At 46.5% G+C, this 44030-nt stretch carries 46 protein-coding genes; 43 read left to right on the plus strand and 3 right to left on the minus strand.

Features of this window, described 5'->3' with window-relative positions:
• From AC5V8P_RS02825 to coaD, 7 genes are all read left to right on the plus strand, one after another.
• Positions 1 to 119 (plus strand): hypothetical protein (locus AC5V8P_RS02825; protein ID WP_495473551.1); only part of this gene is annotated, 119 nt, incomplete at its 5' end.
• Positions 120 to 335: 216 nt separating this feature from the next.
• Complete coding sequence (locus AC5V8P_RS02830) at positions 336 to 1454, plus strand: acyltransferase family protein (RefSeq protein ID WP_064798129.1); 1119 nt, start codon at positions 336 to 338, stop codon at positions 1452 to 1454.
• Positions 1455 to 1624: 170 nt separating this feature from the next.
• A complete protein-coding gene (locus AC5V8P_RS02835; RefSeq protein WP_064798128.1) occupies positions 1625 to 2257 on the plus strand; it encodes a hypothetical protein in 633 nt (210 codons plus the stop codon).
• Positions 2250 to 2765: an accessory gene regulator ArgB-like protein gene (locus tag AC5V8P_RS02840; RefSeq protein ID WP_063209032.1), complete on the plus strand. Its 516-nt coding sequence runs from the start codon at positions 2250 to 2252 to the stop codon at positions 2763 to 2765. The genes AC5V8P_RS02835 and AC5V8P_RS02840 overlap by 8 nt, the downstream gene beginning before the upstream one ends.
• Before the next feature lie 5 nt (positions 2766 to 2770).
• On the plus strand, positions 2771 to 2893 hold the full coding sequence (locus tag AC5V8P_RS02845) for a cyclic lactone autoinducer peptide (protein WP_081276882.1): 123 nt from the start codon (positions 2771 to 2773) through the stop codon (positions 2891 to 2893).
• A 321-nt stretch (positions 2894 to 3214) separates the two neighbouring features.
• Positions 3215 to 3856 carry a 16S rRNA (guanine(966)-N(2))-methyltransferase RsmD gene (gene rsmD, locus AC5V8P_RS02850; protein WP_064798127.1) on the plus strand — a complete coding sequence of 214 codons (642 nt, stop codon included), beginning with the start codon at positions 3215 to 3217 and terminating at the stop codon, positions 3854 to 3856.
• Positions 3849 to 4370 carry a pantetheine-phosphate adenylyltransferase gene (gene coaD, locus AC5V8P_RS02855; RefSeq protein WP_064798126.1) on the plus strand — a complete coding sequence of 174 codons (522 nt, stop codon included), beginning with the start codon at positions 3849 to 3851 and terminating at the stop codon, positions 4368 to 4370. Before rsmD ends, coaD begins: the two co-directional genes overlap by 8 nt.
• Here coaD and AC5V8P_RS02860 read toward each other — a convergent pair.
• On the minus strand, positions 4333 to 5613 hold the full coding sequence (locus tag AC5V8P_RS02860; RefSeq protein WP_063209024.1) for a nucleoside recognition domain-containing protein: 1281 nt from the start codon (positions 5611 to 5613) through the stop codon (positions 4333 to 4335). The two genes, coaD and AC5V8P_RS02860, sit on opposite strands and share 38 nt — an antisense overlap.
• A gap of 197 nt (positions 5614 to 5810) precedes the next feature.
• Between AC5V8P_RS02860 and AC5V8P_RS02865 the strand changes: the two genes are divergently transcribed.
• Entirely contained in the window at positions 5811 to 6842 is a 1032-nt protein-coding gene (locus tag AC5V8P_RS02865) for a SepM family pheromone-processing serine protease (protein ID WP_063209022.1), read from the plus strand.
• Here AC5V8P_RS02865 and AC5V8P_RS02870 read toward each other — a convergent pair.
• Complete coding sequence (locus AC5V8P_RS02870; protein WP_064798125.1) at positions 6832 to 8067, minus strand: nucleotidyltransferase; 1236 nt, start codon at positions 8065 to 8067, stop codon at positions 6832 to 6834. The genes AC5V8P_RS02865 and AC5V8P_RS02870 overlap by 11 nt on opposite strands.
• Before the next feature lie 327 nt (positions 8068 to 8394).
• Here AC5V8P_RS02870 and AC5V8P_RS02875 point away from each other — a divergent pair, with 327 nt between their 5' ends.
• From AC5V8P_RS02875 to AC5V8P_RS03015, 29 genes are all read left to right on the plus strand, one after another.
• Entirely contained in the window at positions 8395 to 8913 is a 519-nt protein-coding gene (locus AC5V8P_RS02875) for a YceD family protein (protein WP_064798124.1), read from the plus strand.
• A gap of 191 nt (positions 8914 to 9104) precedes the next feature.
• On the plus strand, positions 9105 to 9278 hold the full coding sequence (gene rpmF / locus AC5V8P_RS02880) for a 50S ribosomal protein L32 (protein ID WP_013370634.1): 174 nt from the start codon (positions 9105 to 9107) through the stop codon (positions 9276 to 9278).
• A gap of 276 nt (positions 9279 to 9554) precedes the next feature.
• Positions 9555 to 10151, plus strand: coding sequence for a transcription factor FapR (gene fapR, locus AC5V8P_RS02885; RefSeq protein ID WP_014599659.1), 597 nt, complete (start codon positions 9555 to 9557; stop codon positions 10149 to 10151).
• Positions 10135 to 11127 carry a phosphate acyltransferase PlsX gene (gene plsX / locus AC5V8P_RS02890; RefSeq protein WP_064798123.1) on the plus strand — a complete coding sequence of 331 codons (993 nt, stop codon included), beginning with the start codon at positions 10135 to 10137 and terminating at the stop codon, positions 11125 to 11127. Before fapR ends, plsX begins: the two co-directional genes overlap by 17 nt.
• Before the next feature lie 8 nt (positions 11128 to 11135).
• Positions 11136 to 12125 carry a beta-ketoacyl-ACP synthase III gene (locus AC5V8P_RS02895; protein ID WP_063209013.1) on the plus strand — a complete coding sequence of 330 codons (990 nt, stop codon included), beginning with the start codon at positions 11136 to 11138 and terminating at the stop codon, positions 12123 to 12125.
• 81 nt (positions 12126 to 12206) lie between these two features.
• A complete protein-coding gene (gene fabD, locus AC5V8P_RS02900; protein ID WP_064798122.1) occupies positions 12207 to 13148 on the plus strand; it encodes an ACP S-malonyltransferase in 942 nt (313 codons plus the stop codon).
• 51 nt (positions 13149 to 13199) lie between these two features.
• Positions 13200 to 13949 (plus strand): 3-oxoacyl-[acyl-carrier-protein] reductase, encoded by a 750-nt coding sequence (fabG, locus tag AC5V8P_RS02905; protein WP_063209009.1) that lies wholly within the window; start codon positions 13200 to 13202, stop codon positions 13947 to 13949.
• 108 nt (positions 13950 to 14057) lie between these two features.
• Positions 14058 to 14291, plus strand: a complete 234-nt coding sequence (locus AC5V8P_RS02910; protein ID WP_007429985.1) for an acyl carrier protein — start codon at positions 14058 to 14060, stop codon at positions 14289 to 14291.
• 228 nt (positions 14292 to 14519) lie between these two features.
• Positions 14520 to 15758: a beta-ketoacyl-ACP synthase II gene (gene fabF / locus AC5V8P_RS02915; protein WP_063209007.1), complete on the plus strand. Its 1239-nt coding sequence runs from the start codon at positions 14520 to 14522 to the stop codon at positions 15756 to 15758.
• 12 nt (positions 15759 to 15770) lie between these two features.
• Positions 15771 to 16469 carry a ribonuclease III gene (gene rnc / locus AC5V8P_RS02920; protein ID WP_013309856.1) on the plus strand — a complete coding sequence of 233 codons (699 nt, stop codon included), beginning with the start codon at positions 15771 to 15773 and terminating at the stop codon, positions 16467 to 16469.
• A gap of 254 nt (positions 16470 to 16723) precedes the next feature.
• Positions 16724 to 20293 (plus strand): chromosome segregation protein SMC, encoded by a 3570-nt coding sequence (smc, locus tag AC5V8P_RS02925; RefSeq protein WP_064798121.1) that lies wholly within the window; start codon positions 16724 to 16726, stop codon positions 20291 to 20293.
• A gap of 38 nt (positions 20294 to 20331) precedes the next feature.
• On the plus strand, positions 20332 to 21348 hold the full coding sequence (gene ftsY / locus AC5V8P_RS02930) for a signal recognition particle-docking protein FtsY (protein ID WP_063209001.1): 1017 nt from the start codon (positions 20332 to 20334) through the stop codon (positions 21346 to 21348).
• Between the two features lie 156 nt (positions 21349 to 21504).
• A complete protein-coding gene (gene trhA, locus AC5V8P_RS02935; RefSeq protein WP_063208999.1) occupies positions 21505 to 22155 on the plus strand; it encodes a PAQR family membrane homeostasis protein TrhA in 651 nt (216 codons plus the stop codon).
• A 165-nt stretch (positions 22156 to 22320) separates the two neighbouring features.
• Positions 22321 to 22689: a YlxM family DNA-binding protein gene (ylxM, locus tag AC5V8P_RS02940; protein WP_064798120.1), complete on the plus strand. Its 369-nt coding sequence runs from the start codon at positions 22321 to 22323 to the stop codon at positions 22687 to 22689.
• 52 nt (positions 22690 to 22741) lie between these two features.
• Positions 22742 to 24118, plus strand: a complete 1377-nt coding sequence (ffh, locus tag AC5V8P_RS02945) for a signal recognition particle protein (protein ID WP_064798119.1) — start codon at positions 22742 to 22744, stop codon at positions 24116 to 24118.
• Positions 24119 to 24186: 68 nt separating this feature from the next.
• A complete protein-coding gene (gene rpsP, locus AC5V8P_RS02950; RefSeq protein WP_013309862.1) occupies positions 24187 to 24459 on the plus strand; it encodes a 30S ribosomal protein S16 in 273 nt (90 codons plus the stop codon).
• 23 nt (positions 24460 to 24482) lie between these two features.
• On the plus strand, positions 24483 to 24713 hold the full coding sequence (locus tag AC5V8P_RS02955) for a KH domain-containing protein (RefSeq protein ID WP_013309863.1): 231 nt from the start codon (positions 24483 to 24485) through the stop codon (positions 24711 to 24713).
• 97 nt (positions 24714 to 24810) lie between these two features.
• On the plus strand, positions 24811 to 25326 hold the full coding sequence (gene rimM / locus AC5V8P_RS02960) for a ribosome maturation factor RimM (protein ID WP_064798118.1): 516 nt from the start codon (positions 24811 to 24813) through the stop codon (positions 25324 to 25326).
• On the plus strand, positions 25326 to 26138 hold the full coding sequence (gene trmD, locus AC5V8P_RS02965; protein WP_064798117.1) for a tRNA (guanosine(37)-N1)-methyltransferase TrmD: 813 nt from the start codon (positions 25326 to 25328) through the stop codon (positions 26136 to 26138). The genes rimM and trmD overlap by 1 nt, the downstream gene beginning before the upstream one ends.
• Positions 26139 to 26369: 231 nt before the next feature.
• Positions 26370 to 26714: a 50S ribosomal protein L19 gene (gene rplS / locus AC5V8P_RS02970; protein WP_007429998.1), complete on the plus strand. Its 345-nt coding sequence runs from the start codon at positions 26370 to 26372 to the stop codon at positions 26712 to 26714.
• Positions 26715 to 26815: 101 nt separating this feature from the next.
• A complete protein-coding gene (gene lepB / locus AC5V8P_RS02975; protein ID WP_063208989.1) occupies positions 26816 to 27442 on the plus strand; it encodes a signal peptidase I in 627 nt (208 codons plus the stop codon).
• 87 nt (positions 27443 to 27529) lie between these two features.
• Positions 27530 to 28390, plus strand: coding sequence for a ribosome biogenesis GTPase YlqF (gene ylqF / locus AC5V8P_RS02980; RefSeq protein WP_063209153.1), 861 nt, complete (start codon positions 27530 to 27532; stop codon positions 28388 to 28390).
• A gap of 167 nt (positions 28391 to 28557) precedes the next feature.
• Positions 28558 to 29244, plus strand: a complete 687-nt coding sequence (gene rnhB / locus AC5V8P_RS02985; RefSeq protein ID WP_081276881.1) for a ribonuclease HII — start codon at positions 28558 to 28560, stop codon at positions 29242 to 29244.
• Positions 29245 to 29336: 92 nt separating this feature from the next.
• Positions 29337 to 31454 carry a TP0910 N-terminal domain-containing protein gene (locus tag AC5V8P_RS02990; RefSeq protein WP_064798116.1) on the plus strand — a complete coding sequence of 706 codons (2118 nt, stop codon included), beginning with the start codon at positions 29337 to 29339 and terminating at the stop codon, positions 31452 to 31454.
• On the plus strand, positions 31451 to 31750 hold the full coding sequence (locus AC5V8P_RS02995) for an EscU/YscU/HrcU family type III secretion system export apparatus switch protein (protein WP_017427916.1): 300 nt from the start codon (positions 31451 to 31453) through the stop codon (positions 31748 to 31750). The genes AC5V8P_RS02990 and AC5V8P_RS02995 overlap by 4 nt, the downstream gene beginning before the upstream one ends.
• A complete protein-coding gene (locus tag AC5V8P_RS03000; protein ID WP_064798115.1) occupies positions 31750 to 32133 on the plus strand; it encodes a YraN family protein in 384 nt (127 codons plus the stop codon). The genes AC5V8P_RS02995 and AC5V8P_RS03000 overlap by 1 nt, the downstream gene beginning before the upstream one ends.
• Positions 32134 to 32289: 156 nt before the next feature.
• Positions 32290 to 32841, plus strand: coding sequence for a nitroreductase family protein (locus tag AC5V8P_RS03005; RefSeq protein ID WP_063208983.1), 552 nt, complete (start codon positions 32290 to 32292; stop codon positions 32839 to 32841).
• Between the two features lie 161 nt (positions 32842 to 33002).
• The gene (locus AC5V8P_RS03010; protein ID WP_064798114.1) at positions 33003 to 34622 is read left to right on the plus strand and encodes a YifB family Mg chelatase-like AAA ATPase; all 1620 of its coding nucleotides are present in this window, start codon (positions 33003 to 33005) and stop codon (positions 34620 to 34622) included.
• Between the two features lie 80 nt (positions 34623 to 34702).
• Positions 34703 to 35086, plus strand: a complete 384-nt coding sequence (locus AC5V8P_RS03015) for a nuclear transport factor 2 family protein (RefSeq protein ID WP_063208979.1) — start codon at positions 34703 to 34705, stop codon at positions 35084 to 35086.
• Between the two features lie 367 nt (positions 35087 to 35453).
• Here the strand turns inward: AC5V8P_RS03015 and AC5V8P_RS03020 are convergent, their stop codons facing one another.
• On the minus strand, positions 35454 to 35882 hold the full coding sequence (locus AC5V8P_RS03020; protein ID WP_013309874.1) for an organic hydroperoxide resistance protein: 429 nt from the start codon (positions 35880 to 35882) through the stop codon (positions 35454 to 35456).
• Between the two features lie 147 nt (positions 35883 to 36029).
• Here AC5V8P_RS03020 and AC5V8P_RS03025 point away from each other — a divergent pair, with 147 nt between their 5' ends.
• From AC5V8P_RS03025 to trmFO, 6 genes are all read left to right on the plus strand, one after another.
• Positions 36030 to 36500 carry a MarR family winged helix-turn-helix transcriptional regulator gene (locus AC5V8P_RS03025; protein ID WP_064798113.1) on the plus strand — a complete coding sequence of 157 codons (471 nt, stop codon included), beginning with the start codon at positions 36030 to 36032 and terminating at the stop codon, positions 36498 to 36500.
• A 339-nt stretch (positions 36501 to 36839) separates the two neighbouring features.
• Entirely contained in the window at positions 36840 to 38000 is a 1161-nt protein-coding gene (sucC, locus tag AC5V8P_RS03030) for an ADP-forming succinate--CoA ligase subunit beta (protein WP_063208976.1), read from the plus strand.
• Positions 38001 to 38049: 49 nt separating this feature from the next.
• Complete coding sequence (sucD, locus tag AC5V8P_RS03035; RefSeq protein ID WP_064798112.1) at positions 38050 to 38979, plus strand: succinate--CoA ligase subunit alpha; 930 nt, start codon at positions 38050 to 38052, stop codon at positions 38977 to 38979.
• Between the two features lie 228 nt (positions 38980 to 39207).
• Positions 39208 to 40326: a DNA-processing protein DprA gene (dprA, locus tag AC5V8P_RS03040; protein WP_064798111.1), complete on the plus strand. Its 1119-nt coding sequence runs from the start codon at positions 39208 to 39210 to the stop codon at positions 40324 to 40326.
• Positions 40327 to 40541: 215 nt separating this feature from the next.
• Positions 40542 to 42644 (plus strand): type I DNA topoisomerase, encoded by a 2103-nt coding sequence (gene topA / locus AC5V8P_RS03045; protein ID WP_063208970.1) that lies wholly within the window; start codon positions 40542 to 40544, stop codon positions 42642 to 42644.
• Between the two features lie 28 nt (positions 42645 to 42672).
• The gene (gene trmFO, locus AC5V8P_RS03050; protein WP_064798110.1) at positions 42673 to 44013 is read left to right on the plus strand and encodes an FADH(2)-oxidizing methylenetetrahydrofolate--tRNA-(uracil(54)-C(5))-methyltransferase TrmFO; all 1341 of its coding nucleotides are present in this window, start codon (positions 42673 to 42675) and stop codon (positions 44011 to 44013) included.
• Positions 44014 to 44030 lie beyond the last annotated feature (17 nt).

A 44030-nucleotide genomic window follows, 5' to 3' on the forward strand; every position in this document is an offset into this window, starting at 1 on the left:
TCACTAAACACTGGTGGGAAAATATATTGCATAATCAGACCAGTTTGCTGATGAGAGCTTATTTAATTAATTACAAAGACGTCATCGTAACGACTGTACCTTTTCATTTAAACAAATAAACTCATATTCCTGGAATTATCCCCTGTTCGTTTTTGGTAATAACGCAAGAGAATAGGGAACAGGCTGAATGATAGCATGACAAATTCAACACCCTCCGATCGCATCTCTGTGCGGTCAGAGGGTGTTTTTTGCATCAGGGAGAGTTTACTTGGGCGATACACTTTGTGTATTATAGATACAAAATGTATCATGGAGAATTATCTTGGAGGGATACGATGCCTGAAGACAAGGGGAATAGGGAACAAGACAAGTTGCAATTTGTAGATACGTTAAGGGCGTTGGCGATTCTCGGAGTATTGCTTGTGCATGTCAGCCAGCATGTGGACGGGTTAAGCGGTTGGTTGCAAAAAGGCTTAGGTCTAGGAGCTAAAGGAGTCGCTTTATTTTATATGGCGAGTGCTTTTACGCTGTTTCTATCCATGAGCAGGCGTTCGAGTGACAAGGGAGAAGGAATGACGGCCTACCTGTTGCGTCGGTTTTTCCGGATTGCACCTTTGTATTACGTGATGTTAGGAATCTATTTAATGGTGAATGGGACAGGTCCGCGATTTTGGCTTGGAGATCAGGAGGGAGTTACTACCACTAATATTGCAGCTCATGTTCTATTTTTGAATGGTCTCAATCCGTATTGGATCAACAGCATTATCGGTGTGGAATGGTCCATTGCGGTGGAATGTATGTTTTATCTATTTATCCCCCTCTTATTTAAGCTGATTCGATCGGTGCGCCATGCGACTTGGTTTATCGTAATGATGCTTGTGGCAAGCTTCGGGCTCAATACAGTGTTTGCTCAATATCCATTGATCAGCGATCACTCTTTATGGGGGCATTATTTATATTTATGGTTTCCGAATCAACTGCCTGTTTTTGGTCTGGGGATATTGTTGTTCTTCATTTGGAAAGACGAGCGTCATTGGAAAAGCGTAAACCCGCTCACTGGAGGTTTGTTACTTGTTGCTGTGCTGTTTGCGTTTGTTGGAGGTATAACGGATTATCTCATAGGTGTCGGGCTGCTGCTGGGTGCATATGCTTTGTATCATTGGCAGCCAATGTGGCTGCTTAATCAGGTATGGTCATGGATCGGTCGCCTCAGCTATAGCATGTATTTGACGCATATGTTGGTCCTAGGGCTAATCGCGCAGATTAAATTGCCGTTTGCTCCCCTAGTCAGCCTCACCCTTATGTTCATCATGACGCTGCTATGCACCGTGGGACTTTCCTGGTTAACTTATACATGGATTGAACAGCCGGGCATCCGATTGGGTAAAAAGCTTATATCACGTATAAAATCAGTATGGGAGCAGGAAGATTCGGTCAAAGAAAGTGTAGCCTAGTTGCAACTTGAAGCAGCATCAGATAACATTTGATTGAAGTGCTTGAATAAATCTACGAAATTATTGAAAAGACCTCTTGAAAAGTAGCTCCCAGCCCTTTATATTCGATGTACATCCAAGTTTTTGAATACACCGATGAGGTTTGTTGGAATTGTAAAGGAGATGCACGTATGCTTTTGGAGCCGCTTGGCTTTTTACTTTTCTCTACACTGGAAGGAGTAGCTGTTTTTGCGCTGATTTTAAGTATTTTTAAAGTTAAAATGACTCCTTATCTATGGCAGGCTATTTTTGTAAACCTGATTATGAACATGCAAAGCTTTTTGCTCCGAGAGGAATTTTCACTCTCCTATTTGGTACCTGTCATTAATATGCTGCTTTTTATTTTTTTACTTGCTACGGTGGTGAAGATTCCGATTGCTTGGTCAGGTATTATGACGGTTACAGGTTATTTTGCCTATGCTGTTGTTCAATCGGTACTTCTGAAAGCTATGTTTGGTAACCTGCCAGTATCTGAGCTGCAGGACGGTTCCTTGAAGGGCTATCTGTTACAAGCAGTTAGTGCAGCCACAGGGCTACTTATTTCATTTATATTGTATCGAAAAGGGATCGGCTTTTCCCCAAATTTCAAAAAGCTTAAGTTCAAAGAGGAATATGGCATTGTTATCACGCTGATCATTTTGTCTCTCATTTCAACATCTATTGTGCTTTACTATAATGAAATATGGTTGAGTATGATATTTTTTGCACTGGTATCGGGCTTTTTTATCTATTATGCAGTCGGAAAGGAATATCGGGATGATTGAAACGATGGCTTTGAAACTTGCTAATCAGATTAAACGTACTGTGCCTGATCATCCGGCCTCCGTCCCAGTACTTAAATACGCACTTGCCCTCATCCTGAATGCGACCATGATCATCGTGTTGACACTATTCGCTTCATTCTTCACAGGGCGGATGGTAGAGGCTGTAACGATTCTCGTCGCTTTTGCCTTACTGCGCCAAGTCTCTGGTGGCATTCACTTGAAAACGGGTATGGCATGTGTGGTGGTCACCTCTGTAGCTTTTACATACATATCTTGCATTTCCTTAAATAGTGGGTGGACAAACCTGTTTACCGGAATCGCTCTCATTCTTGTTTTGTGCTTTGCCCCTTCCAGAATTGAAAAGCAGTCGCGCATTCCAGTCCGGTTTTATCCCCTCTTGCGATTGTTATCCTCCCTGCTTGTATGTACTAATTTTGTAATTGGTTCTTCTGTAGTAGCTGTTGCTTTCTTGCTTCAAAGCCTAACATTGATTCGAGGAAGGAGGTGAATGGAATGATGAAAAAAATCGTATACGGGTTAGCCACATCGTTGTCTATGTTCGCGACCTTTGCTGTATCAGTGGCAAGTTATGTGTATGTTTATCAAGGGGATACACCCGAGGAACTGCTGAAATAAGAAAAATGCAGAGTAAAAAATAATACATATGAGCTGCTATTGCTATGAAGCAGCTCCTTTTTATGCAAAAAAAACAGGCGCTCCACGAAAGAGCGCCCGAATGGGAGAGGAGAAACCGGACGAAGAGCTTATGGGGAAACGTAAGTCTTCTCCGCGGTTGTCTACGACATTGGTTGAATGCCGATATCTTAAGGATGCCCAGGAGATGGTTTTTTATACCTGCTTTATCACTAAGTTTTTCAAACGGCGATGCATGTGGTACGATAACGTCATAATCTTTATATGGTTATGAACACATATAGAAAATAGGTGAGTTTCAGCGTGAGAGTGGTATCGGGTAGTGCCAAAGGAAGGCCGTTAAAGGCAGTTCCCGGCACCGGGACGCGACCGACAACGGATAAGGTCAAGGAAGCGCTATTTAGCATGATAGGTCCTTATTTTGATGGAGGAGTCGCGCTTGATTTGTTTGCTGGCAGTGGCGGCCTCGGTATAGAGGCGCTTAGTCGGGGAATGGACAAGGCAGTTTTTATTGATATGGAATCCAAAAGCATTGATGTCATTAAAGAAAATTTGCGAAAAACTGGATTGGAAGAAAAAGCAGAAGTGTTCCGCAATGATGCCGGACGAGCGCTCAAGGCGCTGGCAAAGCGTGGAGCTCTTTTTGATGCTGTTTTTCTGGACCCGCCTTATCGTCTCAAGCACGGAGATGAATTAATGAGCCGCATGGCTGAGTTGGACTTGCTTCGTTCAGGTGCAGTCATCGTACTGGAGTATGAATCGGGACATGAGTATCCGGTAAGTTTCGGACCGTTTGAACAGGTTAGAAAAGCGGTCTATGGTGAAACGGCGTTATCCATTTATCACTTTGCAGATGATGCTTTGTCGGATGCCGAAGAAGATACAGAAGCCGAAGAGGTCAACTTCGGTATCACCGAATCAGACGGGGAGGACCATCATGATTGAGCACAAACCACGTATTGCCGTTTATCCGGGAACCTTTGATCCTGTGACGATGGGGCATCAGGATATTATTCAAAGAGCGGCTCGACAGTTTGATCTACTGATTGTCGCGGTTCTTAACAATATTAGTAAAAATCCACTGTTTTCACTTGAGGAGCGAATGGAGCTGCTGCGGACGGTAACTCGCGATATTCCGAACGTGGAAGTGGACAGCTTCCGTGATCTGACAGCCAATTATGTACGCCAAAAAGGGGCTCAGGTTATTGTCAGAGGAATTCGGTCAGTGACCGATTTTGAATATGAGCTGCAATTAGCCTCTACCAATCATAAGCTGAACCCCGATGCGGAAACGATCTTTATGATGACCAATCCGGCTTATTCATATCTGAGTTCCAGTATGGTGAAGGAAATTGCGCATTTTGATGGCAAGGTCGTAGATCTGGTGTCGCCAGAGGTCGAAGACGCACTGCGTGCCAAGGTCAACGCGATTCGCGGTGGCTCCACCATGAAGTCATAAAGGAAACGGCAAGCAGAGCCAGTATAATTGTGCTCAGGAGTGCAACGGACAGTACGGTTAGTTGCCAGGGGTACATGGATGTTCCTTCTATTTGTGTTAGTAAACTGCTGGCTCCAGCCATGACAGATTGCGAGCCGGAATCATTTCTTTCCGCAAAAGAAGATACAGAACTGCGACTGACGTAAGCAGGGATTGTATTACTGACAATGCGGGTAAGCGAAGTCCATGCCGCTAAGGTAAGACCAAAAGCAATGATCCCATGGAGCACGCGTGATAAGGTAAAGGTGATGCCCTTGTCGGAAGGTCTGGTGACGGCGGTGATTTGAAGCCAGCCGCACAGGCCCCCCCAGCCCAATACAGCACTGATCAGTGCTGCTTGTGTACGGAGATCGTTGGGCATCCGGCTGATTTCATAGGAACCCAGATGGATTTCCATCCAGGCGGGCCACACCAGTGAAAGAGTCCCTTGGCCTGAGTATAGGGTTAGCAGCCGAATCAGGACGGAAAAGAAAATAATGAATCCACCTGTCACCATCAGCGTCTGTACAGCATGGGATACGGTTTCGCCTAACAGTTTTCCAAAACTGCGGCCATCCCGTTCTCTGGCAGAGCGGGTAGCTTCCCATGCAGATCGGATCAGGGAGGTGGTAGTGCGGGAATCAGAAGTGCGCCGGCTGGCGGCTGGCGTTTCCCGTTTTTTTGATTTTCTGGACGATTCAGGGAGTCTGGCTGTGATCCAGCCTGCCAGCAGCCCGGAAATCCAGTGAACGGCAAGTAACACCCCGCCTGCGGCAGCGTTATGCAGCAGTCCTGTTCCAATGACGAGCAGGATTGTAATCGGATTGCAGAAATGAGCGATAGCAGTCAGACGTCGAAGCTGAAGCGCGGTCATGTCTTCTTGCTGTGCCCATTGGCGTACCGCCTCGGCAGCAGCCGGAAATCCTGCAGTCAGGCCGAGGGCGAGCACCCAGCCGCTTCGTCCGGGTAGTCGGAACCAGGATCGCATGAACGGCTCCAGCAGTACACCTAGACCATGTACCAGACCAAAGGCAATAAGCATTTCGGACAGCATCAAAAAAGGCAGCATGGCCGGGAAAATAATGCTCCACCATAACTTAAGCCCTTGGGTAGAGGCTTGAAATACTTCTTCTGGTGAGGCGACGATAGCCGCTACAAGCAAAATGGCTCCAAGGCCAAGCAGCAAGGTTGTCCAATAAGGAGCAGGGCGGGCTTCCTTTTGCATCAAAGAGTTCACCTCTCATAAATATACTAAGGAGAGTCGGATGCTGTTTCCAGCGTTTATTCACGTTCATTATCTTAATATAGGTTGCTTGTACGTGTTGTCGTAAACAATGTATGCTTTTTTCGAAGGCTTGAGAACAGATGGTGCAGAGGCACTTGGGTAAGATAGGAGAAGTTAGGCTGCAAGGGGGAGAAGCAATGAAGCGAATAAACCGGAAAAGAGCATTTTTTACAACCGGTTATGTCTTAATGCTGGTTGCAATGGTCTATGTGCTGGTCTATATGCCAACCCCTTATCTGATCTATGGACCAGGTGGGGCAAATGAGATCAAACCGATGGTTAAAGTACAGGAAGGAGATAGCAGCGAACGAGGGAGCTTTATGATGACGACAGTATCGGCGCGTTATGCCAATCTCATTATGTTGGCACTGTCCAAGCTGGACAGCAACTCGGAGATTCAGCGCAAAGAAGATCGTCTGCATGGCAGAAGTGAAGACGAATATGCGGCAGAGCAGGTATGGTATATGGGGGATTCCCAATCTTCTGCGATGGAGGCTGCCTACACACGTGCTCATGTCCCTTATCGTATTGTGCCAGATTATGTGTATGTATTTAAGGTTCCAGGATCTCGCAGCGTGTTTGAGCCCGGAGATGAAATATTAGAGCTAAGCGGTACGAGGGTAACTGATAATCGCTCCATTCGGAATGCCTTGGAAAATGAGAAACCGGGAACGACGGTGAAAGTAAAGCTAAAGCGGGATGGAAAGTTGCTGGCTGTGCAAGCTCCATTAACGACCATCACAGACAGTGAGACGGGAAAACAACGTTCAGGGTTTGGTGTCAGTATCGCCACGGTACAGAAAGTGGAGCCGAAGGATGGACGTAAAACAATTCATTTTACATCCACAGATGTTGGAGGCCCTTCGGCAGGTTTGATGTTTACTATGGAAATCTACAACCAGTTGACACCAGGTGATTTAAGTAAGGGATATCGTGTAGCTGGTACGGGTACCATTGATAAGGACGGTCAGGTTGGAGCGATTGGTGGCGCCAAGTATAAAATTGTCGCTGCTGACCGTCAGGGCGCGGAATTGTTTTTCGTCCCGGCAGATAATTATAAAGAGGCCAAAGCCAAAGCAGAGCAAATCGGGAGCCAGATGAAGCTTGTTCCGGTTCGCAAGCTTGGCGATGCGCTGAATTATATGGAAAAGCTGCCTATTAAACCATAAGGGGCGGTCGCAAGTAATCAGCATACATGGCACGAATGGCAGGACGCGGCATTCCGGCTGCATGTATTGCCGCTGCGGCAGTATCCCAGTCCAGATGTGAATGTGATCCGGCAGACGATTTGACCCATACTGGCAGGACGGCTGTGTTTTTCATTCGCGCCAGCAGCTCGCGTCCAGTTCTGTTAAAGCCGAGTACGCGGATATAGCCGGGACCTTTCGCCAGCTCAGCGGGAGTCATATCGACTTTGGCATGATTCAGCAAAATATGTGTACACATTCGCTGAAGCTTCGTACGAGTATAGCGCTTTGTTTTGATAGCGGCAAACAGAGCCTCCACAGAGGGCTGGGGCAGCGTGTACAGTGATTGCTGCAGACGATGCTCCAGCCCTTCGGTGACCTCGTGCAGCTCCGCCAGCTGCTGCGGGCTACGCGTGATCAGGGCGTTCAGCAGCGGCTGGCAGAACGCTTCCCAATGCAGCGGTGCGCGGCCGGCTTGCCACTCGCGCTGCAAAATCTCCAGCGTCGTCGCAGGTACGTACGGCGACGCGGCCTCCGGCCCGCCGTCCAGCAGCAGACGGCGGATGGCCGTGGCGCTGGCGATGACTCCGTCCGCAGGCGCCACGGCTTCGTGGTAGCCCGATCCCGTGCGGACTACCGTAAAGGGCTTGATTGTGCTGTCCAGCCGTTCCAGCGCAATCAAGTAATGCAGCCCGAGCGTATTGTTGGGCTGCTGCATAAGAGCGGCGAGCGCAGCGCCGTCCGCTCCTTCGGCCGCCAGCTCGGCTGCGGCTCCTGCGTAGGCGGCGGGATAACTTGCGCCCTTGCTCAGGCGCTGGGCGATGCCGGCTTTGAGCTCGGCCGGCTCTGCTGCCAGTACGCGGGCCAGCGCGTGCAGCGGGGCGATGTCTCCACTCTCGCTGCCGAAGCAGAGCGCATCGACAATGCCCGTCGCGCAGAGCAGGGTCACCGCGCCGCGGGCAAACCATTCTGCGGGCTGGACAGCATAAGCTACGGGTAGCTCCAGAACCAGGTCTACGCCCATAGCGAGTGCCATTTCGGTGCGTGACCATTTGTCTGTAATCGCGGGTTCGCCCCGCTGAAGGAAGGGACCACTCATCACAGCCACCGTGTGCTGTGCACCAGTGATACGGAGAGATTCCTTCCAGTGATGAACATGTCCGTTATGCAGGGGATTATACTCTACAATTATACCGAGTGTTTTCAAAACTGTATGTCGGCTCCTTTCTTTTGGCAGCTTATTACTATCAGTAAATGATGTTTTTGGGTCAGCTATCTGATATTTCATCATGCACATGAACAAGACCATTGAGACCTAGACCAAAAAGCTTTATACTCGCATTATTGTACACGAAGAGTGGCGGGGGTACGAATACTCATAGGTACATGATGAACACAACACATTTTTCACTCTGCATAGATCTTAATGAACCATTAGAAAACTGACGGATTTGCAAGTGGTGTAAAGTGAAAGGTGTTGACAAACGACTCAATCAGTCGGTATAATAATTTTTGTTTGTTTGGAGTGATAGTGATGCAACTATTTTTTCGCAAAGTAGCAACAAGTGATGGTCCTGTTCCAATTCGTGAATCTCTTAATGTGAGTGAATTGGTAGCGGATCGTGCTGATGTTACAGCCGTTTCCCCGCTGGAGACCGACTTGGTCGCCGTTAGTCTGGGTCAAGGCTCGATGAGCGTGGAAGGCACGTTGACCGCAGGTCTGGACATGCTTTGCTCACGCTGCTTGAGCCCGATGCACGAGGATTTGAAGATTGAATTTCGTGAACGGTTCAAGCAAACCTCATCTTCAAGTGTTGAAGAAGAGGATGAAGATGGCGATTTTATCGCAGTGACGGAGGATTCCTTCGACATTGCGCCGTATTGTGAAGAACTGTTTGTACTGCATGTGCCGTTTGCGCCGATATGCAGTGAGGATTGTCAGGGAATCGCACCAGCGGCCGGACAAAACTGGAGCATTGGCTCCGACGACAGTAACGGAGATACGGAAAAGATTGATCCGCGTCTGGCAGGGCTTAAGGATTTTTTTAAATGAGAATTGAGTTCAATTTTGAAAAAAATCATCATCCGCTTGTGCCGGGAAATTATTGAACCGATACATGGATGTTGCAGACTTGATTCACCGGCTGTAAGATTATTGTCTTTTGGCATTTTCTTTCAGTCTTGAATGAGATAAGAAGTCATACCCGTCAATGCGGGGTTGATCTGTTTAAGGAGGTGGGAATAATGGCAGTACCTCAACGGAGAACATCCAAAACTCGTCGCGACAAACGTCGTACTCACTTTAAACTGGAAGTACCAGGTATGGTGAAATGCTCCGAATGCGGCGAATTGAAACTTGCTCACCATGTGTGCAAAGTTTGCGGAACGTACAAAGCTAGAGAGATCATCTCTCAATAATATCCCATAAGCGGATTCTTTGGAATATTCGCAGAAAAAGTAGCGCTTCACTTCAGTGAGGCGCTACTTTTTTTATCAGTATGCTTTCTTTTTACGTCAGCATGCTATATACTGTTTTAGTACCAGGTTCTAAGAAAGAAGGACCCAAGAGGTTCCTTTATACATACAAGAAGACAAACCGGCTTGAAGCTTAGCCGTTAGAACGTAAAATAACCTGAACTGTCGGCTGAACGGCAGTTTACTGTAGGGAAAGGAGGCGTCACTGATATCGAACGTTTGCCGAAGAGACAGAGGCAGCAACGGCTGACTCAATTAATTGATGATAATCCGTTCGTGACGGATCAGGAATTGACAAGACAATTGAAGGTAAGCATTCAGACTATTCGGCTGGACCGAATGGAGCTGGGAATTCCGGAATTGCGGGAGCGGCTAAAGTTGATGGCTGAGCGCTCCTACGATCAGGTTCGTTCCTTACCTTTACATGAAGTAATCGGGGACATTGTTGATCTCCAGTTGGATCGAAGCGGTATTTCGATTTTCGAGATCAAAGAGGAACATACCTTTTCACGGACAGGCATTGCACGAGGACATTATGTGTTTGCACAGGCCAATTCATTGGCCGTTGCCGTAATTAACGATGAGATAGCATTGACCGCTTCAGCGGATATTCGCTTTGTTCGTCCAGTTCATTTGGGTGAAAAATGCATTGCCAAGGCATATGTGCGTTCAAATCCAGAACAAAAAGGAAAAGCCAAGGTGGAAGTGTTTGCCTACGTAGGAGAAGAGATGGTATTCCAAGGTAACTTTGTTATTTATCGCTCCACGGAGGAAGAGTATAGCGAAGGAGGAAGTCAGCATGCGGATCGCCATTGATGCCATGGGGGGAGATAATGCCCCTGAGGCGACAGTAGAAGGCGCGTTATCTGCGGCAGCGGAATGGAAAGATACAGACATTACGCTGGTTGGTGACCAGGAACGGATTGAATTGGTTCTGAACGGCAGGACGCTGCCTACGAATCTCAGCATTCGACATGCGTCCGAAACGATAGATGCGCAAGACGAGCCTGTAAAGGCCGTACGGCGTAAAAAGGATGCCTCGATGGTCGTAGCTGGTCGAATGGTTAAGGAAGGCGAAGCGGATGCCATGATATCCGCAGGTAATACAGGCGCTCTAATGACTACAGGATTGCTGGTGGTTGGTAGAATGGAGGGCATTGAGCGTCCGGCTCTCGCGCCGATGATACCGACGATTGACGATCAAGGTATTTTAGCGCTGGACTTGGGGGCCAATATGGATGCCAAGCCTGAACATCTTGCTCAGTATGCACTCATGGGAAGCTTGTACCGTCAGAAAGTTCACGGTCTGGCTTCTCCAAGGGTAGGGCTGCTGAATGTTGGGACTGAAGCTGGAAAGGGCAATGAACTGACAAAGTTGGCATTCCCTCTCATTGAGCAGCTACCTGTCAATTTTGTGGGGAATGTTGAATCCAGAGATGTGTTAACCGGGAATTGTGATGTACTGGTGTGCGACGGATTCGCCGGTAATATTATGCTAAAATCGCTGGAGGGAACAGCTGGAGCGATATTTTCTCTCCTTAAAGAGCAGTTCACCAAATCCTTAAAGACCAAGCTGGCGGCAGCTTTGATTATGCCAGAACTTCGGGGTCTGAAAGGGAAAATGGATTATAAAGAGCACGGCGGGGCCCCTTTGTTGGGGTTGAGCGGACTCGTCTTAAAAAGTCACGGTTCGTCTGATGGCACTGCCGTCAAAAATGCGGTTAGACAGGCTCGCACGGCCTTACAAAACCGGTTGGTGGAAAGTATATCTAAGGAAATCAGCAGGAAGTGAGTGACAATATGAATAAATTACGGCCGGTTGGTGTTATCGGAACAGGGAAATACGTACCTGAGAAAATTCTGACTAATAAAGATCTGGAAGAAATTGTCGAAACAAGTGATGAGTGGATTGTCAGCCGTACAGGGATTCAGGAGCGCCATATTGCTGCTCCAGAGCAGGCTACATCTGATTTGGCATATGAAGCAGCAGTTAAGGCATTGGAATCTGCGGGTATGACGGCACAGGATTTGGACCTGATTATTGTAGCTACGGTTACACCGGATATGGCATTTCCGTCAACTGCTTGTATTCTTCAAGATAAGTTGGGTGCCAAAGGTGCAGCGGCCTTTGATTTGTCAGCTGCATGCTCGGGTTTTGTGTACGGGCTGGCTACGGCAACGAGCTTCATTAAGACAGGGATTTATAATAATGCGTTAATCATTGGTGCAGACTGTCTTTCCCGGATTACAGATTATACGGACCGCAATACATGCGTTCTTTTTGGAGATGGAGCAGGAGCTGTAGTGATTGGTGAAGTACCTGAAGGCAGAGGATTCCAATCCTTCGATCTTGGAGCTGAAGGCGCTGGAGGCACCTTGCTCAAGTTGGAAGCTGGGGGCTCACGTTTGCCTGCGAGTACCGACACACTGGAAAATAAACAGCACTATATTTACATGAACGGACGCGAAGTGTTCAAGTTCGCAGTTCGCGTTATGGGAACAGCAACGGTTGATGTGTTGGAGAAAGCTGGGATGTCCAAAGACGACATTGATCTGTTTGTCCCGCATCAAGCCAATATTCGTATCATCCAATCAGCAATGCAACGCCTGGATTTGCCTGAGGAAAAGGTAGTTATTAATGTTAATAAATATGCAAATACATCCGCAGCATCTATTCCTCTCGCTCTTGTGGAAGCAGCTGAGGAAGGCCGCATGAAGGAAGGCGACCGTGTACTCATGGTGGGCTTTGGCGGCGGTTTGACTTGGGGTGCGTCGGTTCTTATCTGGTAATTAAGTGCAATTTTTGATATAATATTGAATTTGACTGGTGTTTTACAGTAGAAGTATGGGAAACAGAGAGGTGCATGCACGATGGGCAAAACGGCATTTATATTTCCTGGTCAGGGTTCACAAGCGGTAGGTATGGCTAAAGATGCTTATGAAGCAGTTCCAGCCGCAACAGAAGTATTTCGTAAAGCAGACGAACGTTTGGGTTTCGCGCTAAGCACACTGATATTTGAAGGGCCGGACACAGTCTTGAAGCAGACATCCAATACGCAGCCTGCACTGTTAACGGCGAGCATTGCGTTGTATGAAGCGTTCAAGGACAAGGGCATTCGTTCTGATTATGTGGCTGGGCACAGTCTAGGAGAGTACAGCGCGCTAGTGGCTTCCGGTGTCCTCACATTCGAGGATGCGGTTGAGACTGTTCGTGCACGTGGTCAGTTTATGGAACAAGCCATTCCTGATGAACAAGGTGGGATGGCTGCTGTGCTGGGAGCTGATCGTGAAGCATTGGCCGCATTGTGCCGTGATATCACAGAATCTGGTCAACTGGTTGAATTGGCTAACATCAACTGTCCCGGACAAATTGTTGTATCGGGTACAAAGGCGGGCGTAGCTGCTGTCGCTGAGCGTGTGAAGGAAGCGGGCGGCAAGCGTGCTATCACTTTGGAGGTCAGCGGTCCTTTTCACTCCTCCTTGATGAAGGAGGCAGCGGACAAGCTCTCTACTAAATTGGAGACTGTGAAATTTGCCGAAGCTCAGGTTCCGGTGGTGACCAATGTAACAGCAAAACCTGTCCGTGAGGGAAGTGAAATTCGCCAACTATTGGTGGAACAGGTCTATTCCCCGGTGCTATGGGAAGACAGTGTAGCATGGCTACTGGAACAAGGTGTGGACACCTTTGTGGAGTTTGGACCAGGTAGTGTCTTGACCGGACTGGTTAAAAAGATTGACAAAACGGTAAAGCTGTATAATATAAGTAGCCTGGAGTCGTTCGCTTCTGTAACAGAAGCCTTGGAAGCCCGCTAAAAGTATTAATGATTGCCTTTACGGGTTAAATACTTGCAAGGGAGGACTATGATGTCTAAGCCATTAAGTGGAAAAACAGCGCTGGTTACAGGAGCATCGCGTGGAATTGGTCGTAGTATTGCACTGGCGCTGGCTGAAGCAGGCGCTAATGTTGCGGTAAACTATGCTGGTAGTGAAGCGGCTGCGACTGAGGTAGCAGAATTGATTCGTGCCAAAGGCGTGGAAGCTATTACAGTTCAAGCTAATGTCGGGCGTACTAAAGAAGCTGACCAGCTAATCAAGGATGTGATTGAGGCTTGGGGCAAGATTGACATCCTGGTGAATAATGCTGGCATAACAAGAGATAATTTAATCATGCGCATGAAAGAAGAGGAATTCGATCAGGTGATCGAAACAAATCTTAAGGGTGTGTTTAATTGTCTCAAGGCGGCCACACGTCCGATGATGAAGCAGCGTTCCGGCCGAATTATCAATATTTCTTCCGTTGTCGGTGTACTTGGCAATGCAGGACAAGCCAACTATGTTGCTGCTAAAGCGGGAGTGATTGGGCTTACCAAATCCTCCGCTAGAGAGCTTGCCTCAAGAGGGATTACAGTGAACTGTGTGGCTCCTGGATTCATTGATACTGAAATGACGCAGGTGCTGGCTGATGATTTGCGTGACAATATGCTTAGCGGTATTCCGCTGGCCCGTCTTGGACGGCCTGAGGAAATTGCTGATGTGGTGCTCTTCTTGGCCTCGGATGCTTCCTCATATATGACGGGCCAGACCTTGCATGTGGATGGCGGCATGTATATGTAGTTCATGCTGCCATCCACATGCCCCGATGAAGAGTGGTTGATGAAAACTCTCTTCTATGGCATTTTAATTGTAATTTTCGTATAATACCATAAGGAGGAGGTGAGCCGGATGTCCGATGTATTGGAGCGCGTAAAACGCATTGTCGTTGACCGTTTGGGAGCCGACGAAGCCGAAGTTACACTTGAAGCATCTTTTAAAGATGATTTAGGCGCTGATTCTCTCGATGTAGTTGAATTGGTTATGGAATTGGAAGATGAGTTTGATATGGAAATCTCTGATGAAGATGCAGAGAAAATTACAACTGTAGGTGAAGTTGTAAAGTACATACAATCTCATACCTAATTCATGTCATCAAAAGTCCCGTTCTGTTACAGGCGGGACTTTCTCCTAATTATACAGATTGAACTAAAGACGGAATTGCCGCATGTTTTTGAGTTTGGCTCAGCTTCACTTTGTCGAAGGCTGAGTATAATGCGGCATTACTAACTTTAGTTGATTCTATATTATTTTTGTACACAAGCGTGCGCGATCTAAAAATACAATTTGCAGTAGACATAGAGGTGATTATCTTTGAAACAACGAGTTGTCATAACAGGAATGGGTGTAATCACTTCGCTGGGACAGGATTTGAGTACATTATGGGATAATCTGATGGCTGGAAAATCTGGTATCAGTAAAATCGAAGCTTTCGATACAAGTGATTACACTACAAAAATAGCCGCTTCCATTAAAGATTTTAATCCAGAGGATTATATTGATCGCAAGGATGCGCGTAAAATGGACCGCTTTGTGCAGTTCGCGGTTGCTGCTAGTAAAATGGCGCTTGAGGATAGCAAACTCGTAATCGGAGAAAATGTCGATGCCGAGCGCGTGGGTGTATCTGTTGGTTCTGGTATTGGTGGATTGGGTACATGGGAAGATCAACACAATGCATTGATCGAAAAGGGACCTAAACGCGTAAGCCCTTTCTTCATCCCGATGATGATTGCGAATATGGGTTCCGGCCAAGTTTCGATTTCACTCGGTGCTAAGGGTCCTAATACATCGCCGGTTACGGCTTGTGCCACAGGCAGTCATGCCATTGGTGACTCTTTCCGCATGATTCAGCGCGGTGACGCTGACGCTATGATTTGCGGAGGTGCCGAAGCAACGATTCGCCCGATTGGTATTGCTGGATTTTGCTCCATGCGAGCGATGTCCACGCGTAACGATGAGCCGGAAAAGGCAAGTCGTCCATTTGATACCGAACGAGACGGGTTTGTTATGGGTGAAGGCTCTGGTGTTCTGGTTCTGGAATCGTTGGATCATGCTTTGAAGCGTGGCGCACATATTTACGGCGAAGTGATTGGCTATGGCCTTTCTGGCGATGCCCATCATATGACAGAGCCTGATCCAGAGGGAGCGGCACGTTGCATAAGAATGGCGATCCGTGATGCTGGATTGAATCCTGAAGATATCGATTATATCAATGCGCACGGTACATCTACACCAGTTGGTGACAAATCGGAAACAGAAGCAGTCAAGAAAACGCTTGGAGAGCATGCCTATAAGGTAGCGATCAGCTCGACCAAGTCGATGACAGGGCATTTGCTAGGTGCAGCGGGTGGCGTTGAAGCTGTAATCTGTGGTCTTGCGCTTCAACATCAGACGATCCCGCCAACGATTAATTTGGATAATCAAGACCCTGCTTGCGATCTTGATTATGTACCTAATACGCCAAGAAAAGCGGATCTGAATGTGGTAATGTCCAATTCCTTTGGTTTTGGCGGACACAATGCTACGGTTATTTTAAAAAAATATGAAGCGTAAGGGGTCAGTTCGTTGAGTGGAGACTTGAAGCAATTACAGCAGAAACTTCATATTCAATTCAACAATCGGCAGCTTCTGAAGCAGGCCTTTACGCACGCTTCCTACGTAAACGAACATCGATTCAGTCAGCATGCAGATAATGAGCGTTTGGAATTCTTGGGTGACGCTGTTCTGGAACTGACGGTGTCTGAGCAATTGTACAATCAGTACCCTAACCGGCCCGAAGGCGAACTAACCAAGTTGCGTGCAGCTATTGTCTGTGAGCCTTCTTTGGTGAAGTTTGCTGTCGGGCTTGAGTTCGGGCAGTATGTACTGCTTGGAAAAGGTGAAGAGCTGACAGGCGGACGTACTCGTCCGGCTCTGTTGGCTGATGTGTTCGAGGCGTTCGTAGGCGCGCTTTATTTAGATCAAGGTCTGGAAGCCGTCCGGTCGTTTCTGGAACGTTATATTTTTCCTCAAATTGTATTAAACGGTAAGCTTCAGATGAGTGATTTCAAAACAGAGCTTCAGGAACTGACGCAGCATCATAACATGGGGATGCTTGAATATAAGATTGTCGAGGAACGCGGACCTGCCCATGAGCGCGAGTTTGTAGCCGAGGTATATATGGACAGCGAACGGCTGGGGGCAGGTACAGGACGCTCCAAAAAAGAAGCTGAGCAGCAAGCGGCGGCAGTTGCTTTAAACCGTTTGAAGCTGGCGGAATCGTAATCGGTACCTGAGCGGCCCGAACGGGTGACGCAAGCAGAGGACACAAAGTAAGAGCAAAGGGCAGTCCGCGGGGAGTCCCGGCCCGTAATGGCGAATGGACTGCGTTTTGCTCTTTTTTCGTGGCTTAACTGCTGTAACGTGAGCGTCGATACTGTGCTTTTTTCAAATTATTTTTATGCTAGAATAGGGATAATTCATTCATCAGGTCAATGGAGTTGTACAAGCATATTTGAATGTTAGAGGTGAGATTAAGCATGTTTTTAAAGCGCATTGAGCTGGCGGGCTTCAAATCGTTTGCAGATAAAACGGAAATGGAATTTGTCCGCGGCATTACGGCAGTCGTCGGACCCAATGGAAGCGGGAAAAGTAATATTTCCGACGGAATTCGTTGGGTGCTGGGCGAACAGAGTGCCAAATCACTGCGTGGCGGCAAGATGGAGGACATTATTTTTGCAGGTAGTGATGCCCGTAAGGCTGTTAACTACGGTGAAGTATCGCTCACGCTGGATAATGAAGATCAGGCGTTGCCTCTGGATTTTGGTGAAGTGACGGTAACGCGACGTGTGCATCGGAGTGGGGATAGTGAATATTTCATTAATCGGCAATCATGCAGACTTCGAGATATTACAGAGCTGTTTATGGATACAGGCATTGGTAAAGAAGCTTATTCAATTATTGGACAAGGACGTATTGAAGAAATTTTAAGTACCCGATCTGAGGATCGACGGGGTATTTTTGAGGAAGCCTCGGGTATCGTAAAATATAAATCACGTAAAAAAGATGCAGTTCGCAAGCTGGATGAAACAGAGCAAAATCTGCTACGTATTCACGATTTGGTGACTGAACTTGAGGATCAGATTGGGCCTCTTAAGGAGCAATCTGAAAAAGCAATTCATTTTAAAGAGCTGCGCAGTGAATTAAAATCAAAAGAAATTTCGATGTACGTCCACCGAATTGAACAGATTCATACTTCGTGGAGTGATGCGACTTCCAAACTGGCTTTGTTGCAGCAGGAGCAGCTTCAATTGTCTACTGTGGTGTCCCGCCACGATGCAATGCTGGAAAATGACCGTAATGAATTACGGCAACTGGAAGAGCAAGTAGAACGTCTGCAAAGAGAACTACTGCAATACAGTGAAGCTACGGAAAAAAGTGAAGGCTATGGTGAATTGCTCAAAGAACGTACACGTAATTTGGAGGCCAATCGGGAACAATTGATTTTATCCCTCAGCACAAGCGAATCACGACATTCCGAACGCAAAAGTGAACTGGATCAACTGAATGAGAAGCTGTCAGCGCTGAATGTTGAGCTGGACGAGTTGCGTGCGCGACTGTCTGACGAAGAGGCCAAACTGATTGGCGTCACAGGTGGAATCAGCCAGGAGCAGGAAGAAAGCCTAAAGGGTGGCCTGCTGGAGCTGATGAACCAGATGGCGCAGGCGCGTAACGAAATTCGTTATACCGACCAACAGAAGGAAGCGTTGGAACGTCGAGTGAATCGCGTAAGTGATGAATCTGGCAAATGGGAAGCCCAGAAAGCCGAACTTGAACAGCGCAAAAAAGGATTGGAAGCGGCGATTCAGAAGCTTGGACAGGAAATTAGCAGTTTGCGCAGTGGCTATATTCAGGGAAGTGAACAGTACCAGGTCCTGCAAAAACTACTGGAAGAAAACCAGGGCACAGTTCGTAAATGGGAACAAAAAAGAGAAGCTCAAATTTCACGTCGAGATACGATGAAAGAAATGCAGGATGACTTTGACGGCTTCATGCTTGGAGTTAAAGAGGTATTAAAGGCTTCACGCAAAGGAACTTTGCACGGTGTGCATGGAGCAGTAGCAGAGCTGATTCGGGTACCTGAGCAATTAGAACAGGCGATGGAAACTGCTTTGGGCGCTTCAGTTCAGCATATTGTGATGGAAAATGAATCGGTATCCAGACAGGCGATCAGTTTTTTAAAGCAACGTCAACTGGGCAGAGCGACATTCTTGCCAATGGATGTTATCCGCCCGCGTCAGATCGGTGCAGGGGAACGCCAAATTGTAGAAAGCGCTGAAGGCTTTGTCGGAATCGGTGCAGATCTTATTCAGTACGATGATCGATATGCCGGAATTATAGGCAGTCTCTTGGGGAATGTGGTCATTGCTCGTACGTTGGAAGATGCCAATCGTATTGCTGCCCGCTGCCAGTATAGATATCGTGTTGTTACGTTGGAAGGCGATGTAGTCAATGCAGGCGGTTCCATGACTGGGGGGAGCCAGTTCAAGAAAAATGCTAATCTGCTAGGTCGTAAACGTCAGCTAGATCAGTTGGATCAAGACATTCTGGATACGGAACAGCAAATTGCCAGGTTGCGTCAGAGTGCAATAGATACCAAACGACAGCTGGAGGAGACGCAGACCCGTCTGGACGAACTGCGCCAGGGCGGCGATGTGAAGCGGACCGAAGAGCAGCAAATGGCAATGGAACTCAAACAACTTGAGCATGAACTTCGTCATGTTCTGGAACAGGTAGCTGCGTCTGGTCAGGAGAAAAAAGGCTTTGATCAGGAAATCAAGGAGCTGGAAGCTTCCCGTGCAGAAGCGCTGGTCAAGTTGGCTGCGCTGGAGGAAGAAGAGAAGAAAACGCATCAGGCCATTCACGCTGCCGAATTTGCGCGTAAAGCGAATGAATCAGCTAAAGAGCAACTGCAGGGAGAACTCACGAATCTCAAGGTAAGAGAAGGCAAGCTGGACCAGGAGCGCTTTTCATTGGAAGAGCAGATTCGCAGATTGCGTGGAGATTATGATACCCTTGGTAAAGATTCAAGACAAAATAAGACCTTGCTTGCTTCCATCGAAGCAGATCTGCTCACTAATGAGCAGGAGACCGTTAAGCAGATTGAGAATCTCAATCAATATCGGTTGAAAAAGGAAGAAACTGCACAGCAATTAGACCTAAAACGGGCTGCACGCAGCAGCTTGTCCAAAAAACTGGAAGTAGCTGAGAATGATACGAAAGAACAGCGAATCCAGCTTAAGTCGGTGGAGGAACAACTCCGTCAAACGGAAATTGGAGTAAACCGACTTGATGTGGAACTGGAAAATGTTTTGAAAAAATTGAGTGATGATTATGAACTCAGCTATGAACTGGCGAAACAGCGTTATCCTATACCGGAAGATATTGAAGGTACGCAGAGTGAGGTGGAAAGACTCAAACGCGGGATTTCTGCGCTGGGTGAGGTCAATTTGGGTGCCATTGAAGAATACCAGCGTGTACATGAGCGTTATACGTTTCTCGATGAGCAAAAGTCCGATTTGGTGGAGGCTAAGACCACGCTCTATCAGGTTATTCGTGAAATGGATGACGAAATGTCCAAGCGCTTCAAGACCACTTTCGATGCGATTCGTCGCGAATTTGGAACGGTTTTCTCCAAGCTGTTCGGAGGTGGACGAGCAGATCTTGTCTTGCTTGATCCGGAGCGATTGCTTGAGACGGGAATTGACATTGTAGCTCAGCCACCAGGCAAGAAACTTCAGAACTTGCAGTTGTTGTCAGGTGGTGAACGGGCTTTAACAGCCATGGCATTGTTATTTGCCATTTTACATGTTAAACCTGTTCCATTCTGTGTACTCGATGAAGTAGAAGCAGCATTAGACGAAGCAAATGTGGTGCGTTTTGCTCAGTATTTACGTGAATTCTCAGAGCAGACACAGTTTATCGTAGTTACACACCGTAAGGGCACCATGGAAGAATCCGATGTGCTATACGGGGTTACGATGGAAGAAGGCGGGGTTTCCAAACTCGTATCTGTCAAGCTGGACAACGATGAAGCTGAGATTGCCTGACATCAAATAACATACTTTCAGATCAACGGAGGGAATCTATGAGTTTCTTTAGAAAATTAAAGGAAAGCATCGCGAGCAAAACGGAATCAGTCACCAAGCAGTTCAAAGATGGCTTGGAAAAAACACGTAAAGGTTTTGTAGAAAAAGTAACGGACCTGATGATTCGCCGTAAAAAAATTGATGAAGAATTTTATGAGGAACTGGAAGAAATTCTGATTGGAGCAGACGTAGGCGTCAACACGGTCATGAACCTCATTGAAGACTTGCGGGTAGAAGTGAAAAAACGCAAAATCGAGGATGCATCCGAGTTACAGCCTGTATTGTCGGAAAAGCTGTCCGAGTTGCTGCGGGGCAATGACAATAGTCAGCTCAAAATGAACCCTGACGGGATTACAGTCATCCTATTCGTAGGCGTCAATGGAGTCGGCAAAACAACGACCATTGGCAAGCTGGCGCACCGTTTTAAACAAGAGGGCAAAAAAGTATTGTTGGCTGCTGGGGATACCTTCCGCGCGGGTGCGATTGAACAGTTGGAAGTTTGGGGTGAGCGGGCAGGTGTAGAGGTTATTAAACAGCAATCTGGTTCTGATCCAGCTGCGGTTATGTTTGATGCTGTACAGGCTGCCAAGCAGCGTCAAGTAGATGTTTTGCTATGCGATACCGCAGGACGTCTTCAGAACAAAAGCAATCTGATGGAAGAATTGAACAAAATATTCCGCGTTATCCAGCGTGAAATTCCAGATGCTCCTCATGAAGTGTTGTTGGTACTTGATGCGACGACTGGACAAAATGCACTTAACCAAGCCAAACTGTTTGGTGAGAAGAGCGGCGTAACCGGTCTGGTACTGACGAAATTGGATGGTACAGCAAAGGGCGGGATAGTCGTGGCCATCCGTCAAGAATTGAATTTACCTGTTAAGCTGGTGGGTTTAGGTGAAAAAGTAAATGATCTTCAACCGTTCGATTCAGAACAATTCGTTCATGCGTTGTTCGCTGGTTTGATCCAAGAAGACGCTGTCGAAGCAACTGCTGCTGGCGAGGAAGAGCAGAACTAATCCTGCTTGTTCAGGCTTGCTTATAAGTCCGGAACTTAGCAGTGCTCCAGTTGCTGCTTAAGTCCGCCCGGCTGTATAATGAAAGCAAAAGGTTTGACGATGCCGGATAAGTTTTTTGTATGAAAAATATTACACAGGAAGCCGGGTGAAAAAACGATGGCAAACACCTATACTTATTCCCGACGGGAAGAAGTAGCCAACGCGATTACACATGGTATTGGAGCCGTTTTAAGTGTGGCGGCACTTGTGCTGCTCATTGTTTTTGCTAGCATGAAAGGAACTGCTTGGCATGTCGTAAGTTTTACAATTTACGGGATCACGATGCTGTTGCTGTATACCAATTCCACGTTGCTTCATAGCCTGCGTGAAGGGAAATTGAAGGATTTGTTCGAAATATTCGATCATTCTTGTATTTACCTGTTCATTGCGGGGAGCTATACTCCTTTTATGCTCGTTGCATTGCGAGGTACGCTGGGATGGACGCTGTTTGGAGTGATTTGGGGGATCGCCCTGTTTGGTGTATTGTTCAAGGCGTTCTTCACTAAACGCTTCCTGTTTATGTCTACAGTGTTTTACATTATAATGGGCTGGCTCATCACCATTGCCTGGAATCCCCTGACGGCCATTGTTCCCGCCGGAGGGATGACGCTATTGTTCGTAGGTGGTCTCATGTATACGTTGGGTACCATTTTTTATGTGTGGCGAGCATTTCCGTATCACCATGCGATCTGGCATCTGTTTGTTTTAGCAGGCAGCATACTTCATTTTTTGGCTATTCTGCTGTATCTTACTCCGGTCAGGGTGTAATTGAGAGAGGGAAAAAACCGATCCGTATTCCCGTTTAGGGGCAGCGGATCGGCTTTTTTTTGTATGACAAGGGATAACGCTTGACATCTTCTTTTCTTTTATGTATGATAAGGAACGTTGAAAAGAACTGTAAAGTGTTTTTCCTTGACGATGGAGGTATATACGATGAGTCAGGAGAATCGACTGGAAAAGACAAACCGGATTAACCGACTGTTTGACTTCTATGAACCTCTACTTACTGAGAAGCAACAGATGTTTTTAAAATATTACTTTCATGATGATTTTTCTTTGGGGGAAATTGCATCGGAATTTCAAATTAGCCGTCAAGCAGTCTATGAACATATTAAACGTGCTGAGCAGGTATTGGAAATGTACGAGGAAAAGCTCGGTTTGCTAAGTAAGCATGAGCGTAGAATCCAAGATCTGGAAGAATTAAATAAGACGTTGTATGAGACATTCGGTAAAATCGGTGAGTCCGATGAAGCCACTCTGCAACATGTCCATCAAATTGTAAATCGCCTGCAGGAATTGTAGGATATATAGATATAAGAACAAACAACCCTGGTAGACAAGGAGGTGCGAAAGTATGGCATTTGAAGGATTATCGACTCGCTTGCAAAATGTATTCAGTAAACTGCGCGGCAAAGGAAAAGTGTCTGAGGATGATGTAGCTCAGGCGATGCGTGAAGTGCGCTTGGCTTTGCTGGAAGCGGACGTTAACTTCAAGGTTGTAAAAGACTTTATTGCCAAGGTAAAGGAGAAATCCGTTGGTAAGGAAGTAATGGACAGCTTTACGCCAGGTATGGTCATCATCGACATCGTAAACAAGGAATTGACTGAGTTGATGGGTGGCAGTCAGGCCAAGCTTGCCAAAGCCAACAAACCGCCTACAGTCATTATGATGGTGGGTCTCCAGGGCGCAGGTAAAACGACGACGTCCGGTAAACTGGCGAAGTTGTTGCAAAAACAAAACCATCGTCCATTGCTTGTAGCTGGTGATATTTACAGGCCGGCCGCGATCAAGCAGCTTCAGATTCTCGGCGAGCAGATTAATGCACCTGTATTTACAATGGGAGACCAGACAAGCCCGGTAGAAATTGCAAAACAGGGTTTGCAGCATGCTAAGGATAATGGTAATGACTACGTTATTATAGATACTGCGGGTCGTCTTCATGTTGATGAAGAGCTCATGGAAGAGTTGCGCCAGATTCATGCCAACGTCAAGCCGGATGAAGTTCTACTGGTTGTAGATAGCATGACTGGGCAGGATGCGGTTAACGTTGCTGAGCACTTTAATAGTAGCCTGGAGTTAACTGGAGTTGTACTGACGAAGCTGGATGGCGACACTCGTGGTGGTGCAGCTTTATCGGTTAAAGCTGTGACGGGCTGTCCGATCAAGTTTGCTACATTGGGTGAAAAGCTGGATGCGATGGAGCCGTTTCATCCTGAGCGGATGGCTTCACGGATTTTAGGCATGGGAGACATGTTGTCCCTGATTGAAAAAGCGCAGTCCAATATCGACGCCGATAAGGCGAAGGAAATGGAACGGAAAATGCGTAATGCCGAGTTTACTTTTGAAGATTTTCTGGAGCAAATGGATCAGGTTAAGAAGCTTGGCCCAATCGACCAGATTCTTGATATGATTCCCGGTATGGGCAACATGAAGCAAATGAAAGACATCAAAGTGGATGACAAACAGATGGGCCGGATTGAGGCTATCGTTCATTCGATGACTACACAAGAAAAGCAAAACCCGGATATGATTAATCATAGTCGCCGCAAGCGGATTGCTGTAGGTAGTGGAACATCACTGGCTGAGGTAAATCGTCTGATAAAGCAATTTGACGAAATGCGTCGCATGATGAAGCAGTTCTCAGATATGATGGGGCCTAAGGGTGGCAAAAACAAGGCTATGAAGCATTTGAAGAGTATGGGTAAAGGTATGAAGTTTCCTTTCCGTTAAAAGGTCAGTAGGCCTTTGGAGTATGGGATAGCAATATACAGTCTACTTTTTGAAGGAGGTGAATTTTCGTGGCAGTTCGTATTCGTCTGAAACGTATGGGTGCACATAAAGCTCCTTTCTATCGCGTCGTGGTATCTGATTCTCGTTCCCCGCGTGACGGTCGTTTTATCGAAGAAATCGGTTACTACAACCCAATCACAGTACCAGCGGTTGTAAAAATTGATGAAGATAAAGCGCTGAAATGGTTGCAAGATGGTGCACAAGCATCCGACACTGTTCGCAACTTGCTTAGCAAAGCGGGCGTAATGAAAAAGTTTCATGAGTCTAAACTACAGAAATAAGGTGCTGATACGGAGGGTCAACCATGGAAGAATTAGTGATAATCATTGCTAAGGCTTTAGTCGATCATCCGGAAGATGTAACCGTGAAGACCTTGGAGAAGGATCGGCTTGTTGTATATGAGCTTAGTGTACATCCTGAGGATGTAGGCAAGATCATTGGCAAGCAGGGTCGTATCGCCAAGGCGCTTCGCACTGTGGTTGCATCAGCAGCCGTTAAGATGGATAAACGGGTTACCGTAGACATCATATCTTAAAGATATACGAAAGTGGGTTAGGATGTATGTCCTAACCCTTTTTCGTACATGATGAAGATGATATGGAGCGGAACCGATTACGTGCAGGAGGAACACGATGCAGCAAATGTTTAATGTCGGAAAAATTGTGAACACCCATGGAATCCGTGGGGAGCTTAAAATATTAACGACGACAGATTTTCCAGAGGATCGCTTTGCAAAAGGCAGTGAGCTTTTCATTGTTCCGGCTGAAGGTAAAGCACCGATTCCCGTAACTGTTGAAACAGCGCGTTTTCAAAAAAATATGGTTGTCGCTAAATTTAAGGAATATCACAATATCAATGATGTTGAAAAATATAAAGGTACTTTGTTGAAGGTATCTGCTGAGCGGTTAGGTGAATTGGAAGAAAATGAATTCTATTTTCATGAAGTAGTCGGCATGGAAGTGGTGACGGAAGACGGGAATGAACTCGGCGTGGTCAAAGAAATTTTGACTCCGGGAGCCAATGACGTATGGGTAGTCAAAATGCCTAAAGGCAAGGAACTGCTATTGCCGTATATAGAGGAAGTTATTTTGGATGTAAACGTGCGTGAAAAACGGGTTACGGTACGGTTAATGGAAGGTCTGCTGTAATGCGGGTCGATGTGCTGACCCTGTTTCCAGAGATGTTTGATGGAGTATTTAATGCAAGCATTCTGGGAAAAGCAAGGGATAAGGGGATTGTATCACTGCAAGCGGTTAATTTTCGCCAGTATGCCGGCAATAAGCATGGGCAAGTGGATGATATGCCCTATGGTGGTGGGGGCGGCATGGTGTTGAAGCCTGACCCTATTTTTGCTGCGGTGGAAGCGTTGTTGGATAAATCAGAGCGACCAACATCTGAAACTCCCGATGAAGCTGTCCAACATGAAGCTGTCGAACATTACGTAGGCATAAAAACTCCGCGTATTATTTTGATGTGTCCACAAGGTGAGACTTTTACGCAAAAGAAGGCGGAAGAGCTGGCCAAAGAGGACCATCTTATTTTTATATGTGGGCATTATGAGGGGTATGATGAGCGTATTCGGGAGCATCTGGTGACAGATGAGCTTTCGATTGGCGATTATGTTTTGACTGGTGGGGAATTGCCGGCTATGGTAGTCATCGATAGTGTGACACGGTTGTTACCAGGGGTGTTGGGGAATGAAACGAGTGCGGTAACAGATTCGTTTAGTACAGGGCTGCTGGAATACCCCCATTATACCCGGCCTGCTGAGTTTCGGGGCTGGAAAGTGCCTGATGTACTCTTGTCAGGGCATCATGTCAATATTGACTCTTGGAGACGTCAAGAAGCGTTACGTCGCACGATGGAACGTCGACCGGACTTGTTGGAACAGGCTGAGCTAACAGGTAAGGAATGCGCGTGGATTGAAGAGCAGCGCCAATTGGACAAGTCCGGAGACTAGCGATAAAGCACGATATACATGAGTGGATTTGAAAGCAGGCGGTGACCTGTTTTATAATAAAGTCAATTAAATAATGTTTGGTCAAATCCCTTTTTTGTTGTTGCAATGCGGTAACCTCCATGATACAATACATCTGTTGTGTGTAATACGGTGGTCCTCTGTGGATGATGAAGGAAACGAATGTGTTTCCAGAAGAAACATGAACACCTGTACGGAAGGAGGGAGTCATAGATGAATATCGTCCAAGCGATTACTGAAGAACAACTTCGTAAGGATCTGCCTAACTTTCGTCCTGGTGACACTTTGAAAGTGCACGTGAAAGTTATCGAGGGAACTCGTGAGCGTATCCAGTTGTTTGAAGGTGTAGTAATTAAACGCCGTGGTGGTGGAATCAGTGAGACTTTTACAGTTCGTAAAATTTCTTACGGTGTAGGTGTGGAAAGAACTTTCCCGCTTCATTCCCCAAAAATCGATAAAATCGAAGTGGCTCGCCGTGGTAAAGTGCGTCGTGCGAAGCTTTATTATCTTCGTGAACTGCGCGGTAAAGCAGCGAGAATTAAAGAAATTCGTCGTTAATACAACGAATAACGAAAGGGGCTTGTTTACAAGCTCCTTTCGTTTTTTCTACGTACATAGGGAACTGTGGATAATTGACCGTAAAGAGAGGACAGTGAGCTATGGAGCAAGAAGTAGGACAAGGAGCTGTACAACAGCCAACTGATCAGGATGGTACGCCCAAGCGTAAACCAAAAAATGAGATTTTTGAGTGGATCAAAGCCATCGTTATTGCGTTAGTGCTTGTCTTTTTAATCCGCTGGCTTCTCTTTAAGCCTTTTATTGTGGATGGCCCGTCGATGCAGCCTAACTTTCATACCGGAGAACGCGTCATTGTAAATGAGATATTGTATGATTTTCGTGCTCCTAAACCGGGTGAAGTGATTGTGTTCCATGTCCCGGAAGAAAAAAGAGATTTCATCAAGCGCGTCATTGCCGTAGCGGGTGATACGGTCAAGGTAGAAGGTGACACGATTACAGTAAATGGTAAGCCGATTCAAGAACCTTATCTCAAGGCTCCTTTGGAAGAAGCACATCAAAATGGCGAACTTTACAACAAGTTTACCAATTTTCCAAATGAGAAATTTAAGGATGGAAAAGTGCCAGAAGGGCATATTTTTGTTATGGGCGATAACCGTTCCAATAGTACAGACAGCCGGATGATTGGATATATTGATTTGAAGGAAGTCGTGGGTCGGGCTGATGTCATTTTCTGGCCAGCGAAGGATATGCAGTGGATTAACCACTAGAACTAACAAATAAGCAGCATAGCTGCCGTAATTCTAACGATAAGCCTGAGGGTGAAAGTAGGAGTTACGCTCAACGGGGTGATGACGGTGACGATTCAATGGTTTCCTGGTCATATGACCAGAGCGCGCCGCCAAATTGAAGCAAAATTAAAGCTGATTGATTTGGTTATTGAGCTGATTGATGCTCGATTGCCACTTTCCAGCCGAAATCCAATGATTGATGATATTTTGCAAGGCAAGCCGCGAATGATTATTTTGAACAAGGCAGATTTGGCGGACCCTGTTGTATCACAGCAATGGATTGCTTATTTTAAGGAACAGGGGCATGTAGCCTTTCCGGTGGATGCCACGACAGGGACGGGACTCAAGGAAATTCCGATTCAGGCTAAGCTGTTGCTTAAGGAAAAAATAGACCGGCAGATTTCAAAGGGAATGAACCCTCGTCCTATACGTGCTTTGATTGTCGGTATTCCGAATGTCGGCAAATCGACATTGATCAACCGAATGGCAGGACGTAATATTGCAGCTACAGGTGATCGCCCAGGAGTAACGAAGGCACAACAGTGGATCAAGACCGGTGAAATTGAATTGCTGGATACACCAGGGATTTTATGGCCTAAATTTGAGGATCAAAACGTCGGCTATCGTCTGGCTGTGACAGGAGCGATCAAGGAAGAAATTCTGAATGTAGAGGACATTGCCTTTTTCGCGACAAAGTATTTTATCCAATATTATTGGGATGCCATGGCAGAGCGTTTTGAGCTTACTGAACGTCCTGAGGATACAGAAAATCCAGATGATGTTGTAAGTGTTATGGAGGCTATCGGACGTAAACGTGGTTGTATCGTTAGTGGCGGACGTGTAGATCTCGAAAAGGCCTCAAAGATTATTTTGCGTGAGCTACGTGCAGGAAAGCTGGGGCGGTTCAGTCTAGAGGCTCCATACTGATCGTATTAGTAACCAAGATAGAACATTGCATTTTGTGGCAAGGAAGAACCTTCCCCATCTCTCCGGAGAGGAGGAAGGTTTTTTGGTATGTAAAGGTAAATAGAAAAGGGTTTTGAACGGTAGAGGTCTGTGGTAAGCTGAATTCAATCACTAGAGCTACGGCAAGAATGAAGCTTAAACTACGTAAAGATGGGCAGGTTTTGAATATGGAAGCTAAAGAGAACACAGTAAAGGACATGCTACATTATGAAAAAAAATGCTGGGAACAATCTTGTGAGCGGATTGCAGGTATTGACGAGGTAGGTCGTGGATGTCTGTTTGGAGATGTTGTGGCAGCAGCAGTCATTTTACCAGTAGGTGAGTTATTGGAAGGGGTAGATGATTCCAAAAAATTGACGGACAAGAAAAGAGAAGCCTACTACGAGCTGATTATGGAGAAGGCGATTGCTGTAGGAGTTGGTTATGTAGACGCGCGGACGATTGATGATATCAATATTAAACAAGCGGCTCGTTTAGCTATGAAAAAGGCTGTAGAGGCTTTACATATATCTCCTGATTATTTACTTGTAGATGCAGAAAAGGTAGATGTGCCTATTCCTCAGCTATCCATCATCAAGGGAGATGCGAACAGTCAGTCTATTGCGGCGGCTTCTATCATCGCTAAGGTGACCCGTGATCGGCTATGCAAAGGCGAATGGGATGCGAGATATCCGGAATATGGGATCGGTATACATAAAGGTTACGCTACCAAGTTGCATAGAGAACAAATTTTGGCGCTAGGACCTACAGAAATGCATAGACGCAGCTTTCTAGGTAATTTGTTGACAGAGCAACCGACGTTGTTTGATCTGTAGACTACTTATTATGAATCGGCACAATACCGATATAAAGTATATCTAATATTACAGACCCCTTTGAATCGGGGGAGAGTGAGAGGAGGGGCGATATGAACATCGGATCTGTATTCCGTGGATTACTTGGAGATGTGAAGGCAGGAGAGGCTAAAAAACTTGATATGCAGCCAGGCCAGGTCGTAAGGGGAGTCGTATTAAAGGTATCCGAGGACGGCGATGAGGCTGTGTTGCAAATACAGGGTTCTCAGGTCAGGGCAAAGCTGGAGACCCCTCTTCAACCTGGACAGACTGCAACGTTTCAGGTACAACCGGCTTCTCCCAGCGGAATGACTGTGCTTAAGCCTCTGAACGACGCTGGCAATATGCCACAGCAAACCGTAGCGCTGGCAGACGTATTGGAATCGGTGGGACTGCCGGATACAGTTCAGAACAGAGAGCTTATACAGGCGATGCAAAAGAATAGTGTGCCGTTGACATCGGAAAATGCAGCTTCTTTGCGAGACGCCTTGTCGAAGCAAGGCGGCAATGTGCAATTAGGAACGTTTGTGCAGGCAGCGGCCGTCGCCTTTCAGCGTGGACTTCCATTAACGGCCGAAAGTATAAATGGATTGCGCCAAACGATGTTTGGACCTCCACTAAATGATCTCTTGTCATCGCTGGAGCAAGAACTTGAAACGGTGTTAAAGCAGCAAGGACAGGGAACGCCCACTGACCGTTCATTAGGGGAAGCAACTGTGATAAAAAGCGCTGACCGAACGTTAGCTAGTCCAACGGGCACTTCTGTAGTGATTGCAGATGGACAGGAAGGTCAGGCTCTTACATTGTCCAAAGATGCCTCTGCCGCTACAAAGCAGGCAGAAACGGGACAACAAGCCACCGTCGGCAAGGAATTGTTTAAAGGGACTCAAGCAGCCAATCTTGCAGCTACAGTAAGTGAAGCGAGTGTCTTGACTACAGATTCAGATAGTCCGGCAGGATCTACAGCAACTGTAGCCAACGGGACTGCTTCAGGAGAACCAAAGGTAGTTAGTGGGCGTGGAGCGACAGTGGTATTAGATGCTGGTGCAAATACGCCTGAATCGAGTGCTGCTGATGCATTAAACGGCTCGCGCGTTAAAGCGGAGCAATCACAGCAAGCTACTGCGGCAGGTATGCAACTTAAGGATGCTGATGGTGTTCCAGCATCGGCCACGGCAGAGCCAACGGGGACAAAGCCTGCCTTAAGCGCAGTCACGGCAGACCGTCCCTCTGCACAGCCAGCGATCGGCTCTACGCCGCCATCTGCGGCGGGCAAAGCTGCTGCGCCAGAGGCGCCACTCCAGCGGCTGCGGCTACTGCTGCAAGAGCTGCGTGCAGCAGTGCCGCCTGAGCTAAGCACGGCTACGCCAGAGCAGTCAGCCGCAGAGGTAGTGCAGCCAGCGGCTGGCGCTTCGCGCACGGCAGACGCTGCGGCTTCACAGTCTGCGGCGCCAAGCACGCAGCTCACTCCCACGGAGGACCCGTGGGTGGGACGTGTGCTGAAGCTGCTCGGTGCAGAGCACGAGCAGCAGGTACATCGCTCAGCTGCGCAGCTCGCGCATGGCGCGGCGGCACGTACGGAGCCGCCCGAGGGAGTACCGCAACCGCTGACGGGGTTAGCGGCTGCGGCTGACGATTCCGTGTCAGCGGCCGCGGACACCGTGAAGGGGGCGTTGCTCCAGCTCATGAGCAGCGACGACCTGCCACCCGCTTTGAAAGAAGCGGCTCAGCAGGTTGTACAGCATCTGACAGGTCAGCAGCTGCTGTTAAATACAGACCGAACGGCGCCTTTTGCACAAGTGCACATGTTTATACCATTCATTGGACCGGATGGTCGTGAAACAGCTACAATCCAGATTCAGTCCCGCCGCGGCAAACGGGGAGAACTGGATGCCTCCAACTGTCGTCTTTGGTTTGATTTGGACATGAAGGGGCTTGGTCCGACGTTGGTGGATGTACAGGTAGTAGATCGGGTTGTAAGCCTCAAGCTTCATAATGATCAGGAATGGGCGGCTTCGCTGTTAACCAGTGGACGTGAGTCCATTCGTACCGCGCTGGAGTCGCTAGGCTACCAACTTCTAACACTGCGAACCGAGCCTATGCCCATAAGGACTGAACAGAGCAGTTCCGCCTCTTCAGAGGTACAAAGCTATGTACCTCAGCCATATAAAGGAGTCGATCTTAAAATATGAAAGAGCCCTTGGACCCTCCCTCTCCTTCCATGAAGAAGGCGGTCGCCCTTAAATATACACCTGGTGAGAGCGAAGCGCCGATTGTTGTTGCCAAGGGAAGCGGCCGCATTGCGGACAGTATTTTAGAAAAAGCCAAGGAGCATGGTGTGCCTGTTCAAGAGGATGCCGCGTTGGTTGAAGTACTGTCCAAACTTGATTTGGACGAACAAATCCCGGCTGAGCTCTATCAGTTGGTAGCAGAGGTGTTAACCTATATATACCAAATGGATCGGCTTGCTCCAAGGGACGACTGGTGATGGAGGATGAAATGAAGACTAGAAGCAAGGATCAGCGGAAAGCCAAAGGAGCGATGGGTGAAGAAGCTGCGGCCTTGTTTTTAGAAAACCTGGGTTATCGTATCTTGGAGCGCAATTGGCGATGCCGTAGTGGAGAAATAGATCTGATTGCCAAGCAGGAGCACATACTCGTGTTTATTGAAGTACGTAGCCGGAGCAGTTCCAGATACGGGACACCGGCCGAATCAGTTACTGCACGTAAAATAACCCAGGTTCGCCAAACAGCCGCAGTATACTTGCATATGAACGGAATGGGAGAAGCTCCGATCCGTTTTGATATGATTTCTGTACGATTATCTGCTGAAACGGCTGTTGTTACAGACCATTTTATAAATGCCTTTTAAAAGAGTAAGGACTTTTTTTGGAGGCTGAAGCACAGGACTGAATTCATATGTACAGGTTGACAGAAGGGAAAGCTGCAGGTATATTCTATTGATAATAGTTATCATTTTCATTCTATAATGAATATCTGGTCGTTGTACCTGTGAAGGAGGATTTATGTGACAAAGCATACCTTTAGTGAACATGTCATAGATGTAATTCAGGAACGCCGGACGATTAAAAAATTCAAACCTGACTCTATCCCGGTAGATACGATTAAAGAACTGCTGGACGTCGCTGTATGGGCTCCTAACCATAAAATGCGTGAGCCGTGGCGTTTTCTGTTGTTTGCTGGTGAGGGACGGAAAAAGCTTGCAAAAGCAATTGCAGCCGATATCGGTAAAGACAACAAGTTTGAGAGTGGGATTTTGCACAACCCGATTCAGCTTTTAGTGGTGATGGAAGAAGATCCACGCCAAGCGGTTTGGGATGAGGATTTTGCAGCAGTCAGCGCGCTTGTACAAAATTTTATGCTTGCGGCATGGAGCAAAGGGATCGGAACATTCTGGGTGACAAAACCATTTCTGTATTCGCCTAAGTTCCGTGATTGCTTGGGTATTAAACCAGGTGAGAAGGTAATTGGCATGATCTATGCAGGCTATCCAGATGTTATCCCGGAACCAAGACCACGTACTCCAGCGGCCGACAAGCTAACCTTGATTGACAATTGATCTTTTGTCAGATACCCTTGATAAAGGATTTGAAAACAGGGTTGAGTAGTTAAAATTTAGATCATATATTTGCAGTAAATGAAAATTTGGAAGCACCTTTTTTCATATAGTCAATGATTCCCGGGAGGGACATTTCATATGAGGAGAGGTGCATTTTTGATATGTATGGAAAATTACATGGGGCTTGTCTGTATGGGATAGACGGCGTACTGATCGAAGTTGAGACTGATCTGTCTAATGGTTTGCCTCAAACTGCGATTATCGGATTGCCGGATTCAGCGATTCGAGAGGCAGTAGAGCGTGTGAGAGCAGCAATCAAAAACTGTGGTTTCAAATATCCATCCCAGCGTGTCACGATTAATTTAGCTCCTGCTGATTTGCGTAAGGAAGGCTCATCTTTTGATCTTGCGATCGCTTTAGGCTTGCTGACAACCAGTGAGCAGATTGTATTACCAGTGGAGGAACGAACCCTGTTTATTGGCGAGCTGGCGCTGGATGGCAGCATTCGTCCTGTAAATGGAGTGTTATCTATGGTAGATCTGGCCAAGCGGGAAGGATTCGATTCTGTACTGCTTCCTCAAGAAAACGCAAGCGAAGCCCGTCTAATTACAGATATACGTATTTACGCTATACGTCATCTGACGGATCTTATCCCGGTTAATGATTATGCACAAGGTACCTCAGAGGGTCAAATGACCAATGAGAATTGTGCTGCCAGTAAACAAGTGATGATCCATTCGTATGACCATTTACCTCAAGCAGAGCATATACCGTTGCGCGAGCAAGAAGTGCTAGCTAGTAATATGGAAGATTACAGTGATGTGCTGGGTCAGCTACACGCCAAACGTGCGTTAGTCATCGCTGCAGCGGGGATGCATAATATCCTTCTTATGGGGCCACCGGGCGCTGGAAAAACGATGCTCATCCGCAGGTTGCCGTCTATTTTGCCGCCTTTGACGGAAAAGGAGTCGCTAGAAGTGACTAAGGTCTACAGCGCAGCGGGGAAGTGGAAGGAGTCCTCGCCGCATCTCATGCATATTCGTCCCTTCCGTGCGCCTCATCATACAATCTCTGCTGCTGGTTTGGTGGGTGGAGGAGGTATACCCAAACCAGGAGAAATCAGTCTTGCACACCGAGGAATTTTGTTTCTGGATGAGTTGCCTGAGTTTAGTCGTCATGTGCTAGAAGTGTTGCGGCAGCCTCTGGAAGACCATCAGGTTACAATCAGTCGTTCACGTGCAGTGTTTAAGTATCCAGCGCATTTTTTACTTGCAGCTTCTTTAAATCCGTGTCACTGTGGCTTTTTTGGGACTGACACGGAACATCAGCGCTGTACCTGTTCACCTGCAGCCGTAGCTCGTTACCGTTCACGTATTTCCGGTCCATTGCTAGATCGAATTGATCTTCAGCTTGAAGTATCACAACCAAAGGATTGGCGGGAGGAAAGAGAATCCCTATCGTCTGCTGACATGAGAAAGCATGTGTTGGCTGCTCGAGCAATACAAATCCACAGATACAGCAAGCTTCCTTTTTCGTGGAATAGTGAGCTATCCGGTCAGATGCTGCGTAAATATGCGGTATTGGAACAAAATGCAGCAGAGCTGCTTGACCAGACGATGGATGCACTTGGTTTAAGCATGCGTGCGTATGATCGAATTCTTAAGCTGTCCCGCACTATTGCAGACTTACATGAGTCAGAGAAAATTAAGACTTCACATGTGGCTGAAGCCATCCAATACCGTCATATGGATAGGGCAAATTCCAATTTTCTCGAAATGTAGAATATGGTAATAATATATTGAGCATAAGTTGTCTAGGTAAACAAGGGTATCATCTTTTATGTAAAGAGAGGAGTATGGCTATGGTTGGTAAAGAAATAAGGGACATAATTAAAAATTATCTTGAAGCATACAATTCATTTGAAATTGAAAGAATGCTTGAACTCTTGCATAAGGACATCATATTTAGGAATATTTCCAATGGAGAAACCACAACGGAGACCAGAGGAATACAGGCATTTAGGGAGCTGGCCGAACAGTCGTCAATGATGTTCTCCAGCCGTTGCCAGACAATTACCAATTACAGGATTATAAATGACAAAGTAGAGGTCGGAATCGATTATGAAGGTATTCTTGCCGTGGATTTTCCTAATGGATTAAAGAGTGGAGATAAGCTGCAATTAAAAGGAAAGTCAACATTCGAGATTAAGGAAGGAAAAATCTCATTGATTGAAGATTACAGTTGAGTACACCACGCGTATTTTAGCTAACAGAGAACGTTAGTTCATTAAAACAGCGACAGTCTAGGACTTTATTTTCTCGTCCTTGGTTGTCGCTGTTTCAATTTGTAGGTTCAGTCTACATTATTTTCTGCTGACATTTCTAAGAAAAGTATGCGAGAGAAAATGGAAAAACAGAAAAACGGGCAAAAAAAGCTCCAGGCAAAAAGACCTGGAGAAGAAAAAAAGCTTATGACAATAGTGATTATACTATGAGTATATCACTTTCGTATATACGATTATGCATCATCTCCCATGTTACTTGATGGAAATACAAAAAGCCCCTCGACAATACGGTTGAGGAGCTTGTTATGGAAATCATTCTAACGCTATGTTACAAAACATTCAGTTTCACTTCAATATTACCGCGGGTAGCGCGGGAGTATGGACATTGCTCATGTGCGCCTTCCACCAGTTTTACCGCCGTTTCATGATCAACGCCTTTAACCAGCACGTCGAGATTAACTCCGATACCGAAGCCGCCGTCTTCGACTTTGCCAAAATGAACAGTAGCTGTGACTTCTGTACCTTCATGTTTGACACGTTGCATGCGAGCAACCATATTTAGAGCACTGTCAAAGCAAGCAGAATAGCCTGCTGCGAACAGTTGCTCTGGGTTTGTACCTGCACCGCCGGCGCCACCCATTTCTTTTGGAGTATCAATATCTAAACGAAGTTCAGGGGAAGAAGACTCGATATATCCGTTACGTCCGCCAACCGCTTTTACTGTTGTTTCATACATTTTTTGTTGAATGGTCATCATAATTAAATCACTGCCTCTCGCTCAATTTATATTTTACACAATTTAATTTAACAAAATAATTATTGTTTGTAAAGTATTTTAGGCAATTAGAATGTACTTTGTTATATAATATGCTAAAATAATGATGAAAGTAGGTGACTAGACAGCATGGAAAACAACTCTGATAAAGATGCAGCGTTGAAACTTGATAATCAGCTATGCTTTGCCATATATGCATGCTCCAGAGAGATTACAAAGTTGTACCAGCCCCATCTGGAAAAGCTGCGCGTAACGTACTCGCAGTATTTGGTGCTTATCGTGCTCTGGGAGCGTGAGGAATGTACAGTGAAGGAATTGGGTGAGGCGTTATATTTGGATTCCGGTACACTAACCCCCCTATTAAAGAGATTGCAGAATGCCGGGCTGATTGATCGAAAGAGATCTACTCAAGATGAGCGTAAGGTGCTGATTTCTTTGACGACAGAGGGGAGAGCGTTGCGAGACAAAGCCCTGCCTGTTCCAGGATGTATAAAGGAAAAAACAAGTATGACTCATGATCAATTTGGGTCACTTCTGCTTCAGTTCAATGATCTGCTCGATCGTGTTCATCAAGCGAATGTACAAATTGAAAAATCATAGTGTGTACTTTCAACTGCTCTTGCGAATTTTATGGCATGAAGTTGTTGTTCACTGAAAGAAAAAAAGTTTGAAGTCTAATAAAATAAAGTGCCTCTCGTTGCGGATTAGCTAATCCCATGTTGCAGAGGTGCTTTTTTTGTGTGAATTTGTATGAAAAATAAATACCCAGTAATATCCAAACATTCGATTTTGGGAATGATAATGATATCAAAATACTGTAATTCATGAGGTTAAATTATAAGGAAAGCGTTTTAAAAACATGTTACAATGATGTAGGTTTAGTATAGATTTCCTTGTGAACCGCCCTTGTTGCAGTCATGTTGATAGGAGGATTCCAGAATGAATATCCATGAATATCAGGGTAAAGAAGTATTAAAGCAGTACGGAGTGGCTGTACCGAACGGTAAGGTTGCCTATACGGTGGAAGAAGCCGTTGCGGCGGCAGAATCGCTTGGAAGCGCTGTTACAGTCGTAAAAGCACAAATTCATGCGGGTGGACGCGGTAAAGCGGGTGGCGTAAAAGTGGCCAAAGGCTTGGATGAGGTGCGGACTTTTGCTTCAGAGATTTTGGGTAAGGTGCTAGTGACACATCAGACCGGACCTGAAGGTAAAGAGGTCAAACGCCTTTTGATTGAGGAAGGCTGTGATATTCGCAAAGAATATTACGTAGGCGTTGTCGTGGACCGCGCGACTGGACGCATCGTAATGATGGCCTCCGAAGAAGGCGGTACAGAAATCGAAGAAGTGGCTGCAGCTACTCCGGAGAAGATTTTTAAAGCAGTTGTTGATCCAGCAATTGGGCTGCAGGTGTATCAAGCTCGTAAGCTGGCGTATGAGATTAATATTCCCAATGAGCTGGTAAATAAAGCGGTCAAGTTTATGCTGGCGCTTTACGAAGCTTTTGTGGACAAGGACTGTTCAATTGCAGAAATTAATCCCCTAGTCGTTACGGGTGATGGGAATGTACTGGCGCTGGATGCCAAATTGAATTTTGATTCGAATGCTTTGTTCCGTCACAAGGATATTTTGGAACTGCGTGATTTGGATGAAGAGGATGAGAAGGAAATTGAGGCATCTAAATACGATCTAAGCTACATCGCTCTGGACGGCAATATTGGCTGTATGGTCAATGGTGCTGGGTTGGCGATGGCGACGATGGATATTATCAAATATTATGGTGGAGATCCGGCCAATTTCCTGGACGTTGGTGGCGGTGCAACGACGGAAAAGGTAACCGAAGCGTTCAAAATCATTTTGTCCGATCCGAAGGTAGAAGGTATCTTTGTCAACATTTTCGGCGGAATTATGCAGTGTGATATCATTGCGAACGGCGTCGTGGAGGCTGCCAAGCAGTTGGGGCTGACTCGCCCGCTGGTTGTCCGTCTTGAAGGAACGAATGTTGAGCTCGGCAAGCAGATTTTAGCGGAATCCGGTTTGAATATTGTGGCAGCTGATTCCATGGCGGATGGTGCCCAAAAAATCGTTGAACTTGTTCAATAGCTTGTTTGCATTCCGATATGCCGAATAAACGATAGGGGATGTGAAGATCGTGAGTATTTTGGTCGATAAGCATACAAAGGTGATTACACAGGGGATTACGGGAAAAACGGCGTTATTCCATGCCAAAGGTGCACTTGATTACGGTACACAGATGGTAGGCGGCACCTCTCCAGGTAAGGGAGGCACCAAGGTAGAAATTACACTGGAGAACGGACAACAGGTCAAGCTGCCAGTGTTTAACACAGTAAGCGAAGCTAAGGAAGCTACGGGCGCAACTGCTAGCGTCATTTATGTACCGCCAGCTTTCGCAGCGGATTCTATTTTGGAAGCTGTGGACGCGGAACTGGACCTCGTGATTTGTATCACAGAAGGGATTCCGGTTCTTGATATGATCAAGGTCAAACGTTTTATGGAAGGTAAAAAGACCGTTCTGATTGGCCCTAACTGTCCGGGTGTTATTACGCCAGGAGAGTGTAAAATTGGTATCATGCCAGGTTACATTCATCTTCCAGGTCATGTAGGTGTTGTGTCACGTAGTGGTACTTTGACCTATGAGGCAGTACATCAGCTAACCACTCGAGGTATCGGGCAATCTTCCGCGGTGGGTATTGGTGGTGACCCCGTTAAAGGCTCAGAATTCATTGATATTTTACATCGCTTCAATGAGGACCCCAACACTCACGCTGTCATTATGATCGGAGAAATCGGTGGCACAGCCGAGGAAGAGGCGGCCGAGTGGATCAGAGACAATATGACGAAGCCGGTCGTTGGCTTTATCGGGGGTGTGACTGCGCCTCCAGGCAAGCGGATGGGGCATGCAGGCGCCATTATTTCTGGTGGAAAAGGGACGGCAAAAGAAAAGATTGCTACGCTTGAAGCATGCGGAATCAAGGTGGCGCCTACTCCTTCCGAAATGGGCTCGACACTGGTAAGTGTGTTGGAGGAACGTGGTATTTTGAATTTATGTACGACACATTAAATCGTGTTTCTTCATTAATATACAGGCTGTAAAACAGCATCGAAATTTGCTGCAGGCTAGTGTATAATGAAGGAAAGGTAAGCAACCTTTTTATCTTCTGAAACAGGGGATGAAAAGGTTGCTTTTTTTTGCGTTGTGACAGGCTTATCAGGGAAACGCTTGCAAAATGATTCGTTGTGCCACAAAATAAGGAAGGGTTCACTCTTCCATGAATGGGGGAACCACAGTTTGGAAGAAAGATGGCTTTTATTAGGTCTACATGAGTTAGAGGGAATCGGAAGGAGAACAATTCAGCGTATTTGGTCGAGTGATTATCGATTGCATGAGCTACTGCATTTTAGCGAACGAAAGTGGATTGAGATAGGCTTAAGCCCTGCCCAGGCACGCATTGCGGCACAGTGTTACGATGAAGAATGGGTACATGAACGATATCAGCGAATTCAATCCAGTGAGATTGACGTGGTAACTTATGTGGACGAAGATTACCCTTTATTAATGAAGGAAACAGTTGACCCACCTTGGGTAATGTATACAAAAGGGGATAAATCACTTTTGCACACATGTTCTGTAGCCATGGTAGGAACTCGCGTTCCTACTGCGTATGGTCGTAGAGCAGCGGAGATACTAACCGAAGAATTGTGTAGTGCAGGGGTAACAGTGGTTAGTGGATTGGCGAAGGGGATTGATAGTATTTGTCACGAAACGGCCCTGCGCCGGGGAGGCAACACGATTGGTGTACTTGGTACAGCGATTGATCAAATTTATCCTCCCCAAAATGCCTCTTTATTTGCTGAGATGGTTAGTAAAGGTCTGATCGTATCGGAGTATCCTCCAGGTACGAAGTCCCATCCAGGGATGTTTCCACAACGTAATCGCATTATTGCCGGTTTGACGAAGGGGACGCTCGTCGTCGAAGCAGATGCTAGAAGTGGTTCCTTGATAACAGCTGATGCTGCGTTGGAGGCAAATCGAGATGTATTTGCGGTTCCTGGACCCATTACGTCACCGAAGAGTAAAGGCACGCTGAACTTGATTAAGCAAGGGGCCAAAACGGTCACCGAAGCTTCGGATATTATTGAGGAGTACGAAGCAGATTTGCGTTCAAGGCAGGTTTCTTCATACAATAGAGGACAGAGTCTTAATCTTAAGAAGGTCTCCAAAACATCAGAAAGCGAAACTTCTGAGGAAAAACATGTGGTGCTACTGCTGGAACAAGGAACCATGACACTGGATGAACTGCTGGATGCTACGGCATGGGATTTTGGACTTTTACACGCAGTTCTGTTATCGTTAATCATAAAAAAAAGGATCGCTCAGCTAGCGGGCACAAAATACAAGCTTATATAGTAGTTGTTTTTGCCAGGTCCTTAGTTAGTCATTGCGCAAAATTCAATTTTAAACATAGGTGGAGGGAAATATGGCGTTTGTCCGCATCGCGGATTCCTACTCCTTCCCCACTTCCTGAAATGTGTTGAATTTATAGCTCGTACTAACGAACTAAGCTCACCACATTTCAGGAAGACTATCATATTCATGTGTGTAATTGAGAGGAGGAAGAGCCTATGGCGGACTCACTCGTCATCGTGGAATCGCCTTCCAAGGCGAAGACGATCGGCAAATACTTAGGCAGCAAATATATCGTCAAGGCTTCCATGGGTCATATCAGGGATTTACCTAAGAGTCAGATTGGCGTAGAGGTCGAAAATGATTTTAATCCCAAATACATTACCATTCGAGGTAAAGGCTCAATTCTAAAAGAGTTAAAGGATGCCCGAAAAAAAGTAAAAAAAGTATATCTGGCGGCTGACCCGGATCGCGAAGGTGAGGCTATTGCCTGGCATCTAGCGCATGCGCTGGAACTGGACGATACGGCGGACTGTCGTGTTGTGTTTAATGAAATTACGAAGCAGGCTGTCAAAGATGCTTTTAAAACACCGCGCAAGATCAATATGGATTTGGTTAATGCCCAGCAGGCACGCCGGATATTGGATCGACTTGTCGGTTACAAAATTAGCCCATTGCTCTGGAAAAAGGTAAAGAAGGGTCTCTCAGCTGGGCGTGTGCAGTCGGTGGCAGTGAAAATTATTCTGGACCGGGAAAACGAAATTAATGAGTTTGTACCGGAAGAATACTGGACGATCACAGCTAAGCTAGCCATTAAAGACAGCACCTTTGAAGCGAAATTCCATAAGCTGCGCGGCGAAAAGAAAGAGCTTTCCAGCGAAGCGGATGTACAAGAAGTGCTGGAAGCTATCGGAAAATCATCTTACAAAGTGCGCGATGTGAAAGAGAAGGAGCGTTTACGCAATCCGTCTCCTCCATTCACAACAAGTTCCTTGCAGCAAGAGGCGGCTCGCAAGCTCAACTTCCGGGCATCTAAAACGATGTCGGTAGCGCAGCAGCTGTATGAGGGTGTGGATTTAGGTAAAGAAGGGACTGTGGGTCTGATCACGTATATGCGTACGGATTCCACACGGATCGCCACTTCGGCTCAAGAGGAAGCGAAAGAGGTCATCATTCAAAAATATGGCGAAGATTTTGTACCTGAAAGTCCTCGTCAGTATTCAAAAAAAGCGGCCAATGCTCAGGATGCGCATGAAGCGATTCGTCCAACCTCCGCCTTGCGTGATCCGGAAACCGTTAAGCCATTTATGAGTAGAGACCAGTTCCGGTTGTACAAACTGATATGGGAACGTTTTATGGCGAGTCAGATGTCTTCCGCTATTATGGATACTATGTCCGTAGATATTGAAGCAGGCGAGACGATATTCCGGGCAGCTGGTTCGAAGGTTCGCTTTCCAGGCTTCATGAAAGTGTATGTGGAGGGGAATGACGACGGTAAAACCGAAGAAGATAAGCTGTTGCCGCCACTTCAACCAGGCGATAAGCTGAAAAAGGAAGCGGTTGAACCCAAGCAGCACTTTACACAACCGCCTCCTCGCTATACGGAAGCACGTCTGGTAAAGACACTGGAGGAATTGGGTATTGGACGTCCGAGTACGTATGCACCGACTCTGGAAACCATTCAAAAGCGTGGATACGTTGCTATTGAGGAGAAGAAATTCTTCCCTACAGAGCTGGGAGAGTTGGTCATCGAGCAGATGGAGGAATTTTTTCCAGAGATTCTAAATGTAGAATTTACAGCCAATATGGAAGATGATCTTGACCACGTCGAAGAGGGCGAAGGTGATTGGGTTAAGGTGTTGAGTGACTTTTACGAGTCATTCGAGAAGCGTCTGGAAGTGGCTGAGGAAGAAATGAAAGAAATTGAAATCAAGGATGAAGTATCCGACGTGATCTGTGATAAATGTGGTAGTCCAATGGTGTATAAGCTGGGCCGTTTTGGTAAATTCCTCGCTTGTTCTGCCTTCCCGGATTGCCGCAACACCAAGCCAATTGTCAAGGATATCGGGATGAATTGTCCTACATGCGGTGAGGGACATGTCGTCGAACGACGAAGTAAAAAAGGACGTGTCTTTTACGGATGTGACCGCTATCCAGAATGTGATTTTGTATCCTGGGATAAACCGTCCATCAAGCCTTGTCCAAGTTGCAGTGGCCTAATGGTCGAAAAACGTACTAAGCAGGGAACGAAGCTCAACTGTACCGTTTGCGATCACAGTGAAATGCTGGAAGAGAGCGATGAGAGTGTGGAGACTTCTTAAGAACAAAGATAGCAGGGGGATTTAAAAAGTGAGTGAACTACAGAAGGTAACGGTCATCGGAGCAGGTTTGGCGGGTAGCGAAGCTGCCTGGCAAATTGCAAGCCGTGGAGTGCCAGTTAAGTTATATGAAATGAGACCGGTTGTAAAAACACCCGCACATCATACAGATAAATTTGCCGAATTAGTATGCAGTAATTCCTTACGAGCGAACGGTCTGACAAATGCAGTAGGCGTACTGAAGGAAGAGATGAGAATGCTAAACTCTTTGGTTCTGAGTGCGGCAGATCGTCATGCTGTTCCGGCGGGTGGAGCATTGGCAGTGGATCGTGATGGATTTTCCGGTCATATTACAGATACGCTTCATCAACATCCTTTGATTGAGGTCGTTAATGAAGAACTGCAGGAACTCCCGCAGGATGGTATCGTGGTCGTTGCAACGGGACCCTTAACTTCTCCAGCTTTGTCAGAACAGATCAAAACGCTGATGGGAGAGGAGTATTTTTATTTCTACGACGCGGCTGCTCCGATTGTAGAAAAGGACTCCATCGATATGAGCAAGGTGTATCTGGCTTCCCGTTATGATAAAGGAGAAGCAGCTTACTTGAATTGTCCGATGAGCGAAGCAGAGTTCGATGCTTTTTATGAGGCTTTGATTACTGCTGAGGTGGCACAAGTCAAGGAGTTCGAAAAAGAAATTTACTTCGAAGGATGTATGCCGATCGAAGTGATGATGCAGCGTGGGAAACAAACGGCATTGTTCGGGCCGATGAAACCTGTTGGTCTGGTAAATCCACATACAGGAGAACTACCCTATGCAGTTGTTCAGCTTCGACAAGACAATGCTGCGGGTACGCTATATAATCTGGTCGGTTTCCAGACTCACCTCAAATGGGGAGAGCAAAAGCGTGTGTTTTCAATGATTCCGGGTCTCGAAGAGGCAGAGTTTGTACGTTACGGTGTGATGCATCGCAATACCTTTATTAATTCTCCACAACAGCTTCACCCAACCTATCAGTTCAAGGGAAGAAGTAATCTGTTCTTTGCCGGACAAATGACTGGTGTAGAGGGTTATGTAGAGTCGGCGGCTTCGGGACTACTGGCTGGTATAAATGCGGCACGAGCAGCACGTGGTCAGGAAATGTTTGTATTTCCTGCGGAAACGACACTAGGCAGTATGGCACGCTATATTACAACGGCTGATTTCAAACATTTCCAACCGATGAATGCAAACTTTGGTCTGCTTCCAAAGCTGGAGACACGCATCCGTAACAAAAAGGAAAAGAATGAAGCTCTTGCTAATCGTGCGTTGGAAAGTTTGCGTGCTTATGTTAACCAAACGGGAGTTATGTCAACAGAAGTACAGGCATAAGGATGAAGGAAAAGGAG

This window comes from Paenibacillus sp. N119s (assembly GCF_059447605.1).

What these genes read in the sequence shown, in the direction of transcription:
- AC5V8P_RS02830 (WP_064798129.1), top strand. Translation starts at nt 336, where the DNA reads ATGCCTGAAGACAAGGGGAATAGGGAACAAGACAAGTTGCAATTTGTA.
- AC5V8P_RS02835 (WP_064798128.1), top strand. Translation starts at nt 1,625, where the DNA reads ATGCTTTTGGAGCCGCTTGGCTTTTTACTTTTCTCTACACTGGAAGGA.
- AC5V8P_RS02840 (WP_063209032.1), top strand. Translation starts at nt 2,250, where the DNA reads ATGATTGAAACGATGGCTTTGAAACTTGCTAATCAGATTAAACGTACT.
- AC5V8P_RS02845 (WP_081276882.1), top strand. Translation starts at nt 2,771, where the DNA reads ATGATGAAAAAAATCGTATACGGGTTAGCCACATCGTTGTCTATGTTC.
- coaD (WP_064798126.1), top strand. Translation starts at nt 3,849, where the DNA reads ATGATTGAGCACAAACCACGTATTGCCGTTTATCCGGGAACCTTTGAT.
- AC5V8P_RS02860 (WP_063209024.1), bottom strand. Translation starts at nt 5,613, where the DNA reads ATGCAAAAGGAAGCCCGCCCTGCTCCTTATTGGACAACCTTGCTGCTT.
- AC5V8P_RS02865 (WP_063209022.1), top strand. Translation starts at nt 5,811, where the DNA reads ATGAAGCGAATAAACCGGAAAAGAGCATTTTTTACAACCGGTTATGTC.
- AC5V8P_RS02875 (WP_064798124.1), top strand. Translation starts at nt 8,395, where the DNA reads ATGCAACTATTTTTTCGCAAAGTAGCAACAAGTGATGGTCCTGTTCCA.
- rpmF (WP_013370634.1), top strand. Translation starts at nt 9,105, where the DNA reads ATGGCAGTACCTCAACGGAGAACATCCAAAACTCGTCGCGACAAACGT.
- plsX (WP_064798123.1), top strand. Translation starts at nt 10,135, where the DNA reads ATGCGGATCGCCATTGATGCCATGGGGGGAGATAATGCCCCTGAGGCG.
- AC5V8P_RS02895 (WP_063209013.1), top strand. Translation starts at nt 11,136, where the DNA reads ATGAATAAATTACGGCCGGTTGGTGTTATCGGAACAGGGAAATACGTA.
- fabD (WP_064798122.1), top strand. Translation starts at nt 12,207, where the DNA reads ATGGGCAAAACGGCATTTATATTTCCTGGTCAGGGTTCACAAGCGGTA.
- fabG (WP_063209009.1), top strand. Translation starts at nt 13,200, where the DNA reads ATGTCTAAGCCATTAAGTGGAAAAACAGCGCTGGTTACAGGAGCATCG.
- AC5V8P_RS02910 (WP_007429985.1), top strand. Translation starts at nt 14,058, where the DNA reads ATGTCCGATGTATTGGAGCGCGTAAAACGCATTGTCGTTGACCGTTTG.
- smc (WP_064798121.1), top strand. Translation starts at nt 16,724, where the DNA reads ATGTTTTTAAAGCGCATTGAGCTGGCGGGCTTCAAATCGTTTGCAGAT.
- ftsY (WP_063209001.1), top strand. Translation starts at nt 20,332, where the DNA reads ATGAGTTTCTTTAGAAAATTAAAGGAAAGCATCGCGAGCAAAACGGAA.
- trhA (WP_063208999.1), top strand. Translation starts at nt 21,505, where the DNA reads ATGGCAAACACCTATACTTATTCCCGACGGGAAGAAGTAGCCAACGCG.
- ylxM (WP_064798120.1), top strand. Translation starts at nt 22,321, where the DNA reads ATGAGTCAGGAGAATCGACTGGAAAAGACAAACCGGATTAACCGACTG.
- ffh (WP_064798119.1), top strand. Translation starts at nt 22,742, where the DNA reads ATGGCATTTGAAGGATTATCGACTCGCTTGCAAAATGTATTCAGTAAA.
- AC5V8P_RS02955 (WP_013309863.1), top strand. Translation starts at nt 24,483, where the DNA reads ATGGAAGAATTAGTGATAATCATTGCTAAGGCTTTAGTCGATCATCCG.
- rimM (WP_064798118.1), top strand. Translation starts at nt 24,811, where the DNA reads ATGCAGCAAATGTTTAATGTCGGAAAAATTGTGAACACCCATGGAATC.
- trmD (WP_064798117.1), top strand. Translation starts at nt 25,326, where the DNA reads ATGCGGGTCGATGTGCTGACCCTGTTTCCAGAGATGTTTGATGGAGTA.
- rplS (WP_007429998.1), top strand. Translation starts at nt 26,370, where the DNA reads ATGAATATCGTCCAAGCGATTACTGAAGAACAACTTCGTAAGGATCTG.
- lepB (WP_063208989.1), top strand. Translation starts at nt 26,816, where the DNA reads ATGGAGCAAGAAGTAGGACAAGGAGCTGTACAACAGCCAACTGATCAG.
- rnhB (WP_081276881.1), top strand. Translation starts at nt 28,558, where the DNA reads ATGAAGCTTAAACTACGTAAAGATGGGCAGGTTTTGAATATGGAAGCT.
- AC5V8P_RS02990 (WP_064798116.1), top strand. Translation starts at nt 29,337, where the DNA reads ATGAACATCGGATCTGTATTCCGTGGATTACTTGGAGATGTGAAGGCA.
- AC5V8P_RS02995 (WP_017427916.1), top strand. Translation starts at nt 31,451, where the DNA reads ATGAAAGAGCCCTTGGACCCTCCCTCTCCTTCCATGAAGAAGGCGGTC.
- AC5V8P_RS03000 (WP_064798115.1), top strand. Translation starts at nt 31,750, where the DNA reads ATGGAGGATGAAATGAAGACTAGAAGCAAGGATCAGCGGAAAGCCAAA.
- AC5V8P_RS03010 (WP_064798114.1), top strand. Translation starts at nt 33,003, where the DNA reads ATGTATGGAAAATTACATGGGGCTTGTCTGTATGGGATAGACGGCGTA.
- AC5V8P_RS03015 (WP_063208979.1), top strand. Translation starts at nt 34,703, where the DNA reads ATGGTTGGTAAAGAAATAAGGGACATAATTAAAAATTATCTTGAAGCA.
- AC5V8P_RS03020 (WP_013309874.1), bottom strand. Translation starts at nt 35,882, where the DNA reads ATGATGACCATTCAACAAAAAATGTATGAAACAACAGTAAAAGCGGTT.
- AC5V8P_RS03025 (WP_064798113.1), top strand. Translation starts at nt 36,030, where the DNA reads ATGGAAAACAACTCTGATAAAGATGCAGCGTTGAAACTTGATAATCAG.
- sucC (WP_063208976.1), top strand. Translation starts at nt 36,840, where the DNA reads ATGAATATCCATGAATATCAGGGTAAAGAAGTATTAAAGCAGTACGGA.
- topA (WP_063208970.1), top strand. Translation starts at nt 40,542, where the DNA reads ATGGCGGACTCACTCGTCATCGTGGAATCGCCTTCCAAGGCGAAGACG.